General features: G+C 43.7%; 57 protein-coding genes (1 of these 57 running past the window's edge). 20 read left to right on the top strand and 37 right to left on the bottom strand.

Features of this window, described 5'->3' with window-relative positions:
- From rpl14p to iorA, 13 genes are all read right to left on the bottom strand, one after another.
- A protein-coding gene (rpl14p, locus tag A4E24_RS01490) for a 50S ribosomal protein L14 (RefSeq protein WP_292351065.1) crosses the window boundary here: on the bottom strand, positions 1-209 show its 5' portion. Its footprint begins 190 nt before the window's first position; only the first 209 of its 399 coding nucleotides appear in the window; it begins with the start codon at positions 207-209; its stop codon lies beyond the left edge, outside the window.
- Positions 206-535: a 30S ribosomal protein S17 gene (locus tag A4E24_RS01485; RefSeq protein WP_292351063.1), complete on the bottom strand. Its 330-nt coding sequence runs from the start codon at positions 533-535 to the stop codon at positions 206-208. The genes rpl14p and A4E24_RS01485 overlap by 4 nt, the downstream gene beginning before the upstream one ends.
- 5 nt (positions 536-540) lie before the next feature.
- Positions 541-852 (bottom strand): ribonuclease P protein component 1, encoded by a 312-nt coding sequence (gene rnp1, locus A4E24_RS01480; protein WP_292351062.1) that lies wholly within the window; start codon positions 850-852, stop codon positions 541-543.
- Positions 853-1,056: a 50S ribosomal protein L29 gene (gene rpmC / locus A4E24_RS01475; protein ID WP_292351060.1), complete on the bottom strand. Its 204-nt coding sequence runs from the start codon at positions 1,054-1,056 to the stop codon at positions 853-855.
- Between the two features lie 2 nt (positions 1,057-1,058).
- Positions 1,059-1,973 carry a 30S ribosomal protein S3 gene (locus A4E24_RS01470; protein ID WP_292351059.1) on the bottom strand — a complete coding sequence of 305 codons (915 nt, stop codon included), beginning with the start codon at positions 1,971-1,973 and terminating at the stop codon, positions 1,059-1,061.
- Positions 1,973-2,428, bottom strand: coding sequence for a 50S ribosomal protein L22 (locus A4E24_RS01465; RefSeq protein ID WP_292351058.1), 456 nt, complete (start codon positions 2,426-2,428; stop codon positions 1,973-1,975). The genes A4E24_RS01470 and A4E24_RS01465 overlap by 1 nt, the downstream gene beginning before the upstream one ends.
- Positions 2,429-2,439: 11 nt before the next feature.
- Complete coding sequence (locus A4E24_RS01460; protein ID WP_292351056.1) at positions 2,440-2,853, bottom strand: 30S ribosomal protein S19; 414 nt, start codon at positions 2,851-2,853, stop codon at positions 2,440-2,442.
- Between the two features lie 15 nt (positions 2,854-2,868).
- Positions 2,869-3,582, bottom strand: a complete 714-nt coding sequence (locus A4E24_RS01455) for a 50S ribosomal protein L2 (protein WP_292351054.1) — start codon at positions 3,580-3,582, stop codon at positions 2,869-2,871.
- 11 nt (positions 3,583-3,593) lie between these two features.
- Positions 3,594-3,842, bottom strand: a complete 249-nt coding sequence (locus A4E24_RS01450; protein WP_292351052.1) for a 50S ribosomal protein L23 — start codon at positions 3,840-3,842, stop codon at positions 3,594-3,596.
- Positions 3,839-4,606: a 50S ribosomal protein L4 gene (gene rpl4p, locus A4E24_RS01445; RefSeq protein WP_292351050.1), complete on the bottom strand. Its 768-nt coding sequence runs from the start codon at positions 4,604-4,606 to the stop codon at positions 3,839-3,841. The genes A4E24_RS01450 and rpl4p overlap by 4 nt, the downstream gene beginning before the upstream one ends.
- 5 nt (positions 4,607-4,611) lie before the next feature.
- Entirely contained in the window at positions 4,612-5,625 is a 1,014-nt protein-coding gene (rpl3p, locus tag A4E24_RS01440) for a 50S ribosomal protein L3 (RefSeq protein WP_292351048.1), read from the bottom strand.
- Between the two features lie 609 nt (positions 5,626-6,234).
- Entirely contained in the window at positions 6,235-6,825 is a 591-nt protein-coding gene (locus tag A4E24_RS01435; protein ID WP_292351047.1) for an indolepyruvate oxidoreductase subunit beta, read from the bottom strand.
- Complete coding sequence (iorA, locus tag A4E24_RS01430) at positions 6,822-8,627, bottom strand: indolepyruvate ferredoxin oxidoreductase subunit alpha (RefSeq protein WP_292351046.1); 1,806 nt, start codon at positions 8,625-8,627, stop codon at positions 6,822-6,824. Before iorA ends, A4E24_RS01435 begins: the two co-directional genes overlap by 4 nt.
- A 169-nt stretch (positions 8,628-8,796) precedes the next feature.
- Here iorA and A4E24_RS01425 point away from each other — a divergent pair, with 169 nt between their 5' ends.
- The 7 genes from A4E24_RS01425 (at position 8,797) to A4E24_RS01395 (ending at position 19,395) form a co-directional block, all read left to right on the top strand.
- A complete protein-coding gene (locus A4E24_RS01425; protein ID WP_292351045.1) occupies positions 8,797-10,197 on the top strand; it encodes a glutamate-5-semialdehyde dehydrogenase in 1,401 nt (466 codons plus the stop codon).
- 20 nt (positions 10,198-10,217) lie between these two features.
- Positions 10,218-11,342: a glutamate 5-kinase gene (gene proB / locus A4E24_RS01420; protein ID WP_292351044.1), complete on the top strand. Its 1,125-nt coding sequence runs from the start codon at positions 10,218-10,220 to the stop codon at positions 11,340-11,342.
- A gap of 129 nt (positions 11,343-11,471) precedes the next feature.
- On the top strand, positions 11,472-12,833 hold the full coding sequence (gene cca / locus A4E24_RS01415) for a CCA tRNA nucleotidyltransferase (RefSeq protein WP_292351043.1): 1,362 nt from the start codon (positions 11,472-11,474) through the stop codon (positions 12,831-12,833).
- A 149-nt stretch (positions 12,834-12,982) separates the two neighbouring features.
- Positions 12,983-13,180, top strand: a complete 198-nt coding sequence (locus tag A4E24_RS01410) for a hypothetical protein (RefSeq protein WP_292351042.1) — start codon at positions 12,983-12,985, stop codon at positions 13,178-13,180.
- Between the two features lie 385 nt (positions 13,181-13,565).
- A complete protein-coding gene (locus A4E24_RS01405) occupies positions 13,566-14,096 on the top strand; it encodes a hypothetical protein (protein WP_292351041.1) in 531 nt (176 codons plus the stop codon).
- A gap of 103 nt (positions 14,097-14,199) precedes the next feature.
- Positions 14,200-18,222 (top strand): PGF-pre-PGF domain-containing protein, encoded by a 4,023-nt coding sequence (locus A4E24_RS01400; protein ID WP_292351040.1) that lies wholly within the window; start codon positions 14,200-14,202, stop codon positions 18,220-18,222.
- A gap of 336 nt (positions 18,223-18,558) precedes the next feature.
- A complete protein-coding gene (locus A4E24_RS01395; RefSeq protein WP_292351039.1) occupies positions 18,559-19,395 on the top strand; it encodes a DMT family transporter in 837 nt (278 codons plus the stop codon).
- A 142-nt stretch (positions 19,396-19,537) separates the two neighbouring features.
- Here the strand turns inward: A4E24_RS01395 and A4E24_RS01390 are convergent, their stop codons facing one another.
- Positions 19,538-20,077: an META domain-containing protein gene (locus A4E24_RS01390; protein ID WP_292351038.1), complete on the bottom strand. Its 540-nt coding sequence runs from the start codon at positions 20,075-20,077 to the stop codon at positions 19,538-19,540.
- A 354-nt stretch (positions 20,078-20,431) separates the two neighbouring features.
- Here A4E24_RS01390 and A4E24_RS01385 point away from each other — a divergent pair, with 354 nt between their 5' ends.
- On the top strand, positions 20,432-21,442 hold the full coding sequence (locus A4E24_RS01385) for a DMT family transporter (RefSeq protein WP_292351037.1): 1,011 nt from the start codon (positions 20,432-20,434) through the stop codon (positions 21,440-21,442).
- Positions 21,443-21,450: 8 nt separating this feature from the next.
- A complete protein-coding gene (locus A4E24_RS01380; protein WP_292351036.1) occupies positions 21,451-22,629 on the top strand; it encodes a type III PLP-dependent enzyme in 1,179 nt (392 codons plus the stop codon).
- Between the two features lie 33 nt (positions 22,630-22,662).
- Here the strand turns inward: A4E24_RS01380 and A4E24_RS01375 are convergent, their stop codons facing one another.
- From A4E24_RS01375 to A4E24_RS01355, 5 genes are read right to left on the bottom strand one after another with little or no spacing between them, the layout of a single operon-like run.
- Complete coding sequence (locus A4E24_RS01375; protein WP_292351035.1) at positions 22,663-22,980, bottom strand: YbjQ family protein; 318 nt, start codon at positions 22,978-22,980, stop codon at positions 22,663-22,665.
- Between the two features lie 56 nt (positions 22,981-23,036).
- A complete protein-coding gene (locus A4E24_RS01370) occupies positions 23,037-24,251 on the bottom strand; it encodes an ABC transporter permease (protein WP_292351034.1) in 1,215 nt (404 codons plus the stop codon).
- A gap of 11 nt (positions 24,252-24,262) precedes the next feature.
- Positions 24,263-25,477, bottom strand: a complete 1,215-nt coding sequence (locus A4E24_RS01365; protein ID WP_292351033.1) for an ABC transporter permease — start codon at positions 25,475-25,477, stop codon at positions 24,263-24,265.
- A gap of 8 nt (positions 25,478-25,485) precedes the next feature.
- The gene (locus A4E24_RS01360) at positions 25,486-26,673 is read right to left on the bottom strand and encodes a COG1361 S-layer family protein (protein WP_292351032.1); all 1,188 of its coding nucleotides are present in this window, start codon (positions 26,671-26,673) and stop codon (positions 25,486-25,488) included.
- Between the two features lie 38 nt (positions 26,674-26,711).
- Positions 26,712-27,407 carry an ABC transporter ATP-binding protein gene (locus tag A4E24_RS01355; protein WP_292351031.1) on the bottom strand — a complete coding sequence of 232 codons (696 nt, stop codon included), beginning with the start codon at positions 27,405-27,407 and terminating at the stop codon, positions 26,712-26,714.
- 157 nt (positions 27,408-27,564) lie between these two features.
- On the opposite strand from A4E24_RS01355, the gene A4E24_RS01350 reads away from it, so the two are divergent.
- The 5 genes from A4E24_RS01350 to A4E24_RS01330 all read left to right on the top strand — a co-directional run bounded on the left by A4E24_RS01350 (position 27,565) and on the right by A4E24_RS01330 (position 31,973).
- Positions 27,565-28,197, top strand: a complete 633-nt coding sequence (locus A4E24_RS01350) for a YIP1 family protein (RefSeq protein ID WP_292351030.1) — start codon at positions 27,565-27,567, stop codon at positions 28,195-28,197.
- A 79-nt stretch (positions 28,198-28,276) separates the two neighbouring features.
- Entirely contained in the window at positions 28,277-28,900 is a 624-nt protein-coding gene (locus A4E24_RS01345) for a Yip1 family protein (RefSeq protein ID WP_292351029.1), read from the top strand.
- A gap of 1 nt (position 28,901) precedes the next feature.
- Complete coding sequence (locus A4E24_RS01340) at positions 28,902-30,125, top strand: COG1361 S-layer family protein (protein WP_292351028.1); 1,224 nt, start codon at positions 28,902-28,904, stop codon at positions 30,123-30,125.
- A gap of 11 nt (positions 30,126-30,136) precedes the next feature.
- The gene (locus A4E24_RS01335; RefSeq protein WP_292351027.1) at positions 30,137-30,823 is read left to right on the top strand and encodes an ABC transporter ATP-binding protein; all 687 of its coding nucleotides are present in this window, start codon (positions 30,137-30,139) and stop codon (positions 30,821-30,823) included.
- Between the two features lie 55 nt (positions 30,824-30,878).
- Positions 30,879-31,973, top strand: coding sequence for an ABC transporter permease (locus A4E24_RS01330; protein WP_292351026.1), 1,095 nt, complete (start codon positions 30,879-30,881; stop codon positions 31,971-31,973).
- A 9-nt stretch (positions 31,974-31,982) separates the two neighbouring features.
- On the opposite strand, the gene A4E24_RS01325 is transcribed toward A4E24_RS01330, so the two are convergent.
- The 5 genes from A4E24_RS01325 to eno form a co-directional block, all read right to left on the bottom strand.
- A complete protein-coding gene (locus A4E24_RS01325) occupies positions 31,983-32,693 on the bottom strand; it encodes a DNA alkylation repair protein (RefSeq protein ID WP_292351025.1) in 711 nt (236 codons plus the stop codon).
- Between the two features lie 122 nt (positions 32,694-32,815).
- Positions 32,816-34,783 (bottom strand): PAS domain-containing sensor histidine kinase, encoded by a 1,968-nt coding sequence (locus A4E24_RS01320; protein WP_292351024.1) that lies wholly within the window; start codon positions 34,781-34,783, stop codon positions 32,816-32,818.
- A 212-nt stretch (positions 34,784-34,995) separates the two neighbouring features.
- The gene (locus tag A4E24_RS01315) at positions 34,996-35,409 is read right to left on the bottom strand and encodes an inorganic diphosphatase (RefSeq protein ID WP_292351023.1); all 414 of its coding nucleotides are present in this window, start codon (positions 35,407-35,409) and stop codon (positions 34,996-34,998) included.
- A gap of 115 nt (positions 35,410-35,524) precedes the next feature.
- A complete protein-coding gene (locus tag A4E24_RS01310; RefSeq protein ID WP_292351021.1) occupies positions 35,525-36,151 on the bottom strand; it encodes a LysE family translocator in 627 nt (208 codons plus the stop codon).
- Positions 36,152-36,212: 61 nt separating this feature from the next.
- Entirely contained in the window at positions 36,213-37,490 is a 1,278-nt protein-coding gene (gene eno / locus A4E24_RS01305; protein ID WP_292351019.1) for a phosphopyruvate hydratase, read from the bottom strand.
- A 140-nt stretch (positions 37,491-37,630) separates the two neighbouring features.
- On the opposite strand from eno, the gene A4E24_RS01300 reads away from it, so the two are divergent.
- The gene (locus tag A4E24_RS01300) at positions 37,631-38,011 is read left to right on the top strand and encodes a transcriptional regulator (protein WP_292351017.1); all 381 of its coding nucleotides are present in this window, start codon (positions 37,631-37,633) and stop codon (positions 38,009-38,011) included.
- A gap of 13 nt (positions 38,012-38,024) precedes the next feature.
- Here A4E24_RS01300 and A4E24_RS01295 read toward each other — a convergent pair whose 3' ends face one another.
- The 10 genes from A4E24_RS01295 to mdh form a co-directional block, all read right to left on the bottom strand.
- Complete coding sequence (locus tag A4E24_RS01295) at positions 38,025-38,474, bottom strand: PPC domain-containing DNA-binding protein (RefSeq protein ID WP_292351015.1); 450 nt, start codon at positions 38,472-38,474, stop codon at positions 38,025-38,027.
- 65 nt (positions 38,475-38,539) lie between these two features.
- Positions 38,540-39,364 carry a carboxylating nicotinate-nucleotide diphosphorylase gene (gene nadC / locus A4E24_RS01290; protein ID WP_292351013.1) on the bottom strand — a complete coding sequence of 275 codons (825 nt, stop codon included), beginning with the start codon at positions 39,362-39,364 and terminating at the stop codon, positions 38,540-38,542.
- A gap of 440 nt (positions 39,365-39,804) precedes the next feature.
- Positions 39,805-40,245, bottom strand: a complete 441-nt coding sequence (locus A4E24_RS01285; RefSeq protein ID WP_292351011.1) for a universal stress protein — start codon at positions 40,243-40,245, stop codon at positions 39,805-39,807.
- 209 nt (positions 40,246-40,454) lie between these two features.
- Positions 40,455-42,512: a cation:proton antiporter gene (locus tag A4E24_RS01280; RefSeq protein ID WP_292351010.1), complete on the bottom strand. Its 2,058-nt coding sequence runs from the start codon at positions 42,510-42,512 to the stop codon at positions 40,455-40,457.
- Positions 42,513-42,653: 141 nt separating this feature from the next.
- Positions 42,654-43,946 (bottom strand): methanogenesis marker 16 metalloprotein, encoded by a 1,293-nt coding sequence (locus A4E24_RS01275; protein WP_292351008.1) that lies wholly within the window; start codon positions 43,944-43,946, stop codon positions 42,654-42,656.
- A gap of 143 nt (positions 43,947-44,089) precedes the next feature.
- Positions 44,090-45,223 (bottom strand): hypothetical protein, encoded by a 1,134-nt coding sequence (locus A4E24_RS01270; protein ID WP_292351006.1) that lies wholly within the window; start codon positions 45,221-45,223, stop codon positions 44,090-44,092.
- A gap of 78 nt (positions 45,224-45,301) precedes the next feature.
- Positions 45,302-46,261 carry a tyrosine--tRNA ligase gene (locus tag A4E24_RS01265; RefSeq protein WP_292351005.1) on the bottom strand — a complete coding sequence of 320 codons (960 nt, stop codon included), beginning with the start codon at positions 46,259-46,261 and terminating at the stop codon, positions 45,302-45,304.
- A 54-nt stretch (positions 46,262-46,315) separates the two neighbouring features.
- On the bottom strand, positions 46,316-47,047 hold the full coding sequence (locus A4E24_RS01260; RefSeq protein WP_292351003.1) for a tRNA(His) guanylyltransferase Thg1 family protein: 732 nt from the start codon (positions 47,045-47,047) through the stop codon (positions 46,316-46,318).
- A gap of 7 nt (positions 47,048-47,054) precedes the next feature.
- Positions 47,055-47,321 carry a PRC-barrel domain-containing protein gene (locus A4E24_RS01255; RefSeq protein WP_292351001.1) on the bottom strand — a complete coding sequence of 89 codons (267 nt, stop codon included), beginning with the start codon at positions 47,319-47,321 and terminating at the stop codon, positions 47,055-47,057.
- A gap of 55 nt (positions 47,322-47,376) precedes the next feature.
- Positions 47,377-48,327: a malate dehydrogenase gene (gene mdh, locus A4E24_RS01250; RefSeq protein WP_292350999.1), complete on the bottom strand. Its 951-nt coding sequence runs from the start codon at positions 48,325-48,327 to the stop codon at positions 47,377-47,379.
- 162 nt (positions 48,328-48,489) lie between these two features.
- Between mdh and A4E24_RS01245 the strand changes: the two genes are divergently transcribed.
- From A4E24_RS01245 to A4E24_RS01235, 3 genes are all read left to right on the top strand, one after another.
- Complete coding sequence (locus A4E24_RS01245) at positions 48,490-49,260, top strand: ribonuclease H-like domain-containing protein (protein WP_292350997.1); 771 nt, start codon at positions 48,490-48,492, stop codon at positions 49,258-49,260.
- A 393-nt stretch (positions 49,261-49,653) separates the two neighbouring features.
- Entirely contained in the window at positions 49,654-50,490 is an 837-nt protein-coding gene (gene mmrce1 / locus A4E24_RS01240) for an MmRce1 family CPBP family CAAX prenyl protease (protein WP_292350996.1), read from the top strand.
- A complete protein-coding gene (locus A4E24_RS01235; RefSeq protein WP_292350994.1) occupies positions 50,487-51,776 on the top strand; it encodes an MFS transporter in 1,290 nt (429 codons plus the stop codon). Before mmrce1 ends, A4E24_RS01235 begins: the two co-directional genes overlap by 4 nt.
- Before the next feature lie 161 nt (positions 51,777-51,937).
- On the opposite strand, the gene A4E24_RS01230 is transcribed toward A4E24_RS01235, so the two are convergent.
- Entirely contained in the window at positions 51,938-52,729 is a 792-nt protein-coding gene (locus A4E24_RS01230; protein WP_292350992.1) for an alpha/beta fold hydrolase, read from the bottom strand.
- Positions 52,730-52,873: 144 nt separating this feature from the next.
- Positions 52,874-55,195, bottom strand: coding sequence for a nitric oxide reductase activation protein NorD (locus tag A4E24_RS01225; protein ID WP_292350991.1), 2,322 nt, complete (start codon positions 55,193-55,195; stop codon positions 52,874-52,876).
- A gap of 187 nt (positions 55,196-55,382) precedes the next feature.
- Between A4E24_RS01225 and A4E24_RS01220 the strand changes: the two genes are divergently transcribed.
- Positions 55,383-55,871: a GyrI-like domain-containing protein gene (locus tag A4E24_RS01220; RefSeq protein ID WP_292350989.1), complete on the top strand. Its 489-nt coding sequence runs from the start codon at positions 55,383-55,385 to the stop codon at positions 55,869-55,871.
- A gap of 126 nt (positions 55,872-55,997) precedes the next feature.
- On the opposite strand, the gene A4E24_RS01215 is transcribed toward A4E24_RS01220, so the two are convergent.
- Positions 55,998-56,186, bottom strand: coding sequence for a hypothetical protein (locus A4E24_RS01215; protein WP_292350988.1), 189 nt, complete (start codon positions 56,184-56,186; stop codon positions 55,998-56,000).
- Between the two features lie 171 nt (positions 56,187-56,357).
- Between A4E24_RS01215 and A4E24_RS01210 the strand changes: the two genes are divergently transcribed.
- The gene (locus tag A4E24_RS01210) at positions 56,358-57,500 is read left to right on the top strand and encodes a TIGR04083 family peptide-modifying radical SAM enzyme (protein WP_292350987.1); all 1,143 of its coding nucleotides are present in this window, start codon (positions 56,358-56,360) and stop codon (positions 57,498-57,500) included.
- Positions 57,501-57,671 lie beyond the last annotated feature (171 nt).

Here is a 57,671-nt window from a genome sequence, read left to right as displayed (position 1 = left end):
TACATGATCTGCTTACGCATCTCTGGAGTACCTTTCTTCACGGATACTACGCACATGTCACCTATACCAGCGCATGGTTGCCTATTCTTGGTACCTCTGTAACGCTTTACAGATATGATCTCTACAACTCTTGCGCCTGTATTGTCTACGCAATCTATGCGTGAACCGCTGACCAATGACCGGGGTATGGTAGAACGAATCCCTTTCACGCCTCTACCCCCGTTTTGATGACCACATAGGATTTTGTCTTACTTAGAGGACGACATTCTGCTACTGTCACAATGTCTCCAACCTGTGCATCTATACATGGAGGATTGTGAGCATGGATCTTAGATTGTCTTTTCTCATACCTCTGATACTTGCTTATAAGTACTTCATGTCTTCTCTGGATGACCACGGTCCTGTCCATCTTGTTGCTAACAACGGTGCCCACCAGTACCTGTCCCCTGACTGGCAGCTTTCCGTGGAATGGACAATTGACGTCAGTACACTCCTCTTTAGGAGCGGGTACATCCAATCCGATATCTCTTGTCATGATTATTACCTCATGCGAATTTTCCTGATATTTTTAATTCTATTCTCGGGTTGTGAGAGCAATAAATTTCCGTTCACTTTCACTTGCTCAGTAACACGTGTATTCCCTCTGAGAAGAGGTATATGGAACAAGAATGTCGATCCTGATTTTGGAACCATCTTTTCATATTCGCCATATGTTTCCACGATCAGCATATTTCTTGTTTCACCTACCACTTTGCCGCGAATTTCCTCTAAAGAGGGATTGTTTGAGTTGATCACTTCTGTGAACAGTCCGATAAGTTCGTGAAATATCAGGTTATAAGCGGATATTTCCACTTAGATCTCCTTTGACTCTTTCTGGACAGTCTTAACACGCGCAATGGTCCTTCTAAGCAATCCAATTCTGCCAGGATTATCAGGAGCACCACCTGCAGAAGTAAGGGCTCGCTCACGTATGAGCTCATTCCTTAACTTTTCAAGCTCGTCCATCCGTTCATTAGGGCTCATGTCCCTTATTTCATTCATACGCAGGATAGCCATGATCAGCCCTCCCTGTGAATACGGGCTATCGGATGCCAGTAGTCATGTCCTGCATGTTTATGCTGCCAGACACCGTCAGCTTCCCTGCGCTCCTCATTTTCCAGAAGCTCACCAGATCCCATATCACCAGTCACACAGGAAGAACCTTCATCAGATACTTCCTTTTCAACTGTTTCCTTATCAGATGTTTCTGCCTTTACGGGTTCCTCTTCAAGAACCTCTTCAACCTCAGCGATCTCACCTGCAGCTTCTTCACTTACAAGCTTCTTGATACTTGCCTTTGCTTCCATGGGCTTGTCAACTTCTGACACTGCCTTTTCAGCAACAGCCTTAAGCTTAAAGGAGTCTGGAAGAACAGCACCTGGTGGGATTATCCTTACCTTACAGCCAAGGGTACCAAGTTTCTTGATCGCTACAGCAAAGCCCTCATCCACTATATCGTCTACTGGTTTACCTGCATGCTTAATATAGCCTTCAACGATCTTCTCGGTCCTTGACCTTGCTCCTGTGAGCTTACCTGAGATCACGATCTCACAGCCAAGTGCACCTGCGTTCATGATCGCCCGCATGGCATTATGACCAGCCTTTCTGAAATACCAGCCTCTTTCGATGGATGATGCCAGACGTGTTGCCATCATTTGTGCATTGAGCTCTGGTTTCCTGACTTCCTGGGCATCGATCTGCGGATTATCCATATCATACATCCTGTCAATATCCCTTGTAAGTTTACGGATAACCTTACCAGCCTTACCAATGACCATTCCAGGTTTCTCGGCATAGACCGTGATCTGGGTTCCCATTGGAGTTCTGTTAACCTCCATGCCACCGTATCCAGCCCTGTTGAGCTGTTTAGCAAAGTATTCGTCCAGTGAGGCTTTGACGTAACCTTCACGCACGAACTTCTTCTCTATTGCCATTAGTGCACCTCGTTCAGTATAATCTCGATGTTAACAGTATCCGTGTTATACGGACTACCTCGTCCACGTGCCCTTGCGATCATACCAGGAATAACACGGCCGCACTTTGTGGCCACATGGGCTATATACATGCGTTCCGGGTCCAATCCTTTATATTCAGCATTACTGCCTGCATTCTCCAATAGCTTGAGGAATGCCTTTGCAGCATCGACTGGATATCTGCCACCTGCCATTGGCCCCTTCTTGTGACCTGCACCTTCGCAGTGCCTCTTGAAGGGTACTGCCTGCTTCTTGGCAACAACTGCCTCGAGATATTGCTTGGCGTTCTGGGTCCGCATGCCTTTAAGAGCCCTTCCGAGTTCCCTTGATTTCTTGGGAGAGATATGAAGCTCGGAACCCATTGCCTTAGAGCTGGTCTTGGGGTCCATTTCTAAAGTATAATCAATCCTTGCCATACGTCATCACCTTACTTCAGCGGCACGAATCTGCTTGAACGGGTTGCTCCTACACCAGCACTTCCATGAGAGACTTTTGAACGGCTTAATGCAAATTCACCAAACCGGTGTCCGATCATCTCAGGCTGTATCTCAAAGTCCAGGAAGCTCTTGCCATTATATACTGCAACGGTCTTGCCTACCATATCAGGAAGTATTATGACGTTCCTGTAATGGGTACGCACGTTGTCTGCACCATCCTTGATCTGCTGCATTACATTCTTCTGATGCTCATTGAAGCCTCTCCTGATGGAGCGACGTTCTTTTGCTGTAAGAAGTTCTGTGAATTCCTCCAGGCTCATTGCCTGAAGTTGCTCAACGGTTTTGCCACGATATGTGAACTCACCTTTTCTTTTTGGTAATTTAGATCCTATTTTTTTTGCCATGGGATTACCTCCGGTTTAACGCCTTCCGGTCCTGCGTGCCGCTATCTGTCCAACCTTACGTCCGGGAGGTGCATTTCTACCAACAGTTGTTGGCCTACCGGGATGCTGCCTGTTACCTCCACCGAAGGGGTGGTCAATTACGTTCATGGCAACTCCCCTCACACGAGGATACTTCGCAGCTCTTGTCTTCATCTTGTGATATTTCTTACCTGCTTTGAGGAAGGGTCTGTCCAGCCTCCCACCGCCTGCAACGATACCAACAGTTGCACGGCATTTAGAGTTAAGCCACTTCATTTCACCTGATGGCATCTGAACAACTGTTTTTCCCTTATCATGAGAAACCACTGTTGCATAAACTCCAGATGAACGTGCGAATTGACCGCCGTCATTTGGCTTTGACTCAATATTGCATACAGGAACACCTTCGGGAATATTGCTAAGTGGTAGGACATTACCTGGTCTTACTTCAGCTTCAGCACCACATGATATGATGGTGCCGACAGCCATTCCCTCGGGAGCTACGATCATTCGCTCCTCACCGTTAGCAAAAGAAACTTTTGCCAATGGGGCGGAACGTGCGGGATCATGCTCAAGACCTACTACAGTACCAGTTAAGATTTCATTATCGTTCACTTTTGGGTGCTTCAGAGAAGCCTTGTACCTGTGAGAGGGAGCTCTGTAGGTAGGTGTACCGCGACCTCTGTTCTGTGAAATTATTCGTTTACCCATTATTACTCACCTCACATCAGTCCTATCCTTGTGGCTATCTCATGCGCAGCATCAGTTTCACTGAATGTCACGATGGCCTTCTTCTGGCCATTCATGGTGCTCATTGTACACACTGATACAACATTGAAGCCATACATCTTCCTGACATCTGATTTTATCTGCCCTTTGGTTGCCTTACTGTTGACAATGAACTGGAGCTTATTGTTTTCCAGTAACATCATGGCTTTTTCTGTGATGAATGGATAATTTATAGCTGTCATACGAACATACCCTCCAAAGCTGCTATAGCAGATTCCGTCCATATGGTCAGTCTGCCTGCATGAGTGCCGGGGGCCAGCAATTCGGTGCTTATGGAGCTAACTGAAACAACATCCACACCCGCCAGGTTCCTTGCGGAATTGAACAATGCACTGTCCTCATCAGCAACGATCAGCAGACTTTTTCTGTTCTTATACCTTCTTCCTCTAAGCTTTCCACGACCAGCTCTGATGTTCCTGCCTTCCTTTGCGCGCAGGACATCTTCGAAGACACCAGCCGCTTTAAGGAACTGCACAACTTCCTTAGTTTTGGTCAGATCCTGCACTGCATTCTCGGCCACAAGAGGTAACTGTACGCTCTGCTCGAACTTGTGTCCGCGGGCCCTCACCAGCTCTGCATTAGCGGTAGCTGAAACTGCTGAGCGGATAGCAAGCCTTCTTTCTTTCTTGTTTACTTTTTCAGTCCTGTCGGCTTCTGGCTTTGGTGGATGTGCAGCCCTTCCTCCAACTGCTTGAGGAACTCTGGCTGCACGGCTACCTGTGACGATCCTTGGTATCTGTGCTACACCACGTCCTGATCCCCAGGATACTGCCGAGGTTTCCATACCTGCATATAAGCGAGGACCATAGGGCTGATACCTCTTGGCCTGAGCTGCCAGAACTGCTTTCTTTATGAGATCCGGCCTGTATGATTCATTGAAAATCTCAGGCAGGGAGATCTCGCCTTTTGGATTACCAGAAATCCCAATAACATTAGTTTTAGCCATTTAATTCACCCCTGCTTGCTCTGTGTGCTGATGTGAACTATCTGAGGTTCACCCACAGAGGATACTCTCGCCCTGGTAGGTTCACGCAGTCTGATAAGCCTCTTGGATGGACCTGGAACACTGCCCTTAATGAGCACATAATCATTCCTCACAAGACCAAAGTTCATGAAACCTCCTGCAGGGTTTATATCCTCGGGGTTTGTACCTATCTTGAAGATACGCTTATTACATTCGGTCCTCTGGTGGAAACCGGTCTGACCCATCTGAGGTACCCTCCAGCTCACATGTGCCGGCCTGAAAGGACCAAGAGTACCTATCTGCCTCAGACTTCCCTGACGGGAATGCTTACCTTTCTGAAGCATGATACCCCATCTTTTAACAGGACCCTGGGTACCTTTGCCTATAGTGATAGCAGCCACATCCACTAAGCTGCCGCCCTTGAAAACATCGCTTATGCGCACTTCTTTGCCGAGGATAGACTTTGCATATTCATACTTATCCTTTGCATTAGAGCCGCTTATGCCAGTTTCCATTATGTCAGCATTCTTCTTGGGAACACCTGAAATGCTTTTTGGTGTGGTATAGGTCACTACTCTTATATCAGAAACTATACCATCGTTGATCAGTTGTTCGATCTTGCCCAGAGATGCATTAGTGTCATGCTTTACGGGGACATTAATAGTCTTTGCAAGACTCTCATCAAGTTCCAGGCTCCAGGCCTCTGCGACTGCCCTCTCAGCATTAGTATCTTTAGTATATGCCCTTATAGCAGCTACCCGTATAGCCGGTGTTTCGATCACAGTTACAGGCACTGTGATCTCAAGACCTTCTGTAAGGCTGTTCTTGGTATCATCGATGATTACCACATGGGTCATACCGACCTTGTAACCAGCGAAATCCTGAAGTTTTATTCCAGTTTCTGATACCGGCCATGACCTGTAACGTGGTATGGGGCTTTGTGCTCTTTTGCGCGGACTGAACGCGAGTGATCCTCGCCTTGGTCTGTGTCCTTTTGCCATTGTAATTCTCCCGATCTATATTTTTTAGATTTGGCCGTTCAACTTTCTTGCTGATAGCATGGGTCATGCAAAAAGTCAAGTGCCACTGGGATCAGAAAACACACATTCATCGTGTAATCGACGGCTATACTGCCGCTGCTGTACAACCGTAAAAAGCAGCATACTGCCCTATACCGGTAGGATCATAGCAGACATCCCTACAGTGGTCATCTCCAGAACGATTTAAACACCTTATGTCCCTGCAGACGTTTCCGCAAGCAGGAGGGCATTCTTGAAGAGGCCCCGAACATCACATGTTAAATCCGACTTTTTCACACGTAGTTAATGATTTCATTGCGATATGCAAGGCAAACCTTACATACCCATCTCTATCGTTGCGCTTAGATAGATAAATACATATATAAAACCTTTGCATGAGAACAGAGGGTGAAAGACAAATCCGGGAAACATTCCTTGGTGTAGCTCCGCAAAGAGAAGTTTTGAATTGCGGACTTCATGTGAGTATACAAAGTAAATGCGTTTCGACATATAAAAATTCACTGTACACACTCAGTTGAAGACTGAAAAGATAAAAGCCAATATCATTAAAAATGGCACAATGAATAAAGGTCATGCCTGAAGCAGACCTAGTTCAAAAGCCTTGATGTTGATATCCACCGTTTTCTTAGGTACCGATCCCCTGACACATTCTATCAGGACATCTTTGGATAGTGGTAAATACTTAGATACTGCACCTATCATCACAGTATTCATAGATTGCACATGACCAGCCGCTTTGGCAAGTTGCACTGCATTAAAGGCCTTTACAGTGAACTTCTGTTCAAGATAGTCGATCATTTCCCCAATATCAGGATATGAAGAAACACCCGAGGTAACCGTAACAGGTAATACCGGCTCGGTGTTCACAATAACGATGCCATCGTCTGAAAGATATTCAATATATCTTAAAGCCTCACTGGGTTCCAGAGCCAGTAAAGCATCAGCGCTTTTCAATGGAATGAGAGAACCGAACTCACAGCCGATCCTCAGATGGTTTACCACTGAACCACCCCTTTGTGCCATGCCGTGGGTCTCAGCAGCCATAACTGGCAGCCCTTCCTTTACGGCAGCCTTGCCGATTATGTCCGAAGCAAGGATAGTACCCTGCCCGCCCACGCCTGCTATTAACAGATCGAAAAAGGAAATTCCTGCAGAACTCATCTCTTCACCTCCACTATTGCCTCAAACTTGCAGATCTGGGCACATACACCGCATCCCGTACACATGTTGTTGATCCTCGCACGCTTAAGCTCATTATCAAATTCTGTGGCAGGGCATCCAAACCTAACGCAGGCCTTACAGCCTGTACATTTTTCCTGATCCACTGAGAATGCTGGTTTTCTGACACCTGATCTTCTTAGGTCGATCACACATGGCTGCCTTGTTATGACAACAGAGGTACCTTTATGGTCCCTGGCACGTCTGAACACATCCTCAGTGGATGCAAGATCATAGGGATTTGCCTCTTCCACGAATTCTGCTCCTAGAGCACGGCATATATCCGATATGGATACAGCTACTGTGGATTCACCTACAGCCGTCCTGCCCATTCCCGGATTAGGCTGATGGCCGGTCATGGCAGTGATCCTATTGTCCATAATAGTTACTGTGATATCGGCCTTATTATATACTGCATTGAGCAGGCCGTTCATACCTGTGTGGAAGAAGGTGGAATCACCGATGGAACAGCATATAGGATGTTTCTCTCCTGCATGATATATGCCTGAAGATACGGTTATACTTGCGCCCATACATAATGTCGTGTCTACAGCACCTGACTGTACCCCGAGAGTGTAACAGCCAATATCGCTCGGATAAATCCCGTCTTTTCCGAAAACCTTTTTCATAACATAGAAAGCAGCCCTGTGGGAGCAGCCGGGACATAATACAGGAGGACGGGATGGAAGTTCAAGGTCCACTTTTGGGATCGCAGGAGGAACAGCATCAAGCCCGAATGCCTTTGAAATGGCCTCCATACAGATATCAACATTAAGCTCCCCATGCCTGGGAACAAGCCCCTCTGATTTTCCCAGTACCTTTGTTCCGATACCATGCTTCTGTGCCATGATACGTACTTCATCTTCTAACACCGGCTCAAGTTCCTCTATCACAAGTACTGTGTCTGCATTCTGCAACATACCAGTGATCTTGCCCTCGGGAGCCGGATATGCGCATATTTTCAGAAAAGACGAATCCAAACCCATTCTTTTCATAGCTTCCCTGGCATAGACAGAAGCTATACCTGAAGCGACAATACCTATTTTCGACCCTGTTCTGAGTTCAAGCTGGTTCCATGGAGAATCCTCAACCTCCTTCCTGATGTCCTCGTACACCTGCAACACATAAGGATGTCTTGGTCTTGCATTCTTGGGCATCATGATCCATCTTTCAGGGATCTTTTCGAACTTTACCTGCAGCCTGTCTTCAGCTATAACCCCAAGCTCTACATCGGATTTGCCATGAGAGATCCGGGTCGTAGGTCTGAATATCGCAGCTGTCTGGAACTTATTGGACAACCTGAAAGCATCAGGTATCATATCCTTTGCCTCCTGAGGAGTTGAAGGATCAAAACAGGGCATCAGTGCGAACTGGGCATATTTACGGGTATCCTGTTCGTTCTGAGAAGAATGACATGATGGATCATCTGCAGATATTATTATCATTGCACCTTTAACGCCCATATAAGAAAGGGTCATAAGAGGATCGGAGGCTACATTAAGCCCCACATGCTTCATGGTGACAACAGATCTTACACCTGCAATGGCAGCTCCTGCTGCCACCTCAAAGGCCACTTTCTCGTTCACCGACCATTCCACATAGAAATCCCTTTTTTCCATTGATGCCAGAGTATCTATGATCTCTGAGGAAGGAGTGCCCGGATAACCAGCTATCACCTGGCCGCCTCCTTCGATGATGCCCCGCGCTATGGCAACATTACCAAGCATGAATTCACGTGTGCTCATGTCAATCTCCTGCTACCCCTTACAGAACAATTATTGATAAATATATCTAAAAGGGAATATCACGATTTTTTTCACTTGCTAGATTCAGAATTCTTATAGCTACCAATCCATTATCGATAAGTATAAGGCTGAAGAACTAATTGCAATATCAAATATATAGTCTGAATAAATGATACATCCCCTCTTTCAGAAACAAGCTCAGGTGGTTCGATCCATGGTAACAGAGATAGAAGCAAAGGTGATAGAAGCTAAAAAAGCATCCATCACCCTTGCAAGCGTGAGCACGGATATAAAGAACCGTGCACTTGAAGAAATGGCAAATGCACTGGACATCAACAGGCAAGCCATACTTTCAGCTAATATGAGAGACCTGGAAGTCGCTGAGAAAGCCCAGAGAAAAGGTGAACTTACCCAGGCAATGATAGACAGACTGAAGGTCAGCGACAGTAAGATAAATGGCATGATAGCCGGCATAAGAGATGTAATAAAACTCGAAGACCCTGTTGGCAGGACGATGAGTTCTCTGGAGCTTGACAACGGCCTGGAGCTTTATCAGGTAAGCTGTCCTATTGGTCTGATAGGAGTGATATTTGAATCCAGACCGGATGTTGTTCCCCAGATCATGGCACTTTGTCTTAAAAGCGGGAATTCCACCATTTTCAAAGGTGGAAGAGAGGCACTTAACTCAAACAGGGCCATATTCGATATACTGGTAGAAGCCATCGAGAAAGTAGAAGGGATCCCAAAAGGGGCATTCCAGCTCATGGAAACGCGGGAAGAAGTAATGGATATCCTGGCAATGGATACCTATATCGATCTGCTCATACCCAGAGGCTCTAACGCATTCGTAAAGTTCATTCAGGACAATACAAAGATATCAGTACTCGGCCATGCAGACGGGATCTGCCATGTATACGTTGATGAGGATGCAGATCTGGCAAAAGCCTACACCATCTGTTTTGATTCAAAAGTGCAATATGCCGCAGTGTGCAATGCTATGGAAACATTATTGGTTCACGAAAAGATTGCGGAGAAGTTCCTGCCTAAAATGGCCCAGATGCTGGACTGTGCAGGTGTGGAATTGCGTTGTGATAAAGGATCCTTCGCAATACTGATGCATATAGATTTCATTAAAAATCTGGTACGTGCGGTGGAAGAAGATTGGAGTACCGAGTACAACGACCTTATTCTTTCCATAAAGCTGGTGAGTTCGATAGAAGAGGCCATTGAGCATATCAATACATATGGATCACATCACACTGACGCCATTGTTACCGAGAACCAGAAGAAAAAGAAAAAGTTCGCTAACTTTGTAGATTCGTCCAGCGTGATGATAAATGCATCCACAAGATTTGCCGATGGTTTCAGATATGGTAAAGGAGCGGAAGTCGGTATAAGCACTAACAAGATCCATGCAAGAGGGCCTGTGGGCATGGAAGGTCTTATGATCTACAAATATGTCCTCATAGGAAATGGCGATAAAGTTGCTGACTATGTGGGACCTGAAGCAAAGAAATTCACTCACAGAGAGCTAAACAAAGAACTCTCTGAGGTCATAACAGAAAAATAAACTATGCAGAGGCAATGTTCTTGAGCAGCAGGAAAGAGCTTTTAGGCGATATAAACAAAATTGTGGTGAAAATAGGGACTACATCCATAAACCAGGATGAAGGTAAACTAAGCCCTGGTTTCTTGGATTCCATAGCTTCACAGGTTTTTACACTGCATAATTCAGGAAAGAAAGTAGTAATAGTAAGTTCAGGCTCCATAGGACTTGGAGTGGACGTGCTTGATCTTGACTCAAGGCCACGGGAAATACCTGTAAGACAGGCTGCAGCAGCTGTTGGGCAGAGCATGCTCATGCAGGAATGGAGTAAAGCCTTCAACAAATATGGACTTAAGGTAGCTCAGTTGCTCCTTACTTATGAGTCCTTTTCTAACAGGTTAACATACCTCAATCTCAGAAACAGTATGCACACCCTCCTTAGTTATGGAGTTATCCCCATAATCAACGAGAACGATCCTATATGCGTACATGAGATCGAAGCTACTTTTGGGGACAATGACAAGCTATCTGCCATGGTTGCCAGCAAAACAGAAGCAGATCTCCTTATAATCCTCTCGGATATTGATGGGCTCTATGACAAGAACCCCCACAACAATCATGGTGCTAAGCTGCTTCACCTTGTAGAGGAAATAACTCCTGAAGTGGAAAGCTATGGAGGTAATCCGACAAGTCTCAAAGGCGTGGGTGGCATGCGAACGAAGATAACGGCTGCCAAGATATGTGGTCTTGCGGGCTGCCACACGATCATCGCCTGCAGCAGAGAAAAAGACATCCTGCTCAGGTTACTCGATGGTGAGGAGATAGGTACGCTATTTTTGGCGAACAAGGAAGTCCACACGAACAGGATACGCTGGATCTTATTATCAAAATCCTGCGGTTCAGTGGAGGTTGACGAGGGTGCAAAAGAAGCCATCAAAAATAGTATGAGCCTCCTGCCTTCTGGCATCACCAATGTTAACGGTGATTTCAGAAGAGGGGATATCATCGAAATAAGATCCAACGGAGAAGTCTTTGCAAAAGGGATCACTGATTACTCATCAAGTGAACTGTCCAAGATCAAAGGCCAGCACACCAACCAGATAGCAGATCTCCTTGGATACAAGAATTATAACCATGTGATCAAAAAAGAGAACATCGGACTATTCTGAAGATCAGTCCATTTCTGCATATATCTTTTTCTATGACTAAATAATATAGATATTTTGGTTTGGTATCATCCTATAAATTATAACTCCAAGAAAAGCATAAGCAGCATCATAGGGCATAAAGTGGCTTTTATGGAAAACGATGTACTTAAAGGATTGAGAGCAGCCGTTCTGCAAAGGATAAGTCCAAAAAATGAAGAAAGGGAATATCTGAAAGAGATAGCAGAGTTGCTTGTAGAAAAGGTAGAGCTCATAGCCTGCTCAATGGGGCTGGACGATGTGTCTACAAACCTTGTTGGTTCAGCTGCCAGAAATACCTGGATATCGGGCACACATGATCTGGACATATTCATCATGTTCCCCGAAAAAGCCAGCAGGGAAGAACTTGAGAAAAACGGGCTGAACATTGCAAGAAAAATAGCTGAGGAATCCGAATTTTTTGAAGAGCGCTATGCTGAACACCCTTACATAAATATGAGATACAGAGGATTCGATGTGGACATAGTCCCCTGTTTCAGAGTGCAGTCCGCTGCATGCATCAGATCCGCAGTTGATAGAACACCTTTCCATAACGAATTTATTAAAAGGAATATCCTGGGACTTGAACCGGACGTGTTGCTGCTAAAACAGTTCATGAAAGGAGTAGGTGTCTATGGCTCAGAACTGAGAACACAGGGGTTCTCAGGTTATCTTACAGAACTGCTTGTGATAAAATATGGTTCTTTTGAGAATGTGATCAGATCTGCCTGCGACTGGCAGCCTGGCACATATATCGACCTGAACGCACACGGCACTACACAACATGCAGAGCCGCTCGTTGTAGTGGATCCCACTGATCCGAAACGCAATGTTGCTGCGGCCCTGTCGCTGGACAAGTTCTGCATGTTCATCGATTCATGCAGAGAATTCGTAATGTCTCCTACATTGGATTTCTTTTTCCCGGGATCTGACACATCAGTGACTGACAGCGAGCTGCTTCAAAGACTTAGGTCACGTGGGACCGCATTCATTGCTATCATATTCAAAACACCTGATGTAGTGGAAGATGTACTATATCCACAACTGTATAAGATGGAGCTTGCAGTTGCTGCATTGCTTGAGGAACATGAGTTCAAGGTACTTAATAAAGGATCATGGTCAGGACAAAAAACAGTGATATTACTGGAGCTCATGTCTGCCACTCTTCCAGCCTTGCTAAAGCACAGGGGCCCGCCCGTATGGGTCCACAGGCATGCCGAAACCTTCAAGGCCAAATATGTGTATGCAGAAAATGTTTTTGCATTCTATATCGAAAACGGTACCTATGTAGCAGAAATACCCCGCAAGTATTCTGATGCATGTTCACTTTTAAAGGAGAGGCTTACTTCGTGTTCCATGGGTAAACAGGTTAGTTCCTCAGTAAAAAGCGGATTTGAACTGCTTCATGACAGCGAGATATGCAGTATCCAGGACATGAACTTCAAATTGTTCCTGCTGAATTGGCCCAGGATATAAAGTGTCCTGAGGTAATAATATCTTCTAATTGTTTTAGTATATGATTTATAAATTAAACTTACGTATATATCTTTTTTTACAAATATCCAGAATTAATACTGCGACCAGTATTAAATAGTAAAAGATTGTTGTCATTTAAGGGTATTAATATGATATGGGCATTTTCTTCACTTACAGCTAAACAGATGAAGTCTATCAAAGAACTGGAAGAGAAAATGGGTGTAACACTGTTGGCTTTTTCAGGCATGAACATCAAGTATGCAGATCTGTCCGAGGAAGATCTTAAGCTTCTTCTTCAGGCTGAAAAGGATCTTGGGGTTTCACTAGTTGCAGTGAACGTGGAATGAAAAAAATTAGCAAGCTGGTTGCACATTCAACTTTGCAACTTGCCTGTTTTAAGACCTGTTACATATTGTTTTTAAGGTCTTTTTGACATAAGAAGGTACTATAAGATAACAGTTAAAAACAGATAGCATATTTTTGCATTCATTGTATGTGTTTAAATAGTACATAGACATGATTCTCCGTTCTAGTAGTGAAAATGAATTTGACCTTTTCATGATGCTCTGTATTCTTATTTTTTACTGATGTGGGTTCAGCCATATATATAAAACATTATCGAAAAGAATATAGCCAAGTACTATATTTGTAGTTCGTATAAGCAAAGAAAGACAAAAGAGATCGATAGAAAATAGTTTCAATTGAGGGATCATCATGGGGAGAAAAAGGAATTTGATCATAAGGATTTCTATTGCACTGATGGTGTTTGCGGTGTCAGTTTTTGTTGTCCATGGTTCAGCCGGGACAGATAAGTATAACATGACAGAGGCTGAAAAGAAGTTGAGCACAGATCTGATTAAACTTCTGGAAGCAACTAAATACCAATCATCAACTGAAACTGTTGTTAATTCAGATGGTAGCGACCTTGTGTACGTGTATGTTTACCTTTACAAGGGTAACAACACCAGCAATATAGAACCTCTAGTACAGGAAATAACTGACTGGGACAAGGAAAATTCAGTAGCTGTTGCAAGGGTAAGCGTTAATGAACTGGAAACACTTGCCTCTTTGAAGGAAGTCAAAAATATAAGAACCGTAATACCTCCTGTTGTGAACAACGGTTCTGTTGCTGCCGAAAAGAACGGAAGTGACAGCGATAGTGCCGAAGAGAAAAATTATCTTGAAGATGGGAACTGGATCAAACTGATAGGAATAGTCCTTTTTACTGGAATGGTGTTCAAAAGGAAAATAAAAAAAACATGACCGTGTAGAACTAAGCTTCCAATAAACTGAAAAAGAGGAGGAGTAGCGGTTGTATAGGGTTGATCCTATTGTCCAGGTAATTGGTATTGTATTAACAATATTCTTGATATCGATTGTTATCACCCCTGTTTCACAGGCTTCAACAGGAAATGATGCTGTTTTCCAGCTTTATTCCCAGGCTGACAAAAATAACATGACAGAATCACAGCAGAAGATCAGTACCGATCTTCTTGATCTTATATATGACACAACAACATCAGGATTATCATTGAGACCTATGACAAACTCAAATGGTATTCGATCATCAAATTTTATTCCAGCCAACTCAGCAAATGGACTAAATGAAGACCTTGTATACGTATATGTCCATCTGAAAGAGGACTGCAATGTTGAAATGATCAAACCCTTTGTACATGAGATCACAGATACGGATGAAAGAAATTCGGTTGTGGTAGCATGGATAAGTTTTAATGGACTGAAAGAGCTCGCTTCTCTAGAAGAAGTAAAAAGCATAAGGACTGTACTGCCGCCTGTAACAAATGCTGGATCTGTCAATACCGAGGGAGATGATGTACATGGAACGGCCAGCGTACGAACCTTTTATGGTGAAGATGGAACCGGAATAAAGATCGGAGTGATCTCGGATGGAGTGGATCATCTCGCTGGATCACAGGCCTCCGGAGATCTGCCTGAGGATGTTACTGTGCTAAGTGATATATTCGGAGGAAATGAAGGCACTGCCATACTAGAGATCATACATGATATGGTGCCCGAAGCAAAGCTTTATTTCCATGATAACGGTGCTAACATCATAGCATTCAACTCAGCTATTGATGAACTGGTTGCAGCGGGTTGCAACATTATAATAGATGATGTTGCATGGTACGAAGAACCTTTTTTTGAGGATGGGATAGTAGCTTCTCATATTGAAGATGTGATCAATGGGAATAATGTACTATATCTTTCTTCAGCAGGTAATGAGGGAGATTCTCATTATCAGGGAACCTTCGTTAATGATGGTGACAACTTCCATAATGAGTTCTTCACCATACATATGGAAACAGGAAGTAGCGTCATGGTCTTTCTCCAGTGGGATGATCCGTTTGGTTCTTCATCAAATGACTATGATCTTCTCCTGTATGATGAACATGATATTTTGGCCGTCTCAAATAGTACCGGACCTGATCCACTTGAGTGGATACAGTTCTACAACGACGGACCAGAAAAGGATTACTATATAGGAGTATACAATTATCAAGGTACTGCAGCAACACGCACTTTGGAATTGTTCTTTTACCCGTCTCTCGGAGCTACGGTCGATAATATCAACCTGGTTGCCGAAGATTCCATATATGGCCACCCTGCTGCTCCAGGTGTCGTTGCCGTAGGAGCTGTGCCGTGGAACAATATTAACACCATTGAATACTACTCTTCCCAGGGGCCTGTAACAATTGCCTACCCTGAAGAACAACTCAGGCCCAAACCTGATATATGTGGAGTTGATGGCATATCCACATCAACAGAAGGTTTCACCGAATTCTGGGGAACCAGTGCCTCTGTCCCTCATGTTGCAGCAATAGCAGCCCAGATCTGGAGCAGCAACACTTCAATGACCGCTACAGAAGTGCGCGAGAAATTACTCTCAGATGCTGTGGTGGATGTTGATACACCAGGATTCGATTATGTCTATGGTTACGGGGTAGCTGATTCGGCCAGATATTTCACAAAATTAATGGGCGATCTCATACCACCTAGATCCATAACAGATCTTCAAGAAACCGGAGTTGCATCTGGCTGGATCAGATGGACATGGACAGATCCGGAAGATCATGACCTTAAACATGTGATGGTATATATCGATGGTTCCTTTGTCGCAAATACAACAGAACAGTTTTACAACCTTACAGGATTGACACCTCAAACAGCACATACCATTAGCATCAGAACTGTGGACACTTCCGGAAATATTAATGCTATGTGGATCAATGACTCTGCAATAACCCCACCAGATAATGGTGTTACTGTGGAGCTCACAGGCCAATTTGAAGGAGAGATATTTAACATTGCTGTAGCAAATGATCATGCCTATGCGGCTGATAATGCAACTTTTTTGATAGTGGATATCACTGACCCTGCATCACCAGCTCTTATAGGTAGTTATGAAACAGAGGATTCGATATATGACGTGGAGATAACAGGCGATTATGCCTTTGTAGCTACCTATGGAAATGGCCTTACCATCCTGAATATCACAGACCCGGCATTCCCGGAGCTTATCGGCAATTATGATACGACTGCTTTAACATCTGATGTTGCTGTTAATGCCAATTATGCCTGCTTGGCCGATCATTCTAACGGACTTGTGATATTAAATATCACAGATCCTGCAGTACCAGAACTTGAAGGCAGTTATGATACCGCTGGTTTTGCAGAAGGTCTCACTATAGAAGGTGATCATGTATATGTGGCAGATGGTATCAACGGTCTTGTCATAGTGAATACCACTGACCCCATAGCTCCGGTATTTACAGGAGGCTATGACACTGTCGGAAATGCAGAGGATGTTGTTGTGGCAGGCGGATATGCCTATGTAGCAGATGGCGACGATGGCCTTATGATCCTGGATATTAGTGACCCTGCATCTCCGATGCTTACTGGGAATTATGATACGGCTGGGTATGCCTACGCTGCTTCTGTGTCCGGGAATTATGCATACATAGCTGACCGTTCTAATGGTCTTGTGATCCTGGATATTACAAATCCTTCCATGCCAATCCTCGCAGCAAGTTATGATCCATCTGACGATTGGGTAACAGGTCTTGCTGTAGCGGACAATTATGTATACGTTGCTGATACTTTTAATGGACTTCACATCCTGCGGGTAACAGCAACAGATATTACTCCACCTGCGCCTGTGACAAACCTGCAGGAAACTGGTATCGGCTCAAGCTGGATCAGATGGTCATGGATAAAGCCCCTGGATATGGACTTCAAACATGTGATGGTATACATTGACGGTGTATTTGTAACGAATACAACTGAGGATTTCTATAATGGAACCGGATTGACCGAAGGAACCCTGCACACCATGAGCGCGAAAACAGTAGACATTTCAGGGAATATCAATCAGGCATCTGTTAACGATTCAGCAACAACCACTGGATTGCTGACCATTTCCGGCCTCGCAGGAAAAGATATCACTGCAAGCTCCATAACATTAACCTGGGCCAATTCCCCTGATATAGCTATTGTAAAAATGTACAGAGATAATAGTATAATTGGCAATGTGAGCGGATCAACGGCCTACGTAGATAGCAACTTGGCCAGTGATACAACCTATGACTATACTCTGATCCCATACGATAGCTACGGTCTTGAGGGCAAGGCAGTTAGTATTAGCCTGAAGACCGACTCGTCCAGCAGTGGTAGCGGTGGTGGAGGAGGAAGTAGCGGGGGAAGCAGCAGTAAAAAGATTAGCAGCAGTGGCGGAGGCGGAGGTGCAGGCTCTGCCGAGAACTTTGCAAATGTAGCCATGAAAGACGTGGCAAGGGAATATCTGAGGATGAATACCAATGTCACCTACGAGTTCTCAAGGGAAGGCAATCCCATCCTATCGGTCAGCTTCTATTCTCTCAAGAACTCCGGAGAGATCACCTCCACTGTAGAAGTGCTGAACAACAGGTCAAAGCTGGTTAACAGTACTCCTGAAGGATCCATCTATAAATATGTCAATATCTGGGTGGGTAAGGCTGGTTTTGCCACTGCATCCAACATGAAAGATGCGCAGGTAAAGTTCAAGGTCAGCAGTTCGTGGATCGAAGAAACGGACGTGAATCCCGAAGATGTGAAATTGCAGGTATATGCTGGTAATGCATGGCAAGTGCTGCCAACAACCGTTGATAGCATCACTGCAAGCGATGCGATCTTCGAGGCCAGGAACACAGCTTTCGGGCCGTTTGCGATCACTGCACAAAAAGCACTTGCTTCTCCCATAGCGAATAATGCTCAAGACGTTAGTGCAACTGGAACACAACCAGAACAGACCCCGGGATTTGGATTCGGTATTGCCGTTCTTATGATAGGAGTGCTTGGACTGGGATATGTGTATCAGAAGAAACAACATTGACCTGCACACCCCCTGTCGTATTTATTTAATTTTTTTAATGAAGGTATAAAAACTACTGTTTTTCCCCAAGCAAGAGTGTGGGGGACCGCACCAGAATTACTACGTGAGAATAAAGAGTCCTATAAATAGAGCCACATTAAAACCCTTAATTTTGGATAAAATATTGCAGAGCCAAAAACAACTATAACTATAAAGCCATATGGCATACGGGCTGATAGATTACAAGAGCGTTGCACATGAACACTGCTCCAAACTGTAGCCTTACAGGTAATGCAGGACAAGCATATTTTGAAAGCACTTGAATTTGGAAATTACTAAAGAAATAAAACGATACGAATGGAAACCCTTGCTATTATTATTGGCCTTGCATCTGCAGTATCATGGGGTGCCGGAGATTTTGTTGGGGGATGTGCTACCAGAAGAACAAGTGCATATTATGTGGTTCTGGTCACCCAGATCATGGGTATTATCATATTCCCGATCCTTGCGTTTGTATTTTCAGAAAGCCTACCTCCACTAAATAATCTGATGTGGGGTGCTTTTGCGGGATTTTTTGGATCTGCAGGGTTGATTGCACTATATGTGGGTCTGGCCAAAGGGAAAATGAGTATAGTTGCTCCTCTGGCTGCAGTAATATCGGTGATCATACCTGTAATATATTCAGCTTTAAATGAAGGTATCCCTTCCACATTTAAGATTGCGGGTTTTGTTTTTGCATTTATTGGAATATGGTTAATTGTTAGTATAAATGTGGGGTCCGGTTTAAAAGCAAAGGATCTAGAATATCCACTGCTTGCAGGTATATTATTTGGCTTGTTCTTCATATCCATTGATAATTTCAGTGCTACTGCAATTTACTGGCCACTAACAGTTTCAAGAGTTATAGCATTGATCATGCTCACAGGGTTCATAATTTCAACAAAGACCGTCATTAGAACCACATCCGATGTAATTCTGATAGTTATCCTTGCAGGATCATTTAATACAGGAGGTGCCATCTTATTTGCTCTGGCCTCACAAGCCGGAAGATTGGACGTTGCCACAATCCTATCGTCATTAAGTCCTGCAGTCACAGTATTGCTGGCATGTACCTTGTTAAAAGAACAACTTGCTGCGCGTCAATGGTTAGGAGTGATAGCCGCCCTGATCGCTATAAGCCTTATATCGATCTGATCAGTTCCTCGAAAATGGAGAAATTCTACATAGCCGATACTTAATATAATAGAAGCAAGGTGAAAGAATAAAATTAATAGTAATGTGAGCATACTGTGATCGCTGGTTCACATTACTAACCTGTAAAAAATATAAGATAGGCTCAATGCTTAACACTTTCTGGATCGATGAAGAGCATTTTTTCGCTGTTGTTACCCACAGATAACAGAAGCTGGCCATCTTCAAGTGTCATTGATGTTACACTGCTTAGAAGTGACAGATATTGAGGCTCCAATGAGTCTTCGCCACAGTATACAAGCGTGATCACCCCTGATCCTATGGTCAAGTTCCTCCCATCTGTTGTGTAATTCCCGCTGCCACTGTTACAGTCAGTGTTTATATAATAGACCCCATCCGTGAGGAATTCCAATGTATAGCTTTCGTTTTTTGGAACAACGGACTGATCAGCAGAAGAATTTCCAGTCAATCCTGCCCATTGCCACCTGATATTGGTGATATTTTCCAAAGCAACCCTTCCGGAGTCGATCTGTCCGTTATTGTCATCTGTTTGATCTCCTTTTTCTGTGCATCCGGATGTTAATGCTGTGCAAGCAATAAGAGCAAGAGCGAGGATCAGAGACAGGCTTTTTATTATGGGCTTCGTTTTATTTACCTCCCTTTTTATTAACAAGAGATACATCATTGTCCTATTTAGCCATTGTCTAAACTTCAAATTGATTTGAAGTCTTCAGGCAATGATTTTTGATCGAGCTGATAAAAGTAAGAGAATAAGCGATGATGAAACCTGACACTATCGAATTTGAACTGTTCAGTAAGATCATTTGAGTGACATGCAGGATGTTTTGCAGATCTTACGTAATTATAGGGTTATTATTATATATATTGCATAATATAAAGTACCAATGTGTTCGGAAGCACTACATATGAAATAAAGGTGTGTATAAAAAAGAAGGCTTTTTTCGATTAAAATAAGTTAGTAATTATTGATGATTACAGTTAGTTTTTTATCGTGAAAGCCTATTTGAGATGTGGTTTTATGGCATCGATAGCAACAACGAACAGTAGCTCCTATTTTGGCCTGATAGTGGCATTTACGGTATTTTCACTGTCAGGTATATTCCTTAAATCGATCTATGGAATGCCAGTAGGATCTGTTATCTACTACCGGCTCATTTTTGGGCTTTTAACGTTGTTGGTGTTCATGACCCTTACAGGAAAGCTGGATGAACTTTTGATTACCAGCAAAAGAAAATACATATTTCTGATGGGATGCACGAATACGATCATGATCTATACATATTTCACTGCAATACAACATGTGGGGGTATCTATAGCAGCCTTATTATTATATACTGCTCCTGTCTATGTGACGATCCTTTCACCTTTACTCCTGAAAGAGAACATCACTACCAGGGATACTATAGCCCTTTTGTTGTCAGCCATGGGAATACTCATAGCTATCCATCCCGGAGGTAATTTCTCCCCGCAGGCAAAGGAAATTTATGTACTGGGCATAATGCTCGGCTTATTATCAGGCATATCATATGCCTTGAGTACCCTCAACTACCGTTATCTGAGAGACACATATACATCCACTGCTCTTCTTTTCTGGCCAACGGTCGTGAGCCTGGTGCTATTGTCCCCCTATGCAAGTCTTGTGAGCCCCGGAATACTTGCCCTGAATATAGAAGAACTTATACTGTTTGGGATGATCATGACAACATTTGGTTCACTTCTCTATTACAGAAGCGCCAGATACATTAAAACCCAAAATCTTAGTGTCATATCTCTAATAGAACCTGTTGCCGGGATATTCTTCGGATATCTGATCCTGCACGAACAGATCTTCTCATATACCCTTGAAGGATGCGCCTGTGTACTGACCGGTGTGGCACTGATAAGCACTAAACACACTACCAGTTCAACGGAGAGGACCATATCCAAATACTTTAACATCGAGCAATACCCATTGGGTCATCAGCAAACACTTTTACATACATTCTACAGAATACTATGTAAAGGTCCTTTAAAGAATCTAAAGAGGTGATAGCAGCCTTGGAACATCCTATAAGCATTTCAGAATACCTATCTCCAGAAGAGTTACAAAAAATAAGAGAGTTCGCAGAAGGCAAAGAAACTCCTTTTATTTTACTCAGCCGGAAGAAGATCGAACAGAAATACGACGAACTAAAACATAACCTACCCTTTGCCAAGATCTACTATGCGATGAAAGCAAACCCGGCTGAAGAAGTGGTGAGGCTGTTACACAAAAAAGGATCTAATTTTGACGTAGCAACCATATATGAGATGGAACAGCTTCTCAGAATGGGGATAAGTCCTGACAAGATGAGTTACGGCAATACCATAAAAAAAGCAAAGGACATAAAAAAAGCCTATGAATATGGTGTCAGGCTTTTTGTTACAGATTCCCACAGTGACCTTAGAAAATTGGCTGCCAATGCACCTGGATCAAAGGTCTTTTTCAGATTGCTCACTGAAAGTAACGGGGCAGATTGGCCTCTATCCAGAAAGTTCGGGGCACATACCGGCCAGATATATTCTCTGATCGTTGAAGCAAGGGATCTGGGTTTGATCCCATATGGACTTTCTTTCCACGTAGGATCGCAGCAAAGGGATATTGGAGAATGGGACCACGCGATCTCCCAGTGTAAATATCTTTTTGATGATGTGAAACACTACGAAGGAATAGAGCTGAAAATGGTAAACCTGGGAGGAGGACTTCCTGCAAAATATCTTAAGCCCACTCGCAACATTCAGCAATACGCTGAGATCATTACAAAATATCTGCACGAATACTTTGGTGACGAACTGCCGGAGATCCTTATAGAACCAGGCAGATATATAGCAGGAGACGCCGGTGTTGTAGTTACAGAGATCGTGCTCATATCCAAGAAATCTGATTCAAGCCAGTATGAATGGGTCTATCTGGATATAGGCAAGTTCGGGGGTCTTATTGAAACTTTAGATGAGGCAATAAAGTATCCAATCTTCCCGGAGAAAGGCTACAACAGCAACGGTGGAAGGGAAGTGATCCTTGCCGGTCCCACATGCGACAGTATGGACATACTTTATGAGCATTTCAAATACGAGTTGCCAAAGGATATAAAAGAAGGAGACAGACTGTTCATACTCACCACAGGGGCATACACATACACCTACTGCTCAGTGGAATTCAATGGCATACCGCCAGTGAAAGTATATTTCATTGACTGAGAAAAGGCCTGAAAGAGGATATGAGCCATGGCTTCATATCCTTTTGAACTTTACGGCAGTTCCGTAAGCCAGTAGTTCTGCTGCTCCGGTCATGGTCTGAGAAGTTGTGAAGCGTATATTTACAACCGCATCAGCGTCCAGTTTCTCTGCTTCTTCCACCATTCTCTGTAATGCTTCTTTTCTGGATTGTGAAAGCAGATCAGAATAACCCTTTAATTCCCCTCCTACCAAATTCTGCAGGCCTGCAACAATATCGCTTCCAATGTTCTTAGCACGTACGGTATTTCCAAAAACTACACCCAATATCTCCAGTTCCTTACCATTCACATCGTTTGTGGTCGTAATAAGCACTTTTTCACCTCTTATAGGAAGAGGTTAACAGTCCTATTTAAAACCAAAACATTCGTTCATTCATGTCTTAGTGCTTCTACAGGATTCATGGATGCTGCTTTGTTGGCAGGATATACACCAGCGACCAGACCTACAACAAACGCAATACTAAAGCCCAGCAGGATCAAATATGGAGGGAAAACATGAGGTATAGACAGATAGCTTTGTACCGCGTAAGAAGCTACAGCCCCAAAAAGCACTCCAAGAACTCCCCCTATTGTACCTAAAAGAGTTGATTCTATCATAAAAAGTAAGAGAATATCGTTCTTCTTGAAACCTAAAGATTTCATCAGACCTATCTCCCGTGTTCTTTCGGTAACTGTGACCAGCATGATGTTCATTATGCCTATGGAACCCACCACCAGGGCCACAAGTGCAACTAAGGTTATAAGGATCGTAAGCGTGTTAGCAAGCTGATCCAGTTGCTCTATGATCTCCGCCTGATTGAAGATCCTGTAAGGCTTTACGTCATCATTCTCAATGTCCCTTGCAGAAACGCCAAGGGCACGTGCGAGCCTGCGGTCAACCTCATCTGAAACTGTGCTTACAGATTCTGCACTGCCTGTCTTTGCTGTTATGCCCCCATAGTCAGAAACATTAAGCAGCCCATTCATGGTAGCGATCGGTATGTATATCGTAATGTCCCGGTCAGGACCACCCTGAACAAAAGTATTCTCTGGAGAGCTTATGATTCCTTTTACCTTGAATTTCTGAGCTACTGTGGAACCATCATCTCTTGTAAAGGTGATATCTATATAATTATTAATTGAAATGTTGCGGTCGAACTTCTCATTGGCAACCTTCCAGCCCAATACAGCTACATATTTATCCTTGTCAGTGAAAAAGTTTCCTTCTTCAAGCTGGATATTCAATATATTCTCAGCATCCTGGGATACACCCTGGACATCTATCTGCCTCTTAGAAGAAAGATATGTTACAGCAGCCATTTGTCCGTTACTAGGAGAAACTCCCTCTACACCAGGAGTGTTCCTGACAATATTAAGTTCGTTTTCATGGAGAATGTTCACATCCTGACTGTAGATGATAATAAAATTGGACCCCAGTGTTCCCAGTTCATCCGTAAAGAACTGATTGAAGCTGGCTCCAAGGGAAACATTAGCCACAACCGCTGCTACTCCGATAATGATACCTAGCGTCGTAAGAGCAGAGCGAAGCTTTGCATGCTTGATACTCCCCATGCCCAGATCCAGAGCCTGTCGCATGTTAACCAACTAGTGACACCTCACTCATGCCTGAAAGCCTCCACTGGGTCCATCTTCGCTGCCTTATTAGCAGGGTAGATGCCTGCCACCAGACCGACCAAAATCGATACTATAAAACCGATGAGAATCTGGTTCACCGGAAATACACTGGGCAGATCAAGGAAATAGTTTGCAATGAAGGCAACACCGATACCCAGGACAGTACCACATATGCCACCCAGAAGACTCAGTATTGTGGATTCTATCAGGAACAGGGTAAGTATATCCTTCCTGGTATATCCAAGAGACTTCATAAGACCGATCTCCCTTGTCCTTTCGGTTACTGTCACCAGCATGATATTCATGATACCTATGGAGCCCACTATGAGAGAGATCAAGGCCACGGAAGTCAATAGAGAAGTAAGGGCGGTAGAAAGCTGGTCTGTCTGCTCCAGGGCATCTATTTGATCGAACATGACATAGGGTTTTGTATCATCGTTCTCTAGTTCCCTGGTCGATACTCCCAGATTTCTTGCCAGGCGATCATCGATCTCATCAGCAGTCTCACGTACAGTTTCCAGACTTGACGCCTTTATGAAAAAACCACCATAATCATCTTTTCCAAGCATCTGGTTCATGGTGTCTATGGGAATAAAGATCCTGATCTCGGGCTCCACGCCAGTCTGCACAAAAGCAGTGTTTGGATCCTGTATAATGCCTTTTACTATGAACTTTTGTGTGACTACGCCCCCATCCTCTCTTCTGAACGTGATCTCAATGGGATTCTTTACAAAGACCTTCTGATCGAACTTCTCATAGGCAACCTCTGACCCCAATACTGCAACATACTGGTCCTTATCATCAAGAAAACTCCCTGCATCCATTTTTATATTGGCAACTTCCCCATAATCCGCTATAACACCCTGTATGTCTATCTGCCTGGAAGTTGAGAGATAAGTGACCCGACCCATCTGCTGATTGACCGGGGAAACACCTACTACCCCCGGAGTGTTCCTTATCAGATCAAGTTCCTTGTCAAAAAAGACATTTACTCCCTGACTGTAGATCACTATGAAATTTGAACCGACAGCACCGATCTCGTCATTGAAGAACTGATTAAAACTGGCACCAAGGGAGACATTGGCGATCACAGCAGCTACTCCGATAATTATTCCCAGGGTCGTAAGGCCAGATCGCATCTTTGAGCTGCTGATACTGCCTATCGAGATCTCAACTGATCGCCGGAGGCTTATCATTCAATGCCTCACTTTTGCTTCCTGCGTTTATACATAAAGTAGCCGGCACCTGCAAGAACGGCAATGAGAAGCAACAAGATCAGAGAACTGATATTACCTGATTCCTTTACAGTTTCCAGTTGTAATTGCCTCACACCGATAAGCTCTTCATGTTCGTTAAGGCCATTCCTGTAATTTGCAATGATCTTTACGTCTTGGGAAGAATTGTCAGAAGATGTTTCCCCATATATCTGTATGGTAAAAAGTTCATCCGGGTCCATGGAACCAATGAAGTATTCAGCGGGGGAAAAATCCACACCATCTGCCTCAAGCCTGACGCTTACTGATGAAAGTTTATTTGGGTGTATATTAGCTACATCGAATTCCAGAGTTCCTTTTCCGTTCTCCAGTTTAAGAGGTTTAGATGGAACAATGCGCACAGATGAGGAATCAACCTTTAAAGGAATACGCCAGTTGTTATTGTATGAATGAGAGCTGCCGATAGTTGAAAAATCAAGGTAATAAGTACCATCTGATAGATTTTCATCAACATTTATGTTGTATGTAAGGACCATCGATTCACCCGGACCCAGGATGCCATTTCCATAATAGGTTTCAGTGGCTACTGTTATACCATCCGTTCCTTTCAAAGTGGCAGATTGTACCCGGGCATTGGTATCGAAGTCTTCACCATTGATGGTCACAGAATATGCTGTCGCACTGTTCTTAAGAGTGAAGGTGATAGTGCCGATGTCACCTGGCATAAAAACTTCAGGCTCCTTTGTCGGAGCGCCTTCTATCTGGACATTGCCTTTACTGTTAAAGGCAGCAGAACCTACGGTGATCTCAAAGGTTTCCTCCACCCAGGCACCGTTCTTTTCTTTCTGGAACTGGATATCAAAGGAAGCAACACCTTGTTTCGCATTCTCATCCACAAAAAGCCTGTATTTATGTACTGCCGCACTTTCAGGCCCAAGAATGCCAATGTTTTCAAGGGCGTTAGCTTCTGAATCCAGAGACAGAGGGTACTCAGGGACCATTTTTATGGTAAGGTCCTCGGACCTACCTGAACCCGTGTTCTCTACCTTGATCCAGATGTCAACGTATTTACCGATCTCTGCAGGCACAGGTTCATATTTAAGGACACTGACACTGAGAGCTGAACCTGAGACTGCACATGCGACACCTGATAAAAGTACGCATGAAACAAGGGTCAAGCAAAGATATTTCAAAATCGTTCTGATATTACCACCGCCTAGTTATTAAGCACACCATCTTTCAAGTATACCACTCTGTCAGCATAGCTTGCAAGACCGGGATCATGAGTGATCATAATAATGGTCCTTCCTTTTTTATTAAGGTCCTTGAACATGTCCATTATCTCTAATCCGGTCTTGCTGTCTAGGTTTCCTGTAGGTTCGTCCGCCAGGATTATAGAAGGATCATTGATCAGAGCCCGGGCTATAGCCACACGCTGTTGCTGCCCTCCCGAAAGTTGAGAAGGCCGGTTGTTACGGCGGTCCTCAAGCCCCACAAGTTGAATCAGCTCATTTGCCCTTTTAGTTGGTTCTATACTATTTTTCGTGTTCGCATAGGTAGGAAGGAGAATGTTCTGTGCTGCAGACAACCTGGGAACAAGATTGAAGTTCTGGAACACAAAGCCGATCTCAAGACCCCTTAATCGTGCAAGTTCGGAGTCAGTGATTATATTAATATCCTGACCCATCAGGATCACCTGTCCGCAGGTAGGCCTGTCAAGGCACCCAATCATGTTCATAAGGGTACTTTTCCCTGACCCCGATGGACCCATGATAGCCAGGAACTCACCCGGATAAACTTTCATATTGATGCTCTTGAGTATCTGGACCTCCATGTTCCCTGCCCAGTAACTCTTACACAGATCTCTCAATTCAATGATTGGATCACCACTCTGTGATATTGCACTATTCAAACTCTCAACCCCGTTAGAAGGATCCGAAAGGTAATACACAAACAGATTGAGCCAAATCTATATATATCCTTGGAAAAAAACATGCAATAAAAAGAGTTAAAAAAATGTTAACAATGACATTGTTGGTGTAAATTTAGTTTAGAGATTGGAGCAAATAATGCTGGAAGTCCTTAGCGATCCGGGAGGTTTCTTTGAGGAAAAGATCAAAGAAGAAATCGACTTTAAACCACCTTATGCTGTAATTGGTGCAGTGACGCTGCTGACCCTCATCAATGCTTTTATCTTAATGAGAGAACTGATGGAGAATCTGTTCAGCGATGTACCTACCATCGTCCAGCTAATTGTGATAATTTTGGGCTTAATGGTCACCATGGCCTCCGGGATGATCGTGTGGCTGATGATCAGTGGCTTATTCTATGCTTTTTCATGGCTCTTAGCCGGACAAGGGAAGTTCACAAGAGTCCTCGAGTTTGTTGCCTATGGATTCCTGCCTTTCATCTTTAGTTCTACCATCAGCATGGTGCTGATGATCAGCATGTGCTCTTTTTCAGATCTTTCCATGAGTGACCCGCAGGCCATAGAAAAAGCCATGCTCAAAAGTCCTTATATGATAGTATCTAATGCGATCAGCATTATCTTTGCCCTATGGAGTGCTAATATATGGGTTTTTGCTATGGTCCGCTCAAGGGGCCTTAGTATCAAGAATGCTATGATCACCGTAGGAATACCAATTGGACTATACCTGATATATATGCTCTATACATTGCATCAGGCAATAGGCCAACCGTAAAATATAAAAACGAAAGTTATAATAACTGAAAGTCATATTTATATTTGCGACAACAATTGTTTGTACAAGAGGTTAAATTATGATGCAGGTTCTTATAGATCCTCAAAAATTCTTTGAGAATAAAATTAAAGAGGATCCAGATTTCAAGCAACCACTGATGATCATTGGGATAATGGCTGTAATATCGGCTGTCAGCGCTTACATAATAGCAAGCAAGCTGATAGGAAACCTGCCAAGCGATATGGCATCCGTTGCACAGATAGGTGCTGCCATAGGAGCAATATTTGCCATCATATCCGTGTTCATTATGTGGCTGGTATACAGTGGCATATTTTATGGCATCTCATTGGTTTTGAGCGGACAGGGAACTTTCAAGAGGGTCTGTGAGTTTGTTGCCTATGGGTTCCTGCCTTCGATCTTAGGCTCCGTGTTAAGTCTTGTATTGACAAGTAAAGCTTATTCTTCACTCGATCTTTCCGTGCAAGATCCCGCTCTTCTCGAAAAAGCCATGTTCTCTGACCCTTACATAATGGCTTCCACTGTCATCGGAATACTCCTGACCTTGTGGAGTGCGAACATATGGGTATTTGCCATGATGCATGCCAGAAACCTTACAGTTAAGAATGCTCTTATCACTGTGGGAGTGCCAATGGGACTGTATGTGATCTATATGATCTATACGTTACTTCAGGCACTAAGTTAACATGAAAAACGAAAATGATATCATGAGAACGATCATATTTTTCTTTATTTTACTGACCATGTTCTTGCCTTATGCAAGTGCCGATACCGAGATCCGTCCAACTATCACAGTGAACTATTCAGTGGAGCCTGGAGTATTCATGCCAGGAGATACAGGTACAGTAACTGTGGAACTCAGGAACATGGCTTCAGGTGAGGTATACGTCCAGGAGGATGACGAAACATTCGATATGAATGCCTACATAGCAAGTGCAACCCTTAAGGGTAACAAGGGAATTAAGATCCTGGATGGAAGACAGACAGACGTTGGATTACTGGGGCCAGGGGATTACATCCGGCTCACTTTCAACATAAAGGCGAACGAGAGTGCTGCCAATGGCATGCATTTCCTGGAACTGGAAGTTGTGGGAGGCAGCGACATGTACAACCTCAACTACAGGATACCGGTAAAAGTTGATGACAGGGATCTGAAGATAATTGTGTCCGATATGCCTCCTACCCTCATGAAAGAATATTCAACTGTGAATGTGGAAGTCGTGAACTTAAGACCCAATGACATTACAGGTGTTATTGTCACTCCGGAAGGAAAAGACATTACGTTCTTTCCAGCTAATGTCTTTGTAGGTACCATCAATGAAGGAAATAAATCCACAGCAACGTTCACCCTGAACTCCATGACATCCAAGAATGGCAACAAAGAGATGCAGTTCTCTGCTACATATTTCAATGGGGACAACCCGCATATCTCATCTGGAACGAACTACAATGTTGAAGTGGTGGACCAGTATGCGCTAATACTGTCAGCCTTAGAGGTAGAAAGAATAGGAAATACATATAGCATCACAGGAGATATAAACAATTTTGGGACAACCGATGCAAAGAATGTTATGATCTCAGTGACGGAAACGGAAAACATCACACCTGTGCAACCGTATGAAAAATATTTTGTAGGCACCCTGGAAAGTGATGATTTCAGCAGTTTCGAACTATCCGCGTCCACACAAGGAAACAATGTAGAAAAAATACCCTTGCTCATTGAGTTCAGAAATACTAACAATGCCTATGCATACATAAATGAGGACATTGTACTCCACAAAGGAACGCTACCCGCTTCCAGCAATAGTGGAGGAACACGATCCGTTATGATCGGCCTTGTTGCTGTAATATCTGTTGCAGTGCTGGGCGTCATAGCATATTCCTGGAAGAAACGCAAGATATCAGAATGAACGGGGCATGTATGCAAGGTCCTATAGTCCAGCTCACTGATGTGAAGAAGATCTATCATCTTGGAGCAAGCCAAATACACGCTCTTAACGGTGTCGATCTTTCGATCGAAAGAGGCGACTTTGTGACCATTATGGGGTCTTCCGGCTCAGGAAAATCCACAATGCTCAATCTCATTGGTTGCCTTGATCAGCCCACGGAAGGCACCGTGAAGATCAATGGCACGGACCTTTCCCTTCTTAACGATGACCAGCTTACAGAAATTCGCAGGAACAATATTGGTTTCATATTCCAGCAGTTCAATTTGATACCTACTCTCACTGCCGTGGAGAATGTTGAAATGCCTATGATATTCAGCGGGATCCCGGAACAAGAGCGCCGGAGAAGGGCAATGGAATTCTTAAGACGAGCAAACCTTGACGCAGAGTTTGCCGAACACAAACCCAATGAGCTTTCAGGAGGACAGCAGCAAAGAGTTGCTATTGCCAGGGCACTGGCTAATTCCCCACCTATCCTTTTGGCAGACGAGCCTACAGGAAATCTCGATACAAAGACCGGAAAAAGCGTGATGGACCTTCTCAGCGAGCTCAACTTACACGGAACTACCGTTATAGTTGTCACACACGATCCAAAAATAGCGGCATATGCGAACACTAACATAGTTCTCAGGGACGGTGAGATCGTTGAAGCTTCAGAGTAGGTATTTGAAACGTAATATGTACGCTGAACTAGCAAAAAGGAATCTCAAGAGGCACATGGCACGCACAGTCCTTGCAGCTGTGGGAATAATCATCGGGGTCATTGCAATTTCGTCCATGGGCATACTGGGAAACAGCCTGAAGCTGTCAGTATCCGATTCCCTGGGAGATGTGGGTAACGAGCTTCTGGTATATCCTGGGTTCGGGGAGGAGACTATAACTGAGAAGCAAGTGGAGAAGATGCAGAAGGTTGCAGGTATAGAGAACCTGATACCTATCTATTCCAGCGCTTCAAAAGCTGAATACAAGAACGAGGAAACCTACGCAAACGTATATGGTATAGAAAGCGATGATCTGCCCGGCCTTGCGGAGATCGAAGCAGGCCGTATGTACAAACGCGGGTCTTCTGATTGTGTGATAGGATCACAGCTTGCAGAGGATCTCGAAGTCAATATTGGCGGAAAGATAACTATAGAAGATACAAAGTTCAGAGTGATAGGTATCCTGAGAGAACGAGGGATGGGCTTTGACATCAGCGCTGACAGTGCTGTTTTTATTGATCACCAGATGTTCACAAGGATCTATGAAGATACGGATGAAGGTTATAGTTATGCCATAATCCAGGTTGAGAACATCAACGAGATAGATACGGTCAAAGAGGACCTTGAGGAAAGGCTCAACAAGAAAGACGAAGAGGTGTTCGTGCTTGCCACCAATACTATCCTTTCAAGCATTGATGAGATCTCCAGATACATTTCCCTGTTCCTGATGGGAATAAGCTCCATTTCCCTGCTTGTGGCAGGGGTGAGCATCCTCAATGTAATGCTCATGTCCACTATGGAGCGCACCCGGGAGATAGGCATAATGAAAGCAGTGGGAGCTTCAAGAAAAGATGTGCTCAAGATGTTCCTGCTGGAAGCCCTTTTCCTGGGAACGGCTGCAAGCCTCATCGGCGGGATATTGAGCTTTGGAGGCGGGTTCCTGATAACTGTGCTTATCATGAAACAGGCATCATACCTATTTGCACCATCAAGCATGGCTTATATCATACTGGGTATTGTATTCGGCATAATGACGGGTGTTGCAGGCGGGGTTTATCCTGCATGGAAAGCTGCCCAGATGAGACCGCTGGATGCATTGAGGCATGAATAAATATAAAACTCACTTGGCTTTTTTGGATCGCAGCTTCTGCTGCACTTTTTCTCCAGTAAGCTCTCTTATGGCATCTGTCGCCACCCACCTGGCACTGATACTATCTGTTTGCTGCAGTTCCTCTGCCAGTTCTATCGTCAGGGAGTTCAGCGAAAGATCACGCTTTCCGATCTGGCGCAGGGCCCAGTTGACAGCCTTTTTCACGAAGTTGCGTTTATCCGATGCACCTTCCTTGATAATGGGGAAAAAGGCAATAAAACGTTCATCTGAGGCTTCCTTATCGCTCACTGCAAGGCGTGCCATCAGCACAAATCCCGCTCGTTTTACGAACTCTTCTTCCCTGTGGCTCCACTCTGCCGCTTTGTCGTAGGCACATGGCATATCCTCAAAGAGATTCATACAGCATTGGTCGCAGATCTCCCAGTAGTCGAATTCACTTACCCATTGTTCCATCTGCTCTTCAGTGACATATCGCACATCATCCACCATGCTTGCAAGGATCTGGGTTTCACGATATCCATAAGCCCACAGGCTGGCTGCAAGCTCATGGTCTTTTCCGATACTCTTCGCTATTCTCCGAAGTTCAGGAATAGCAACACCATAGGCTTTGCCGGGAGTGATGCCAAAACTTGCCATGCCCTGCAGGGCAGATGGGTTTGAGAGGGAGTTCAGTTCGACGATGATGCTTTTAATACTTTTGTCTATTCTATTCGAGTCCAATGATACTCACCCCATACATTTGTGTCCTATATACACGATCAAAGTATCTTTTTCAATTGAACGTGACCTACAAATGATGATCGGGAATATACCCTACAGGACGAGGATAAAGTAGCCTCACATTAAACAGACTGTTTTTTATTCACCTTTATCCAGAAAACAGCACCTGACCCCGAAGGATTATCATATACACCAACTTCACCATGGTGAAGTTCTACTATTTTCTTGACGATAGCAAGGCCCAGCCCGCTTCCTTTAGTTCCTTGAGTGGAAACCTGTTTGAATCTTCTGAATATGGCATCCTTATTCTCATCACTGATCCCCATACCGAAATCAGTGAACATTACTTTCCATGAAGTATCTTCGTCCTCTATACCTAAAACAAGCCTACCCCCATTGGGACTGAACTTAATGGCGTTTGATATCAGATTAGAAAAGGCTTCTTCTATAAGAGGATTCACATCAGCCGGATAGATGCCCTCTGCGGGATACTCTAATGTCATGCCTTTTTCTTCCAGCAGGGGCAAAAAACCACTAGAAACTTTTCTCAGCAAATTAAGCAGATCAAACTCCTCAAAACTTATCATATCAGTGCTTTCAAGTCTGCCTAACTTCGAAGCAGTATTGATGATCTGTATGAGATTCTCATTCTGATAGTAGATTTTCTCAACAATGGCTTTTTCCTCATCTGTATCTATCCTTTCCAGCAGAAGCTCGGAATAGCCTTTGATAATGGTGGCAGGGTTTAGCAGATCATGCCGCAAAATATCAATAAAAAGGACCTTGAATTCGTTGCTGCTTTTAAGATCATCAACATACTGATAAAGTGCTTCCTGTGACTGTCTAAGATCTGTAACATCCTCTCCAGTGCTGATCACTCCGATCACATTCTTTTTTTCATCTACCAGAGGAACATTTGTCCATGATATCAACCTGTTACTACCATCATATGTGAGAACAGGATTTTCAGATCTTCCCACACAATTGTTGCTAAGACATTTTAGAAGCACATTCCTTGCATAATCCCGAAAATTCTCAGGAACGAAAACTGCTGTCCAATCCTGGCCAACTATCCCATGCTCATTGTAACCAAGAAGTTCACAACCTTTCTTGTTTATGGAAGATACGTGCCCATCTTGGCCAAGTACTACTACCATCACCCCAATGTTCCCAAGATATTCTGAAAGCTTATTTTTTTCAAATACCAGAATATGGTTAATATGCTGCCATATTTTCATGTCTTCTTTTAATTTTTCGTTTGCTGAAGAGATATCGATAGTGCACTCCTGCACAAGTTTATTTATGCTTTGGCGATAAACTTTCAATTTTTCTTCTGCAACTATTCTCTCAGTGACATCACGGATAACAACTATGTTAGCTATGCTACCTTTATAGATGATCTTCGTCCCCAGACCTTCCACCCAGAATTCACGCCCTTTTCTTGAACGTACCTTATATGTGCTGAGATAGCCCCCTTTACCTCGCATCACATTCAGCTGGTCTTTTATAGCCTTAAGTTTGTATTCTTCACATAGATACTCAAGTATATTGTGACCCATCGAAATTTCAGAGTCATCGACCTCGAACATCCTGATCAAAGCCATGTTGAACAGTAAGATCTTTCCTTTGAAATCCAGCACCATCATTCCATCAAGGGCATTCTCCATGAAAACTTTGCATTTTTCCTCAATTTCACGATAGTCCCTCAAAATCACTTCTTTTTCGTACAAGCTTTTCAAACTGTTGCAGACCGAGAAAAGCATAGTCTTCTCTCCTGAAAGAAAGGGACCTTCATATGCCTCCGGGCGTTCTTCCATATAAAAAACTTCAACAGAAATAACTTCTGAACCTGAACACGTACATGAACAAGAAAGCTTCCAGGGAGTGATCTTGAAATGAGAGGTTTTGAATTCTTTACCGTTTATCATTATCCTGATACAAGTGATCGAAGGAAACTGAAAACCATCAGGTAATATATCTAATACCTGGCACACCACATCTTTAAAATCCTTAGTACTTGCCATTATCTCCGATATCTTACAAATACAGTTAATTTCTGCATTCTTGCGATCGTCGGTTACACTGTTCATCTGCATCACTTAATACATGTGATATCGAATGATAAATCATTAACAAGCAATATTGTAATGGATTGAAAGAAACGCTATTATGAATATATATTTAGGTCAGTATATCTACTTTACTAAGACCACAAGTCTTGACACTGCAAAACTCCCCATGATCAGTTTTAATTATGCTTCGCAAAGTTAGATTTAATGAACAGAACTTTTTAGTGTTAAAATCAGTTTATATCACTGCTTATCTCTTCTATACCAAGGAACTCACATTTAGAGATCCGTTGTTCCAATATTAGATATACAAATCTTTTAAAGAGGGCATAGATCTTAAAATAAAAGGACAATACGTATGGGGAACGATAACCACTTATGTAGAATATATACTTATCATCCTTCACTGAGTCGTCTATGAACCTTACAACTCCCTGGTAATTATGGAACTCTGTCACCGTGCCCTGAGCCATGCGCGGACCCAGGACAACCGCATCCGCCTCCATCCCATCGGGGCCTTTTATACCCTCTATGTAGCCATAGTTGAATATGGTCGGGATAGGGGAGAAAAATACCTTTATATAGTGATCACCTGACCTGTTGTATTTAAAAAAACTGTGTTTTGGGGTCTCGATCACAACCTTCATGCAAGGTATTGAACATAGTAGTTGAAAATGTTTACTGTACACAAAATACCACACCCAATGCACCAAGAATTACAGCTTCGTGGACAAAGGGAAAAATGATCTGCTTTATCATGGATCATCGACCGGAAAGAGCCAGTTCAACTCCTATTATTGAAAATATGCCCGCTTTAGCCCAGTTAACATATTTTCCGGCATTTGGCATTTTCATGATCCTGGATCCAATGAACCCTGCAAATATCGATACCAGGAAAAAGATAAACAACGCCTGGAAAAGAAACACGATTCCCAGAAATATCATTTGCAGAGGAATACTTCCAGAACCTGCACTTACGAACTGGGGAAGGAAAGCAAGGAAAAAAAGTGAAACCTTCGGATTCAGGAGGTTCATTACAATGCCTCTTTTATAAAGAAGAGGCACATCAGTTTCTTTTACCTCGAAGGATGAAAAGGAAGTTCCGCTTTCCTTTAGCGCCTTGAAGGCCAGGTAGATGAGATACAGGGCACCTGCATATTTTACAATCGTAAATGCAATTGCAGAACTGTACACAAGAGCAGAAATGCCTAGCGCTGCGGCAGTAGTGTGGAAAAGCAATCCAGTGCACAGTCCGGATGCCGTTGCAATCCCGGCCTTTTTTCCCTGGGAAATGCTGATGGAAAGAACAAAAAGAATATCCGGGCCAGGAAGTAAAGTGAGGGCTACAGAGGCAGCAATAAAATAGAGAAGTTGTGTTGGTTCTATCAATAACTCACCTGTGCCATCGGAAAATAAAACTCAAAAAAAGGAAAAGGATGAATGAAAAAAATTAGAGCTGCACGTATCTGGCAATGTCCCCAAGGTCTTCCTCGATCCTTAGCAACTGGTTATATTTTGCAGTACGCTCGCTGCGTGCAGGAGCTCCCGTCTTGATGAGATCTGCCCCAATAGCCACAGAGATATCCGAAATGGTAGTATCTTCGGTCTCTGCAGAGCGATGACTGACAACTACAGCATATCCATTGCGGTTTGCGATCATCGCAGCATCGAATGCTTCAGAGATAGTGCCGATCTGGTTCACTTTCAACAGCAAAGCGCTGGCAGCGCACATCTCGATACCTTTAGCAAGGCGATTGGTATTGGTCACGAACAGATCATCACCCACAATAAGGGTTTCCCACGCCTCCGAAGTCAGATTTGCAAAATCCTCGAAAGCTTCCTCGTGGAAAGGGTCCTCTATGTAGATGATCGGATAGCTGTCTATCAATTCCAGATACAGGTCAGTAAGTTCCCCCGCATCCAGTAACTTGCCATCAATGGAATATGTCTCCCCGTCAAAGAACTCCGAAGCTGCAGCATCGATACCAATAGTGATATCTGATTCTGTATAGCCTGCCTCTTCTATTGCGCTCATCAGGGCATCAAGGGCATCCGTGGTCATGGACAATGGTGGAGCATACCCTCCTTCATATCCAACATTAGTTGCTGAAGCACCATATTTATCTTCAAGCACCTTGCGCAGGGCGTGATATGTTTCAGCTCCCATCCTCAGGGCTTCTGCATAACTATCAGATCCCTTTGGCTGTATCATGAACTCCTGAATAGCAAGTTCATTGCCTGCATGTTTACCGCCATTTATGACGTTCATTGTGGGAACAGGAAGAGTATGTGCATTCGTGCCTCCAAGATACCTGTACAGAGGGATGTTCAAAGAATCAGCAGCTGCCTTTGCAACTGCCATTGAAACACCCAGAATAGCATTGGCACCTAACGTCATCTTGTTATCAGTGCCATCCATGGCTATCATAAGGGCATCAATGCCTCGCTGGTGGCGGACATCCATCCCCACAAGGTCACCTTCAAGAGTGGTGTTCACGTTGTCCACTGCATCGAGGACACCTTTTCCTCTATAGCGGTCTGCCTCATTATCCCTCAGCTCAATAGCCTCATGGGTACCGGTGGAAGCACCCGATGGAACACTGGCACGTCCAAAACCACACCCAGTATACACGTCCACTTCGACCGTGGGATTGCCCCGTGAATCAAGGATCTCTCTAGCATGTACTTTTTCAATCTTGTACTTACGTTCATCAGCAATGTAAACCATCCTGTTCCACCTCCATGTTCTAACCCATAGAAGGTGATTAGTGTATATATTGTTTATTCTTAGCGTTTCCTTTGGAAGTAAGAAAGTGCAGGATCTTTCTCCCATAAATTATATAAATATACAAGTATTATTGTCTTTGTATGAAAATAGAAAGCGCTGATATCCTGGATGAGCAAAGCAAAGAGATCATCGAATTATTGCAAAACCTTGGAGTCGGCAGAACGGAAGCTATTTCTATTGCTTGCCTTTCCTGCGGGAAAGAGATCACTTCTCACGATATCGAACAAGCATCCGGAATGAGGCAGCCCGAAGTAAGTGTTGCCATGAGGCCTTTGCGCGAAAGAGGATGGATAGAAGAGCGCAATGAGAAAAAGAACTCTGATAAAGGCAGGCCGGTCAAGTACTATAAACTTATAGTTCCCCTTAGGGAGATAATTGAAACTTTCGAAGAAGATATCCGGCAAAAAAACAAAGAAATGGAAGAAACTCTCAGGCATTTAAAAGATCTTAGAGGAGCCTGAGCACAAAGTCCGTTTAGTCGGATATTTTTCCAAAGGTAACTGGCGAATAGCCTTTCAGACCATCATTTATTCGTGTTGCAGCCATTCCTGATATTTCCAGGATGCACACTTCATTTACCATGAAAGCCTTACTCTGGTTCCTCAGACAACCTGTCCTGGCAATTTCATCTCTCCCTATGCTGCAGTGCAGATGTACCCTGGGATCATCACCTTCATAAAAAACATTACCAATGCCTATGATCTCATGTGGGGTTTCTATTTTGACCCATATAGGAACAGGTGGCACACTGGCCTCCTTGGGACCTGCAACAAGCTCTGCCTGGGAAATGGCACCCAGAAGGAAGAAAAAAGCAGATCTAATGTTCTCTTTCTTTGAAATTATTTGCAATGCCTCTATCAGGTCTTCGCCATGATCAACACGCAGGAAGAAGACCCTGCCAATATTACCTGTAGTATATTCCATGCCAGACCTCAAGCATTTCCATACTCAAATATCCTGCCATCCACCTGACTCCACAACGACAGCCCCTACACTGAGAAATCCATACTTACATCTATCCACCTTGCAGCGTGGATGAGCGAACCCATGGAAATAACATCAACACCCGTCTTAGCATATTCTTCAAGATTTACGATGTTGATATTACCAGATACTTCTATGACAACATGTTCTTTTAAACCTGCTTTTTTGAGTGTCTGCACTGTTCTCAAGACTTCACCCGGACTCATGTTATCGAGCATGATGATATCCACTTCCAGACCAGCCACCAACAAAGCATCTTCCATGCTCTCCACCTCTACCTCTATCTTCTGAGTGAAACTGGCCCTTTTTTTGGCTTCCTTGATGGCTGCTTCAAATCCCATTAGCTTGATATGGTTATCCTTAAGCATGATACAGTCCGACAGACCGAACCTGTGAGTGTCACCGCCTCCTGCCATCACAGCCTGTTTTTCCAGGCTGCGCATGCCAGGTATCGTCTTGCGGGTGCAGGCAACCCGTGCATCGGAGAACTCTCGCACGATCTGTACACATTTATTGGTCATAGTGGCAATGCCACTGAGATGACCCAGGAAGTTCAAAGAGAGCCTCTCTGCTCTTAACATCGATACAGAACTTCCTTTCAGAAAGAAGATGGTTTCTCCTGCCGGTATTTGGTCACCATCACGATGTGATGTCGTGGCCTGCAGGCCAAAGTACCTGAAAATAGACATTGCAACATCAATGCCCGCAAGAGTGCATTCCTCCTTACTGAAGATGATGGCTTCGACTTCTCGTTCTGGAACAAGGATACATGAAAGGTCATAAGGACCAAGGTCTTCCTGGATGAAATGTTCTAATTCACTGTTGAGCATCTTTTACCACCTATATATTCCAATATTTTTCATGTAAACCGTAATAACCTTTATTAATTTTATAGCCTTACTTTGAATATAACTTTAGTTGATAAGACGATAAAAAATTACGATCCACTAATTTCATTTTAATGTGAACCGTTAAAGTATCCGAAAATAGTTTTGTAGTCATTAAGTTATTACGGTGCAGCATTTTACTATCCAATGCTGCATGGATACCTTATCTAGATATGGGCCGGCCCCTATGGCCTTAATGATCCTTTTTCTACTATCACCGGGTCATTGTAGATCTTCTGTTAAAAGTACATTCTATTTAGTCTTTAAATTGAGATCAAAATAGAATAAAAATATAAAATTTAGAGAGAAGGATATATTATCCTCCTCTGAACGGGGATACTACAAGGACCCAATGTTAAGAGGGTCCAGCAACAAACTTTATATTATGGAATGACCAGTACCGGCCTTTTTGCATATCTCACCACGTTCTCTGCAACGCTTCCAAGGAGAATGTGAGTGAGTCCTGTGAGTCCCAATGTTCCCATCACTATGAGATCTATATCGTTCTCTGTGGCAAAATCCACTATTCCATTGGCAGGGGCTTTACCATCAATGATCACACATTCTACTTCAACCCCTTCTTTGTTGCCTATATCCACCACATATGCAGTAGCCTTCTTACCTTCTTCCTTCAGGTGGCTCTCCAGCGCCTTTGCCCACATCTCACCGCGCATAGCGACAGCTACACCTGCAGGAGGCACAACATAAACAGCTTTGATCTTGGCATCGTTGGCTTTCGCCAATCCCACACCCCAGTTCACAGCATTTTTTACATTGTCAGATCCATCAGTGGCTATGAGTATCGATCTAATATTTACACCCATGAGTATTACCCCTAATTTATACTTAAGATTAATATTTAATATATCTATTGGTTGAATCCATATCTGCAGAACTGGTAGATAAAGCTGACAAAGAATATACACCACCGTATGAAAAAAGAAAAAGGAAAATAGTAGCGATCAGTGTACTAAGGTTCTACTATCTTTTCAATCTAGATATCTGCATATATCATCTTGAAGTAAGACAGAGCTTATGCTCCTTCATACGGACAACTTTCGGAAGGAGAAGCACCAATATCCCCTCCAAGAAAATTTCTTAGCTGGCACAGCTTCTCAGGTTTGCCAAGAACTATGAGCATATCGCCTGATAGGAGTTGTGTATCGCCTGTGGGGTTCTCAATGATCTGTTCACCTCTGCGGATGGCCAGTACCGTTGCACCATGAATGTTCCTCAGATCCACATCTTTCAGAGTGCTTCCGTGAATGAGACTACCTTCCTTTAGCTTAAATGATGTCACATCCAGCCCGGGAAGATCATCTTTCAGGCTGAAGGTATCCTTTTTAGCTTCAATGGAATGCTTTCTCAACATAGAATAACCGTTTGCGCGTATCTCCCTTGTGAATGCGTAAATATCCTCTTCCGGTACAAGGTACTTTTTAAGAAGACGACTGAATATTTCCACCGATGTCTCGTACTCCTCGGGAATTACCTCATCTGCACCCAGCTGGCTGAGGGTTTTGATCTCGCTCATATATCGTGTCCTTGTGATAATATAGATCTTCGGGTTCATCCTTCTTGCAACATCAGTTATTGCCCTTGTGGCGATGAAATCAGATATGCCGACCACAAGCACCCTGGCAGACTTTATGTTAGCAGAATCAAGAACAACTTCATGGGTTGCATCCCCATAGTAGATCCTTTCTCCCTTTTTTCTTTCATTACGCACTGTCTCAGGATTTGTCTCTATGATGACATAAGGTATGCCTGCGGTCTTTGCAGCATTAGAAACTGTCTTTCCGTTGAACCCATAACCTACGATAATAAGATGATCGTGCAATTCTTCATCTTCGTCTGCATGTATTGCGTCAGTTGAGTATATGCCCATGCTCTTTGCATACAGACCGTTGATCAATACAGGATTCTTAGTCTTGTTAAGTAGCATACGCGAGAAGCTGTGTGAGAAAGTCATCACGAAGGGTGTAGCTGCCATAGTTACTATGGAAACAGCAAGGAAAGCCTGATAAAGACCTTCATCGAGCAGCCCATAAGACCTTCCGAAACTTGAGAGGACGAATGAGAACTCTCCCACCTGGGCCAGTGTCATCCCCGTTATGATCGTGATCCTCAGGGGATAACCCAATATGAATGTAACAAGTCCTGCAGCCATAGATTTTACAAGTATTACACCTGCAGCCAATGCCAGAAGGATAAATATATTCTCCAGGAAAAAACCGACATCCATCAACATTCCGATGGAGATGAAAAAGAAGGTTATAAAAACATCCTTAAAAGGCATCATGTTGCCGACGGCCTGATGACTGTACTCGGACTCGGATATGATCAGACCCGCAAGGAAAGCCCCGAGAGCCAGCGATAATCCTGCCTTGGAGGTCAGCCACGCCGTACCGAACACCGTGAATATGATGGTCAAAAGGAAAAGCTCCCTGTTCCTGGTCTTAGCGATCCTGAAGAGCAGTGCAGGCATTATCCATCTCGCAGTGACAATCACAAACAGCATGATACCAAGCCCTTTCAAAAGGAAGGTGACAGAACTGTCTCCTGAAGTGGAGGGAACACCTGCCAGTATGGGCGTGAGGAGGATCATGGGAACAATAACGATATCCTGGAATATGAGTATTCCAAGGGATATCTTACCGTAAGTGGTGTATGTTTCTCCCTTTTCCTGAAACAGTTTCAGTACTATAGCAGTACTGCTCAGGGATACCAGGAATCCAAGGAAAAGAGCAGTGTTGGGACTGTAACCCATGTAAAGGGAAATATAGTAGACCAGTGCTGTAGTGATGACCACCTGCAAACCACCGCCCACCAGCACGAATCTTTTGATGTCCCAGAGCTCTTTGATGGACATCTCAACCCCTATTGTGAACAATAACAGAATTATCCCTATCTCTGAAAGTACCTCTACCTGCTCCACTTCACGGATGATACCAAGGACATGAGGGCCTGCTACAATTCCCGTAACAAGAAAACCAAGTACAGGAGATAATTTGACTCTATGGAACAGTAACAGGATCAGTATCGACAAACCAAAAATTATATCAATAGCAGTGAACAGTGTCAGATCCATATAGTAGCCAATCAGTTCTGATTGAACCTAAACTATAAAGATGTTTTGACCTCACAGCACCATAAAAAGAATTGGTCCAAGGCAAAATGATATGAACTAAAAATGTGGACCAAACTCGTTCATTAATCTAAGCTGCAAATATTACTTTATTCTCTCAGCCATCTGTCCCATGCTGAAAGACCCAGCGATCAGCCTGTTCTTAAGTTCTTCGGCCATTTTTAGTGCTCTCTTGCGGTCCGACTGGCGTAGTACTATGGGGACTTCCATGTACCTTTCTTCGTCGTAACAGTTCAGATCTGTTCTGATACTTCCAAGCCTCGCAGTAAATACGCCTCCAGGACATAAAGTGGAACAAAGGCCACAGTTAAAACAGAGATACCGGTCCAGCACAGGTCTGGCGTTATTCAAAGATATGGCGTCCATGGGGCATTTTTCTTCAGCCGCGCATGTTGGACACTGCACGCATGCAGATGGCTTGAAAGTGACTTCCAGATCCACGCCCTGCCACACGTTCCCATAGTCCGCCTGGCCTATGAGCTTCCGGCGATCAACATCCATTACAGGCAGAGATATCCCTGTATCTGTCGTCTTAATAGCATCAAGTACAGCCTGACTGGTCACTGGTATGGGAATAGCCCAGGAGACAATGCATTCTGGTCCGGCACTGGTGATAAAACCACCCATGAGCTGAGGGTCCATGCCATGCATGTCAGCAAATCCGGCAAGGTTCGGTTTTGCTGCACTGCTACGAGTCCCGCTCCCTATAACAAATCCTTCACTGCCGTTCATGAGAAAACGGGTACCTATACCAATGGTCTCCAGCAGAGGGTCATTCTTAACAGGGTTTATCTCTCCACACCCAGATACACTGGCTCCTGTAAGATCCGGGCAGAAACCAATAGCGTGGAAAATGCTGTTCACAGTTTTAGGAGAACAATTCACAAATGCAGAATAGTTCTTGAAGCAGTGTCGGGTACCGAATAAGCGGGCAAAGGGCATGTCATTCAGAGTAATGCCTGCAGTGAACGTGTCATTCTCATCAGTGATCACAGAGACCTCGACCTCTTTTTGCTGGACCATGTCCCTGAAAAGATGACCAGCACCGTAGTCTGGCCTGAGGCCGGAATGAGAGGTGCCAAAGACCATAAGATCAAGTATACCCAGCCTCTCATTAGGACAGGGACCTGTAAAAGCCGGCACACCATTCATGAAGATCTTTGTCGCCCGTGTGAACTGCCGCGGAGCTTCAATGGGAAATGACATAACTGCATAGGTCCCGCTCATTATTGCCCTTGTGGCTGTGGTAACTACATCCACATCTTCCATTTTTATGTCCTTGCCCTCTCTGACAAGCTGACATATTTCGTGGGCGGTCATGACCACAGCTTCTTTTCTACTGATCTTGGAACATATCTCTTCTACTGTACGCTGCATGATCTTAACCACTTTATGTTTCCAACATATAGCAAGGATAAAAAGTAATATTTGGCATTTTTAATACTGATGCGATCATAGATAGAAAGTATATAGGATAAGGATGCCGGTAAAAATAATTAAAAGAAGAATAGTAACCCATTTTACTCTACGTTCAGTATGCTTGCCAGTTCAAGGCCCTCGCTGCCAAGTTCGGCCAGCTTGTTAAAGAGTTCTTCTTTTGTTACGTACTTTTCTGTCCTTGTGCCATCAGTACGTTCGATCTTTATGGTTATCTCGTTCTTAACAAGTCCTCTGTCAGTGCATTCACGAACAATGTCACCATATCTTTCCATAATGATCTTTAAACAATCAAAAACTTCATTGTTACGGACTGCATCTCTGCCATCGAGCATGACCCTCCTTAGTTGCTGGGACATTATGGACATTTCAAGGAATTTCTTTATCTCTAAGCCCAATGATTCCACCCTGTCCATTTCAATGGACTGCGACAGGGTTTTATCTGCAGTGATATCGCTGTTCCCGTGAAGGATCTGAATATCCTGTGAATCATATATTATTTTGAACTGCTGGTCCTGTTTCTTGTTCCAGAAGGTCAGCTCAAGACGGGAAACACCATTGAAATCGATGTTAGTTATTATGAAATCACTTACATCGACCATCTTTACTTTATTTTCCTTATGTATCAGCCCGGTTTTTGCCCAAACAGGAAGCTGGACATTTCCATGCACTTCCCGCATAAGTAATGGTCCATTCTTATATAGTAGCTCACTTTCATATTCCACACCGGATATAGAAGCTCTGAGCTCACCCCTCATGCTGCCATTATCAAAGCGAACCGAATAAGATTTCATAGCCCCATATATGCCGTCCTCAAAAAGGGAATTGAGCATAGGGAACATTTTCTGCTCCAGTTCATTGATATGCAACTCATGATCCCTCTTTTTTTGCTCAAGCTCTTTTTTTAGATCGTGAAGACCGGTACTGACACTTGCATCACAGGCATCCATGATGGCATTATGGCAATCAAGGATCTCCACATTTTCTGCGTTGAGAGAAATAGATGTTACATATGTTTTTACATCGCTCGCGAATTTTTCAAGATCGACTATCCTGTTCTCCAGAGAGGAAATGGCCTTCATCTCAGTTTCATTTACCTCAATAGCATCATTTTCCAAGGAGAGGACTTTCCCTGACATTTCAATTAGATCATTGATATCCTGAATAAAATCACGCTGTATGGGCAGGTCTGTGGAATCCTGATAGGTATACCTCATGCGATCCTCCGCCTGAATGAATATTCTCGCTATTTGTTGTATGTAACTAGTTAAATATGTTGCGACTTTAAAAAAGGTTCAATTAATTTTCAAAACCTTTCTTACAGGCTCAAGTATCACGTTCATGTACTTAGCAGCACCTTTCTTGAGATCCATAGGATGCAGTTGCCCCTCAGAAAAGACCTTAATAAGCTCCTCATAACCTCTGCATACAAGGTCGCCTCCATATTTCTCCGGCCTTTCGAATGTGATTTCCTCATACCGGGGACAAATGTGGTACCTGAACAGTTCCAGCATAGGATTCTCAGTTACCTGACCTGCAGGACAGAAAGCTTTTTGCATCTTTTGATCGATCTCTTCCTTCGAATCGTCAACTGAAATGAAATTATCACTTGAAGAGGACATCTTTTTTCCGTCCAGACCCAGAAGTATAGGTGTGTGTATGCAGAGCGGAGACTTGAAACCCAAGGCTGGCAGACCTTCTCTGGCAAGCATGTGTATCTTGCGCTGGTCGATGCCTCCCACAGCTACGTCCACACCGAGAAGAGCGATATCAATTGCCTGCATCATGGGATATACCATCTGGGAAACCCTGGGATCGTCCATCTTTCGGCCGACCTCGTCCATACTTCTCCTTGCCCTGTTAAGAGATGCAGTGGTTGTAAGCTTGAGCACATTGAGCATATACTCAGATGTCAGCTGGAAATCAGAACCATATACGAATTTCGTCTTTTCCGGATCAAGCCCAAGGGCAATGAAACAATCCCTGTTATAATCAGCAGTTTTACGGACCTCTTCGAGAGTGCCTTTCTGGTTAAGGTATGCATGCACATCGGCAAGCAGGACCGTGATCTGAAAACCAGCGTTCTGCAGGTCGAGGAGTTTATTGACCGTAAGCACATGGCCTAGATGGATCTTGCCGCTGGGCTCATAACCCACATACGCAACAGGGTTATCCTTCTTTTTGAGAAGTTCTTCCAGTTCTTCCTCTGTAACAATTTCCTGTACGTTCCTTTTTATAAGCTCCAGTCTGTCCATAAGTTCACCATTGATAAATAATGGTTGGTATAAAAACCCTTTCTGTTTATATGGTTAACTGTCACTAATCAGTGAATCAATGAGAGCGCTCCCTTCAGGAGAAGGAAAGAGAGGGATGTCCCAGTTCTGCACAACTCTTGTACGAATGCTGCGGGTATTCTCTCGCATCAAAGGATTATAGCCAGAAATAGAGTATTGCTCTTTATGTACAAGTATACCTTTTCTCTGCCACGCAGGCACTTTAGATATGTTGATACCGTGCCTGAAAAGTAACTCATGGACATCTGATGACCTTTTCTTTTTAAGAGCAGCTGCCGACTCCTTCTCACTCGATCCTTTTGAAACAAGAGTGTAAAAAGCATACGAGTTGATACAATTCCTCCATGCTTCCTTCTGCCTCCAGTCCAGATATTCCCTTATCTGATCTTTGCATAAAGGAACAATGCGGGAATCAAATGCAAGTGGCTCCTGTACTTTCAGACTTAAGGTAAGCGCACTGCTCAAAAAACTGGGAACAATGGAATTCAGTTTTTCCACCCTTCCGTCAAATGGCACATCTTTGAACAACAGATTGATCTCATCGGAAAAAGTATAGCCAAGAACAGGTGATAGGCCGCTTTTCTTAAACAGCATCTCTACAGCGTTACCCATAGAGACCGCAAACCTGTTATCAAAGGGCTTTTGAAAACCCATACGCAACAGTGAATTCCTAAAAGCCCTGCCGTCTACACGGATGATAAAAGGAGGTGCACAGCGCAGATCACTGTAGATCTCTCGCTTCTTCATGTGCTTTTTACTCTTCTTCTTTTTCTTTCTTTATCTTGAACTTGCTGACAATACTCCTTATTATAACAATGTCCCCAGTGGTCACTACCCATCTATATGGAATGATGGCACCTCTTGTAGGGACATCGAATATATCCCTGTTGATATCAGTTATGGCTATCCCTTTAACATTCCTTTCTTCAACGTTCAATACAAGGTCAGCCACTTTTCCAACATATGTGCCAGCATCTGTGTAAACATTAAGCCCGAAAAGCGATGTCAAATCCGTACGCATGCTATCTCTCCTTTATTTAAGAGTACTTATATATGAATATTCGTATGTAAAAGCACTATACTACAAATGCTTTTTCATATACACGCAGATCTAGTTTTTCTATACCAGACCTTACAGCCTTTTCAGAGATCGAAAGCGCTGCCACCTGTTCTGGTGAGAGGTCTATTTCAATGACCTTTTCAACACCGTTCTTTCCCAGCTTTGCAGGTACACCCATGCAAACGTCACTGAACCCATACTCTCCTTCAAGATAAACAGATGTTGGTATCACTCTTGCGGAATCGTTTATGATCGCATCTACCATGGCTACGATCGCTGCCGATGGAGCATAGAAAGCACTTCCCTCCTTAAGAAGGCTGACGATCTCGGCTCCAGCGTCAATGGTCCTTGTGACAAGCCTGTCAATGGTCTCCTTTGGCAGGAATTCGGATACTGGTATGCCTGATACCGTTGTATACTGTGGCAGAGGGACCATATTGTCCCCATGCCCGCCCAGTACCATGGCATCTACATCCTTGACGGAACATCCGACCTCCTTAGCTACAAAAGAGGCGAACCTGGCGGAGTCCAGTAACCCGCTCATACCAAATACCCTCTTTTTTCCAAACCCGGTATATTTGTATGCAGCATAAGTGATAATATCCAATGGATTGGTCACTGTGAGCACTATGCTCTTTGGTGCATACTGCCTGATATTGCCGCATACATCTCTTGTGATCTTTGCGTTGATGTTCAGCAGATCATCTCTTGTCATCCCAGGCTTGCGTGCTATACCTGCAGTTATGATCACGATATCGGAACCCTCTATGTCAGCATAATCATTGGTTCCTTTTATGTCCACATCATAGCCCATCAAAGGCGCAGCCTGCATAAGATCAAGTGCTTTCCCCTGTGGAAGGCCCGGTACCACATCCAGCATAACAATATCGCCGAATTTGCTCTCTGCAAGCCTCTGCACAGTGGATGCACCCACATTACCTGCGCCTATCACTGAAAGTTTTTTCATGTCCATTCCTCTTATAAGGTGTTTTTTGACATTTATACACTAATATAAAAGTTATTCCTATATTATATTAGTTGTGATTCGCCATTAGGTCTATCCTCTATATAGACACATAACGTCATGGTTATTAATCAATAATCTATACTAAGGGAAGAGGCCGGTTCAATGCTAGAAAGCACTTATATCCACATGCCTATGATAGGCGCCACCATTGAGAAACGCATATGGACCAGTGGTGTGAGAAAATGGGAAGAGTTCCTTAGTGAAAGGGACAGTGTACCCATTCCGGATAAGAAGAAAAGTCTCATCTGTGCAGGCATAGTGGATTCTCTGGACCGGTTAAAAGCCAGAGACCATGCATTCTTTGCCTGTTCCCTTCCTTCTTCAGAACATTGGAGAGCCTACCGGCATTTCTCGGATGATGTGGCATGTGTGGATATCGAGACCACAGGTCTTTCCCCTTGTCACGACAGTATTACAGTGGTGGGCATTTATAACGGAAAGGAAGCAAGAACATACGTCAAAGGCATCGACCTTGAAGAAATCGTTGAAGAACTGCCCAAATACAAAACACTTATCACTTTTAATGGCGCCCGCTTCGATCTGCCTTTCATCAAAAGGGAATTCCCGCAGATCGAATTTGACCAGTTGCACATCGATCTGATGTACCCTCTGCGCCGTATAGGTCTTTCGGGCGGATTGAAAAAGATAGAACAAATGCTTGGCATCTCCAGAAGTGAGGGAACTACAGGCCTTTCAGGTTTTGATGCAGTACGCCTCTGGCGGGAGTACGAACGTGGGAACAACAGGTCCCTTGATCTTTTGCTCGAATACAACCGTGAGGATATAGTGAACCTTAAAACCATCATCGATATGGTATATGACAGGTTAGTGGAGAATAAATTTGGGCAAGCTGGATGTTCCTGTAAAAAATAAATTCAACGAATATTATCGTGAAACTGATCGGAGTAATATTTTGTAACTACGGTCCTGACAATTGCTGAACCAATGTATTGCAATCAAAGTCAATAGCTTCAGGAAATGCAGAAAACCTCTCTTTTTTGGAGAACGAAACAGGCATAAATACATTATATTCTGCAATCTCTATTTGAGATATAATTCAAATTTCAGTTTATAGTGTTGATATTAATACATTTTCTGCAAAGCTGAGATATAAAGAGTTAAATACAGGCGGTCATCCCGGAAGAAGACTATTGCCTAGAATTAATGAAATTTATCTGTAAGGAGAAAATTTATCACTCTTGACTGGTGTATTTTGTTTAACACTCTGAGGTACAATATCATGACATTTTAAATTTTGAGGAAACAATGATCCCTAAATACAAGTATAAACCCCGGATCTACTTTATTGCGACCTTCATAGCCACTTATTGTTTCTGGCTTGCGGGAGCGTATGCAAGTTTTCATGATGATCAAAGCGGAATGTATATGCTGTTTATGCTGCCTGGGCTGATGGCACCTTTTCTGATCTCGCTTGTCATGATATTCACGTCTAAAAACCCAGACCTTATAAAGGATTTTATCAACCGGCTTATCAATATCAGGTTGATAAGGCTAAAAATGCTGCCTGCATTGCTTTTAATAATGCCTCTTACTGTTCTGGTATCTATCGTTCTTTCTCTTCCTTTCGGGGGATCTGTGTCCCAGTTCCAGTTTGCTGAAGGTTTCTCCTTTTCATCCGGATTTGTCCCTGTATTGTTTCTTCTGTTGCTTGCTGCGGGTTTTGAAGAGCTTGGATGGCGAGGGTACGCCTTTGACAGTCTGCAGAGCCGGTACACATACTTCAAGGCGTCCATCGTTTTCAGCATACTCTGGTCTCTCTGGCACTTTCCGCTTATATTTGTCAATAACTCCTATCAGTATGAGATCATCCACCAAAGCATCTGGTTTGGCGTGAACTTTTTCATCAGCATTATCCCTATGGGAGTTATTATCAGCTGGATGTGCATAAAGAACGGAAAAAGTGTCCTGGTGGCAATCCTCTTTCACTTTGTCATCAATCTCTCTCAGGAGATACTGGCAATAACCCAATTTACAAAATGTATCGAAACTTTGGTGCTCATTGTTGTTGCTGCCGTTATTATTGTACTGGATAAAGATATGTTCTTTTCCAGGGAACACCTTGCAACAGAGGTTAAAAAATGACCTATAAACCTCAGGATCTCTATTCTAAATTCCTTCTTATCTGGATTGGACAATTCATCTCAATAATTGGTACTGGTCTTACTATTTTCTCCCTGGGGGTATATGTATACCAGCAAACCACTACAGCTTCAAGTTACGTCTTCATACTCATCTGTGCTCTTTTACCGCCCATGTTGCTAAAACCCTATGGAGGCGTATTGGCAGATCGTCACGACAGGCGCCTAATGATGGTATTTGGTGATATGGGTGCCACTCTCGGGCTTCTCTTTATATTTATCATGATGCTGAACGGCAACATTGAAATCTGGCATATTTATTTTGGAATAGCCATAAGTTCCGTTTTTTCAGCTTTCCAGGAACCCGCCTACAAAGCCCTGGTCACTGACCTTCTACCCGAAACTCAATATGCCAAAGCAAGCGGATTAATGCAATTAGCAAGTTCTGCTCAATACCTGATTTCTCCGTTCCTTGCTGGTCTCTTATTATCGGTAATTGATATCAAATTCATATTTTTGATAGACATCAGCACTCTCTTGATCTCCAGTTCCATCGTTATCTGGGTCAGAAATATCTTAGGCGGCATAACTATAAAGCACCCCAAACAAAACATCATGGCTGACCTTAGAGAGGGCATTCAGGAATTTTCAAAAAGCAGAGGCGTAGTTCATCTGGTCATCACAACAATGCTCGTGCTCTTTTTTGTCGGATTGCTTCAATCCCTTATTATTCCAATGCTACTCAACCTGACAACAGTAAAAATAGTAGGGATTTCCCAATCCGTCTGCGCTTCAGGCATAATTCTTGGAAGCCTGTCCATCGGATTGTTCGGTAGCAAACACAAACATGTAATTATATTATCAATATCATTATTTTTTGCAGGAATATTCTTTGCCGGTCTTGGATTATCAACGAATATCATTCTGATCACTCTGACAGGATTTATGTTCTTTGGAACCTTGCCGTTCATAAACACCTCTATTGAAGTCCTGATCCGCAAAAACATTGAAAACAAAAAACAAGGTCGTGTGTGGTCTATCATTTCCATGGTCACATATCTTGGCTCAGTCATAGCCTTTTTAGTTGCAGGTTTTTTAGCAGATCATGTTTTCAATCCACTTTTGGAACTGGATGGCATGTTGGCTGGAACAGTCGGTTCTATTATCGGAGTGGGAGAGGGCAGGGGAATTGCTTTGATGTTCGTGATCTCCGGGGCAATGACATCTATGATCTCTTTGTTTATCTGGCAAAATAAAGAAATAAAGGGATTAGAAGATGCGGCTGTGTAGAAAAATCCTCTCTCATAAAATGTATCAAAGGATAAACTGGATATTCCATTCAATATTGGAAGTACACCTAAGAATACTGGTACTGAATTCTCATAAGAATCTCGAGGATTTCTACAGGCTCAAATTGTACTCCTTTTTATAATCAATTTAGGTGCCAATTCTTACGGATTTGCTAGAAGAAAGCTGCGTACTTCGGCATTGAACGCCTCTGGTGCCTCCAGGCTGATCTCGTGGCCGACAGCAGGTATGATCACAAGCCTTGATGTTTGGATCTTAGCGTGCAGGTTCTCGACAACGTTCAAAGGAGAACGCTGATCAGCTTCTCCATGCAGTAATAGTGTAGGCACTTTGATGGTTGGAAGCATGTCGCGAAGATCGGCCTCAGCGAAAGAAAGCAGCATGGTTCTCATTCCGACCGGATGGAATTCGGACATGATCACCGCTGTTTTCTCAATTACCTCGGCAGATACAGATTTTACGAAGAGTGTAGGGACCCACATCTCAACGACCCGCTCGGGCGGCAATTCGGATTGCTGAATCCCCTGCTGCAAGCGTTGCTCTACCATATCGGGTGGAAGTGATCCCGACCACCCGGCATAAGCCGAAGCCAGTATGAGCGATCTCGGGATAGTGGGATAGCGATGGTAGAACTCAAGTGCGAGTCCGGCACCGAATGACAGACCGAGAATGTGAGGCTTTACTAAACCGATTTCCTCTATAAATGCAGCAAGGCAGTCTGCAAAATCAGGCAAACGGAAGGTCTCCGGCGGATCTGCTGAACTACCGCAGCCAGGTGCATCCCAAGCCACCACTGTGAATTCATCGGACAGCTCATCAAGCTGCCTGCGCCACATCCGGCTGTCGCTGAGACCACCGTGGAGGAGCACAAGAGGTACTCCCTCGCCCTTCCGTTCGAATGCTATGCGTAATCCACCTATATCGATCTCATCCATAGATGTAAACCCATAACGAATTTGACATTTTCGATGTTATATACTTTATGAGCAAACTTGGATACTCAAAAGTAATATGCATTTGAAGTTAAAACACGAGGTTGAAGACCAGTTATACCCTATCACTTCACCATTATTGCATGATCAGGTAGTGATCTTCTTATACAGTATCGGAAGCCTCTCCGGAAGAGAACTTGCATCATCTATTATTGTGTATCCTGCATCAGAGAAAATATTGTCAAGATATTTGCCGGGATCCGGGTCCACGGTTATACAGAAGAAATGTATTCCTTTGGCAGTGCCCTCCTTTATAGCTATTCTGGTATCCTCTTCAGCAATTCTGTCTTTGTATGCGCTTTCTCCCCGGGAGGTATCGAAGGGTTCGCCATCCGATAACAGTATTATGATCTTTGTTCTTGCATCTACTTTGTCAAGTTTCCTTATCGAATGGCGGATGGCAGGTCCTAGCCTTGTGTTGGACACCGGTTCCAGCACACTGATCCTGCGAGCAACGTTGTCCGATAGTTCCTCATGGAACTCCTTTATGACAAAGTACTCGACATCATCCCTTGTCTGGCCGGAAAATGCACAGATAGCATACTTGTCGCCTATGCTTTCAAGAGCCTGTACCATGATGATCAGCGAGTCTTTTTCGATATCCACTATGCTCTTTTCATCATAGCCTATCGTTTTATGGGTGGAATAACTGACATCTATAAGGAAAAGAGTTGCAACGTCCCTTTCGTGCTTGTCCCACCTGAGGTAGAGCCTGTCATCGGGGTTTATCCCGCATTTCTTCTGCATCAGGGCATCGATGAAGGCATCGATATCGATCTCAGTTCCATCGGTCTGTTCCTTCATCCTGTGGAATGCTTCCGGCTTCATCCTGTCGAACACTTGCTTGATCAGCGCGATCTCATGCCTGTAATGTTCTGAAGCATCTTTGTAGTAATCGCTGGACATGCCAAAAGGCTCGATCTCGTTGACCGTACACCAATCCGCTTTATAGTCACTGATCACAGCATCCCATTCATCATACATGTAACTGCCCAGTATCTTCCAGTTCTTTTTCATAGCATAGGCAGGCTGGCGTTTGACCTCTTCTTTTGGCTCTTCTTTGTCTGGTTCTGGCTCCATCTCACTTTGAGGAATGAAATTGCTGATTATGCTCTCATGTGAACCGGGAGAAAAAGGGTCCTTCCTGCCATATGCTCCGATATCAACTCCGCGATAATCGATGTTCTTCAGTGTTTCATACTCCTTGTGGCTCAAAGGACCCATCCGGTCATCAAGCATGGCATATATCCTGAAGGTAGTGTAAAGGGAATCAAGGACAGAAGATCCTTCGTGGAAGATCCTGTCCTTCAGCAGGGTCCTTGTCTCTTCCAGAAGACCTTCTGTCCCTTCACTGATATTGTAAACAGGTTCATGTCCTGTCGAGATCCATAGCAGTGATTCCATGAACTCCTCCAGGCCGCCTTTCGGGACAGACCTTGTCAGAAGCATCTGGCATCTTATTCTCTCAAGGTCTGAGCGAACTCCCTTATAGTGTTCCATTATCCTGTACTCTACCCTGGCATCCTCCAGAACACCGAGTATCGTTCCTGCCAGTGCTTTGTTGGGGAACAGAGCTATGATGTCAGCGATATCGATTATACCCTCAGGCTGCAGCCCCGACAGATAGGTCCTTTTCATTATGGTCGTGTACCTGCTTCTGATATCTGCCATCAGTCCTGCTGCATCATCACGTTCTATCTTATGGGAGCTGAACTGTAAATGGCCTACCTCATGCATTATGCTCAGCTTGTATATCCTGAAGCTATCTCCAAGATCACCATACTTCCTGATCCTGGGTGCAAGGTAGATGGTCCTGCCCGCTATCACAGGGTTTAAGGAATTGGGTTCTTGCTCCACCTGTAACATCCTTCGGGAAAGAATATTAAAATTGATACCTGACAAGCCAAGGGCATAGTACCTGAGAACGCTTACCATCTCATTGAGCGCCGCTGATCCCTTAAGCCCTTCAATGAACTGTTTTGAGCTCTCAGAATTCAGGGAAAAATAAGGCTTTCCAAGAGATGGATCCTCTTCAAAGAGAGCTATGCCGTGCAGGGCCCACATTTCCAGTTCACTGACATCCAGATCCTTTAGAAGCCCAGCCGAATGGGAAAAGTAATCAAATGCAAGATCCTTGTCCTGGTCAAATATCTTTATGCCAATGCCAGCCCATTTCCTGATCCCTTCAGACCCGGTGTGCTGTGCTGCCTTGGGAAAGTTCTCAAAGAAAACTCCTGCGAGCATCAGATCCTTCTCAAGCAGCATACGGGCAGTTATGAGAAGTTCACCATGATATGTCGAGCTGCTCTTTTCAAGAACACTGCAAAAATTATTCCAATAAGTACTCCCGGAGAACCTGGACCCTATAAGTTCGACCAGCTCTTCTTCGGTGGGATCTTTATGTTCCATATCCTGATCCTTCGATGTGATGATTTATTGTCTGGTCTATGAATAGAAAAAAGTTTGCATTTCCAGCGCTGCAGAGATCTTTTAGATCCGATCTCAAGCACATTTTAACACTTTCGCTCAATTTACTATGGGCTTTTATAGCAGATAGTACAAAAAATTGCTTAATAATAAAAAGCAGGTGATAGGTTTGGAAATCTTGAACGAGCCCGGAATAAAAGAGATAAACGAAAGGAATGTAGCATGTGTTTCATTTGTCGGCAACTATCTGGGAAACACCAAAGTCTTTGATGATTTGTTCACTAAACTTCTTGGTTGGGCAGGTCCGCAGCAATTGATGGGACCAGATACTATCTTGATGTCTGCCTATTATGATGATCCAAGCGTTACACCTCCGGAAGAACTTAAGCTGGATGTGTGTATCACCATTGAAGATGATGTCAAAGCTGAAAGGGAAATAAAAAAGAAAAAGCTTCCCGGGGGAAAGTATGTAATAATGCGTGCAGAACTGACAGGACCAGAAGAATATGCCCCAGCATGGGAAAAGATCTTTGAGTGGATTATGCAAAATAACCTTGAGATCGATATGTCCAGGGCAAGTTATGAAGTATATTTAAACTCTCCCGGAGAGCATCCGGAAAATCATCATATCCTTGATATCTGCATGCCCATCAAGTGAAACAAGATCGAGGGAGTATTAACAAAAAGGATATTACACATAGGATCCTTTTAGATCTGTTCGCCTGGTTCAGTACAATAGACTTTTACTTGTTTGTTTAGTAGATGATCTCTACAGGACTTTTTTTTATTGATACTTTTTAAAATTGTATTTAGCAGCAACTTTGGCTTTTTCTTCAGGTGGAAGTGACGTAAAATATTTTTTCCAGCCTGGACAAAAGTTGATGTGCCAGCGCCAGAATCTCCCGGCGAGAGACTTCGGCTTGTTATCATATTTTGCCCGCAATTTGCAGTTAGCACAATTTTCTTCAGCCATGAACATACTCCTCTCAATGATACAGTATTACTAACTTACATTATTGTTGTAGACCTTATTTATATTCATAACGTTTGAACTGACCCGGCAGGCATTTGTAAAGGTTGGCCCGGATGGCTTTTAGAAAACTACTAATAATTTGAAGAGCCTTAAAAAAAAGGTGCTATAAAAATGTCGTTTCACGTGATGCTGATCCCCACCCTGGGCTGCCCTGGGAACTGTAGTTACTGCTGGAGTTCCGAGGAAAGATCCCCTATAATGAGCATCGAAACCATAAAAGAAGTGGTTGAGTGGCTCAAAGACTTCAGGGAGGATTCGGTCACCTTTACCTTCCATGGAGGAGAACCGCTCCTGGCAGGCGCGGATTTCTACAGGGAGGCTTTACCGATGCTTGCTGAGGGGGTAAAGCCGAAGAAAGTGGCTTTTGCCATACAGACAAACCTCTGGAAGATGACAGATGAAATAGCTGAAATTTTTGCGGAATATGATATTCCCATCGGTTCCAGCCTTGATGGCCCCAAAGAGCTCAATGATTTCCAGAGAGGGGAGGGATATTTTGAAAAAACCATGCGTGGCTACAGGATAGCACAAAAACACGGACTTTCCGTGAGGTTCATCACCACTTTCACATCTTATTCTGAAAAATATAGGGAGGAAATTTTTAACTTTTACCTGGAGAACGGCTGGATCCTCAAGTTTCACCCTGCTCTGCCCTCTTTACGCGGCGACGAGCCCGAAAAATGGGCGCTTGACCCGGAAGAGTACGGGAAGCTCCTGATCTACCTCCTGGACAAATACCTGGAAAACATGGACCGGATCGAGGTCATGAACATCGACCACCTCTGTAAAGGCGTATTTAGTGGCAAAGGTGCTGTCTGCACCTTCGTGGACTGTATGGGAGATGTCTTAGCCGTAGGCCCTGACGGAGGCATATATCCCTGCTATCGCTTTGTAGGCATGCCGGAATACGTCATGGGCAATGTCTACGACCGCCCGGGCATTGAAGAACTTGCGCAGTCAGATGCCTGGAAGCTCATGTTCAATTACAAAGAGTACGTGGACCAGCACTGTAAGGACTGCGCCCATATAAAATACTGCAGAGGCGGCTGCCCTTACAATGCCATAACCCCCACCGGCGGGGAAATAAAGGGAGTAGACCCCCACTGTGTCTCCTACAAGATGATATTCGATGAAATAACCGAGAGGGTCAATAATGAGATGTTCGGGGGTCCAAGCATGGAAATGGGCTTCTTCCAGAACCCTATGAAGCCTTCAAAGCCAGGAATAATGTCCCTGATGTTCAAGAAAACATGAGTGTAACCGATCCTGTGTAATGCAGTAAATCTATATCTTTTCTTTTTTGTGTTGTAGTTAGGTAAAAAAGAGAAATTTACCCTTATCTTGCACATGCGGAACAGGGAACAATGGGGATCATTCTCACTTTTCTGCATGCGATATTTTTCTGCCTGATAAAGATGCATTATG

This window comes from Methanomethylovorans sp. PtaU1.Bin093 (assembly GCF_002067275.1).
In the GTDB taxonomy this organism is placed as follows: Archaea; Halobacteriota; Methanosarcinia; order Methanosarcinales; family Methanosarcinaceae; genus Methanomethylovorans.
Note: the sequence above shows the minus strand (reverse complement) of the source record. Positions and strands in the feature narration are given on the sequence as shown.

Bases quoted from the DNA above. Each gene is read 5' to 3' on its own strand.
- nadC (WP_292351013.1), bottom strand. From the start codon at position 39,364: ATGCTCAACAGTGAATTAGAACATTTCATCCAGGAAGACCTTGGTCCT.
- A4E24_RS01335 (WP_292351027.1), top strand. From the start codon at position 30,137: ATGCAAGGTCCTATAGTCCAGCTCACTGATGTGAAGAAGATCTATCAT.
- A4E24_RS01295 (WP_292351015.1), bottom strand. From the start codon at position 38,474: ATGGAATATACTACAGGTAATATTGGCAGGGTCTTCTTCCTGCGTGTT.
- mdh (WP_292350999.1), bottom strand. From the start codon at position 48,327: ATGAAAAAACTTTCAGTGATAGGCGCAGGTAATGTGGGTGCATCCACT.
- A4E24_RS01450 (WP_292351052.1), bottom strand. From the start codon at position 3,842: ATGACAGCTATAAATTATCCATTCATCACAGAAAAAGCCATGATGTTA.
- A4E24_RS01470 (WP_292351059.1), bottom strand. From the start codon at position 1,973: ATGGCAATAGAGAAGAAGTTCGTGCGTGAAGGTTACGTCAAAGCCTCA.
- A4E24_RS01255 (WP_292351001.1), bottom strand. From the start codon at position 47,321: ATGCGTACGGATTTGACATCGCTTTTCGGGCTTAATGTTTACACAGAT.
- A4E24_RS01340 (WP_292351028.1), top strand. From the start codon at position 28,902: ATGAAAAACGAAAATGATATCATGAGAACGATCATATTTTTCTTTATT.
- A4E24_RS01485 (WP_292351063.1), bottom strand. From the start codon at position 535: ATGACAAGAGATATCGGATTGGATGTACCCGCTCCTAAAGAGGAGTGT.
- A4E24_RS01365 (WP_292351033.1), bottom strand. From the start codon at position 25,477: ATGATAAGCCTCCGGCGATCAGTTGAGATCTCGATAGGCAGTATCAGC.
- A4E24_RS01330 (WP_292351026.1), top strand. From the start codon at position 30,879: ATGGCACGCACAGTCCTTGCAGCTGTGGGAATAATCATCGGGGTCATT.
- A4E24_RS01215 (WP_292350988.1), bottom strand. From the start codon at position 56,186: ATGGCTGAAGAAAATTGTGCTAACTGCAAATTGCGGGCAAAATATGAT.
- A4E24_RS01225 (WP_292350991.1), bottom strand. From the start codon at position 55,195: ATGGAACATAAAGATCCCACCGAAGAAGAGCTGGTCGAACTTATAGGG.
- A4E24_RS01390 (WP_292351038.1), bottom strand. From the start codon at position 20,077: ATGATGTATCTCTTGTTAATAAAAAGGGAGGTAAATAAAACGAAGCCC.
- A4E24_RS01425 (WP_292351045.1), top strand. From the start codon at position 8,797: ATGATACATCCCCTCTTTCAGAAACAAGCTCAGGTGGTTCGATCCATG.
- rpl4p (WP_292351050.1), bottom strand. From the start codon at position 4,606: ATGGCTAAAACTAATGTTATTGGGATTTCTGGTAATCCAAAAGGCGAG.
- A4E24_RS01460 (WP_292351056.1), bottom strand. From the start codon at position 2,853: ATGGCAAAAAAAATAGGATCTAAATTACCAAAAAGAAAAGGTGAGTTC.
- iorA (WP_292351046.1), bottom strand. From the start codon at position 8,627: ATGAGCACACGTGAATTCATGCTTGGTAATGTTGCCATAGCGCGGGGC.
- A4E24_RS01345 (WP_292351029.1), top strand. From the start codon at position 28,277: ATGATGCAGGTTCTTATAGATCCTCAAAAATTCTTTGAGAATAAAATT.
- A4E24_RS01275 (WP_292351008.1), bottom strand. From the start codon at position 43,946: ATGCAGCGTACAGTAGAAGAGATATGTTCCAAGATCAGTAGAAAAGAA.
- A4E24_RS01315 (WP_292351023.1), bottom strand. From the start codon at position 35,409: ATGAAGGTTGTGATCGAGACCCCAAAACACAGTTTTTTTAAATACAAC.
- rpmC (WP_292351060.1), bottom strand. From the start codon at position 1,056: ATGGCTATCCTGCGTATGAATGAAATAAGGGACATGAGCCCTAATGAA.
- A4E24_RS01285 (WP_292351011.1), bottom strand. From the start codon at position 40,245: ATGGGTGTAAATATTAGATCGATACTCATAGCCACTGATGGATCTGAC.
- A4E24_RS01265 (WP_292351005.1), bottom strand. From the start codon at position 46,261: ATGGACAGACTGGAGCTTATAAAAAGGAACGTACAGGAAATTGTTACA.
- rpl3p (WP_292351048.1), bottom strand. From the start codon at position 5,625: ATGGCAAAAGGACACAGACCAAGGCGAGGATCACTCGCGTTCAGTCCG.
- A4E24_RS01210 (WP_292350987.1), top strand. From the start codon at position 56,358: ATGTCGTTTCACGTGATGCTGATCCCCACCCTGGGCTGCCCTGGGAAC.
- A4E24_RS01270 (WP_292351006.1), bottom strand. From the start codon at position 45,223: ATGAGGTATACCTATCAGGATTCCACAGACCTGCCCATACAGCGTGAT.
- A4E24_RS01350 (WP_292351030.1), top strand. From the start codon at position 27,565: ATGCTGGAAGTCCTTAGCGATCCGGGAGGTTTCTTTGAGGAAAAGATC.
- cca (WP_292351043.1), top strand. From the start codon at position 11,472: ATGGAAAACGATGTACTTAAAGGATTGAGAGCAGCCGTTCTGCAAAGG.
- A4E24_RS01455 (WP_292351054.1), bottom strand. From the start codon at position 3,582: ATGGGTAAACGAATAATTTCACAGAACAGAGGTCGCGGTACACCTACC.
- A4E24_RS01300 (WP_292351017.1), top strand. From the start codon at position 37,631: ATGAAAATAGAAAGCGCTGATATCCTGGATGAGCAAAGCAAAGAGATC.
- A4E24_RS01235 (WP_292350994.1), top strand. From the start codon at position 50,487: ATGACCTATAAACCTCAGGATCTCTATTCTAAATTCCTTCTTATCTGG.
- A4E24_RS01260 (WP_292351003.1), bottom strand. From the start codon at position 47,047: ATGAAGAAGCGAGAGATCTACAGTGATCTGCGCTGTGCACCTCCTTTT.
- A4E24_RS01465 (WP_292351058.1), bottom strand. From the start codon at position 2,428: ATGGCAAGGATTGATTATACTTTAGAAATGGACCCCAAGACCAGCTCT.
- A4E24_RS01245 (WP_292350997.1), top strand. From the start codon at position 48,490: ATGCTAGAAAGCACTTATATCCACATGCCTATGATAGGCGCCACCATT.
- eno (WP_292351019.1), bottom strand. From the start codon at position 37,490: ATGGTTTACATTGCTGATGAACGTAAGTACAAGATTGAAAAAGTACAT.
- A4E24_RS01280 (WP_292351010.1), bottom strand. From the start codon at position 42,512: ATGGATCTGACACTGTTCACTGCTATTGATATAATTTTTGGTTTGTCG.
- mmrce1 (WP_292350996.1), top strand. From the start codon at position 49,654: ATGATCCCTAAATACAAGTATAAACCCCGGATCTACTTTATTGCGACC.
- A4E24_RS01385 (WP_292351037.1), top strand. From the start codon at position 20,432: ATGGCATCGATAGCAACAACGAACAGTAGCTCCTATTTTGGCCTGATA.
- A4E24_RS01395 (WP_292351039.1), top strand. From the start codon at position 18,559: ATGGAAACCCTTGCTATTATTATTGGCCTTGCATCTGCAGTATCATGG.
- A4E24_RS01230 (WP_292350992.1), bottom strand. From the start codon at position 52,729: ATGGATGAGATCGATATAGGTGGATTACGCATAGCATTCGAACGGAAG.
- A4E24_RS01435 (WP_292351047.1), bottom strand. From the start codon at position 6,825: ATGAGTTCTGCAGGAATTTCCTTTTTCGATCTGTTAATAGCAGGCGTG.
- A4E24_RS01320 (WP_292351024.1), bottom strand. From the start codon at position 34,783: ATGAACAGTGTAACCGACGATCGCAAGAATGCAGAAATTAACTGTATT.
- A4E24_RS01410 (WP_292351042.1), top strand. From the start codon at position 12,983: ATGATATGGGCATTTTCTTCACTTACAGCTAAACAGATGAAGTCTATC.